Consider the following 57,671-nt stretch of genomic DNA (forward strand, 5'->3'; position numbering starts at 1 on the left):
TAGGAGCCGTGACCGCCGGTCCCCGCGCGGAATGGGTGGTTCGGGGGCAGTGGCTGGTGGGTTGTGGATACAGGACGGCGTCGTGCTGGCGAAGTGTCCGATTTGAGTGCCGATTCAGGTATCCGATGTGGCTGTGGTGTTCAAGGGACGGGCCGGAGCGGAGGCAGGCACGGACTCCGGGTGATCATGAGGTGTCGAGTCCCTGACCACCGCAACGGAAGACCGTGCCTGCCTGATCATCATCGCCCATTCCCACTGGCCTGGGCCAGCTCGCCTCCGCCCGTCCCGCCGCGCCCGGGGAACACCTGTACCTGCTGGACCACCTTGCGACGGTGCCCGATCCGCGACGGGCCAGGGGCCGCCGCCACCCTCTTGCCTTCGTCCTCGCGCTCGCCGCGTGCGCGGTGCTGGCCGGCGCGAAGTCCCTGACCGCGATCGCGGAGTGGGCCAACGTACGCGACACCACCTTCGCCGAGGACGCCTCACGCGTGCGGACCGGCACGGCACCCCGGGCCATGGCCGCCCTGCGCAACCTGGCCATCGGCACCCTCCGCCTCACCGGCTGCGACAACATCGCCGCTGGCCTGCGCAAACATAGCTGAGACGAGACTCGACCACTGGCCACCCTCGGCATCACGTGATCAAACCGGACAGATCACCAGAACGACGCCGCCCTGGGCCCCGGCCGGGCTATGTGCTGATGCTGGACTGCCCGTTGACCGAGACCACGACCACCGAGGTCTCCCGCTTCCATGTCGGAGAGTGTGGGAGAGGTATTGGACGTTTCGGCTGGTCATCGCGCGTGGCAGGCTTCGGTGTGCTCGGCTTGCAGTCGTCGCGGGCGTCGGCCACGGTGGAAGAGTAGGACCATTTGGGAAATACCTGACAGCAGGTGACTGCGAAGCACGGCAAAGCAGTGGGGTTTTTCGGAGGCCGCATGCTACCGGTGAAATGGATTCCCAAAGCTGTCGGCAGGTGGGAAGTCGGCGGTGAGGCCGCGGCTGTGGACCAGGTCTTCGTGAGGATAGAGAAGATCGGCGCAATGGGTGCCCTGATCGGGGCACTGGAACAGCTCGCTACTACGTCCGCGCTGGCCAATGACGGCATATTCTCCTGGTCCGTGAACCAGACCCGGTTCCGCGGCATCGAACGATTCCCGATGAAGTATGTTTCCAAGCTGCTGGACTACCCGCGGGTAATCGCGATTCCGCAGGTACGACTGACGGCTGCGGCCCGGATGCTATTAGGCCGGCCAGGCAGCAGCGAGCGTGCGCTGTTGCTTTTCGTCCTCACCGGCACCGCCGCTGGCATGCAGGTGCGCCAGTGCTACGGATACGACGGTTCGGACAACATCTCTTTGATCACCTTCCTGGTTGCGGCGATAGAGAAGGCGTTCCCCGGCGACTACCAAGCCCGGGAGGCATGCATCCGGTTCATCGCCTTCCAGTCGTGCGTGGCCTATGCCGCCGCCGGAGCGGTAAAGCTGGTGTCTCCGATATGGCGGGACGGCTCCGCCATAACCGGAATCTTCCGCACCAGCGTATACGGGGACAAGGGGCTGTACCGGTTGCTCTGCCTTCATCCCGCTGTTCCCCGCATCGTGGCATGGAGCGTTATCCTCGGCGAGCTGACGTTTCCGCTGGTGCTGGTCGCACCCAAGCCGGTGGCCCGGGGCATCCTGGGAATGGGTGTGCTCTTCCACCTCGCCAACGGCAGGTTCATGGGTCTGAACCGCTTCTTCTGGGCGTTCACGGCCACCTACCCGGCGGTCGCCCACGTGTCTCGGTCGTTGCGCCCATGAACACCCGCGACGCGGTCGAGGCAGGTGGCCGGAGCCGCAGCAGTGAGATCCAGGACCGGTTGATGGCCGGCGCTCTGGTCACCACGGCGGTGGGAGTCATCGTCACGGAGTTGAAGCGGAACGGCGCGCTGTCGGCTGCACCGGGTCGGATCGTCCGGGTGGGCGGCCGTCCGCTGCACATTCTGGACACGCCGGGGCAGACGCCGACGGTCGTACTGGAGAGCGGCCTGGCCAATCCGGCCACGGTCTGGAGCTGGGTCCTTCAGCAGCTTCGCGAGGACACCCGCGCTGTGGCGTACGACCGACCCGGCATCGGATGGAGCGCCGCTGGGCGCACCAGGCTGGACGGTGCCCGGTATCCGGAACACCTGCTTGAGGTCCTTCACCGAGCGAGTGCGCGAGCCCCCTTCGTGCTGGTGGGCCACTCGGTCGGCGGGTTGCTGATCAGGATCTTTGCCGAACAACACCCCGAACTGACCGCCGGCCTGGTGTTCGTGGACTCCACCCACCCCGACCAGTACCAGCGATCGCCCAGACAGTGGGCGGGCCTGCCTCTCTTCCGGCAATCCCTGGACCGGATGATCACGCGGGCTGCTCTCAGGCTGCCTGTGGGCAATGCGGCGACCGAGGCTTTGGAGTTCCTGCCGGCGCGGGTTTCCGGTCCGACGACGCAGGCCATGTTCCGGTTCTCCTCGCTGCGCGCCGCACGGGGTGAGCTCAACCTGAGCCAGGTCGACTGGTCGAGCCGGGCCGCGTTGCTGACCTCGGTGACACCGTGCCCAGTCGCGGTGGTCTCCGCGGCCGTGACGCACGAACAGGATCCCGTGTACGCCGAGCTTCAACAGGAGCTCGGGGCGCTGTCCCCCGTCAGCCGGTTGGAGATCGTGGCGGGGGCCAGCCACGAGTCCCTGCTCACCGACCAGTTGCACGCCGAGAGGGTGACTGACGCCATCCACTGGGTCATCGACAACGCCCGGGACGGTGCGGCCCCGGTCGAGACGCCTTCTCCGGCTGTACGAAACCCCGCAGGACCGACCGCAGCCCGGTGCGGGCCGGTGACTGCTGAGGGTGAAGAGGATTGTGGTGAGAGGTTGCCGAAATCATGGCTGCGACGACCACCAGGCTGATACCCCGTCTGCTGCTTTACGCGACCCTGTGCGCTTGGGGGAGTTTCACCGCGCTCCGCCAGATGGGTCTGGCCAGGAACCTCCTCGTCCGCCTGAACTGGCTCGGCAGGATCGTCCCCAATTACCGCTTCTTCGGGCCAACCCCCTCGATGCACGATCTGCACATCCTGGTACGGGACAAGCTGTCCGGCGGGCGGGTCGGGCGGTGGCGGGAGTTGGACGTCGCCCAGGAGCGCAGACCAGTCCACACACTATGGGCCCCGCATCGCCGGGTGGAGAAGGGGCTGCTCGACGCCGCGAGGGAGATGGCGGTCATCAGGCGGCGGAACGCCGAAACCAGACAGTGGAGGACCACCATCGCCTACCTGGCGCTCCTGAACATCGCCACGTTCGGAGTCCCCCACGATTCCGATGCACGGCAGACGCAGTTCGCGATCGCCAGGGCGGCGGCATACGAGCAGGGAGTCGAGCCGGAAATACTCTTCGTCTCTGCCTTCCATGACTTGGACGCCGGCCCTGGCGCAAGCGAAATTCCTGCGAGAAGAAGAGGAGAGTGATTCGGATGTTCGAGGTGAAGGTATCGGCGGTGACCAGGTTCGCCGACCGTGTCGTCGGGACGGGGACGGGGACGGGGACGGGAACGGGCCTGGCGGCGGTCTCGGCCACACCCACGCTCTGCGCGGACATCGGCGACGACGTCCATGGCACCCAGGACATCGGCGACGACGTCCGGGAGGCCCAGGAAATCGGCAACGAGGTCAACGACGTCCAGTCGGACGTCGAGGCGGACGTCCTGTCGGACATCGGCAAGGACGTCCTGGACGCCATCGCGAATTTCACAGAGGAGGCAACGTTGGTCGGGGGCCTTGATGTGGCCGACGTCGTGGGGGCCGAGGGCGACCCGGCCAAGGGCGTGTTCTCCGAGAGCGCCTCGGTGGGCGAACTGCTCCGTGTTCGCAAGACTGCGCTGGTAAGCGCCCGGAACCGCGCTGAGCGGATGACCCGGCACGGTCGGCCGCTGCCCGCCTCGTCGTCTCCCCGTGGCAGTCGGGTGAGCAGGGTCGGGGACTGGCGCGGCGGGCTGTGAGGGCCCCGTATCCTGCGGGGCTCGGAAAGCCCTCGCTGTAGGTCAAGCCGCATAGCGATACTGATTGATGACACCGCCGAGGATGTGGTTGCGCAGGAGTCTGCGGTCTTCGATCTCGTGCACGGTGGTGGGCAGCCGGTCGGCTGTGGGCGGTAGTTGGTTTCGGGCCCGGTGTGGTCCGTGTTCGTCGTAGTGCTGCTGGTGGGCGGCCAGGACGTGCCGGGTGTGGGTCTCGTTCACGCTGCGGCGGGGGCCTCCTCGAGGTCCTCGCCGTCCTCCGCCCCGCCGCCCGGGATCTCCCACGGTCCGGCAGGTGCCTCGCCGGGGCGTGCCGCACCAGGATCCGCCCGTCGGTGTCGGCCACGACAGCATCGGGAACCACCCGATCGATGTCATGGGCTTGGGCTGTCCACAACCCGCTGATCGACCGTCAACGTCCCGTCTACGGACCGCTGGTGTTCTACCGGTCACGGAGGCTCGTCCATTCGAGTCGGCCCGGGCCGCGTTCACGGATGCGGCCGGGCACCCCGTGCTGCCCGTCTCCTCCGCGGTAGCTCGCGTGTGCGCAGCACCGAGACGTCCGGCAGGACCGGGCAGTTCACCCCGCTGTCCTGGAAAGGAACTCTTCGTTGTCCATGAAGCCCGTCAAGCGCCTGGCGGCGCTCGCCGCAGTGGTGGGTACGGCCCTTACCGGCACCCTTGCCCTCGGCGGTACCGCGCAGGCCAGCCCAGCCAACGCGGCGCGCAGCACCGTGATCAATCTGCACAACGGCACCGGCTGCACGCTGACCCTCCAGAGCGAGGACCTCGCCCACGGGGTCTGGGACGCCCCGCCCCCCCAGTACGTCTACAACACCCGGGACGTGACCGTTTCCGCCGAGTCGAACGGATTCATGACCGGCGACGAGGGGGGGTTCACGTACGTGGCCGGCGACTGCGAGGAGGACTGGCGGAACGGCCACACGGTCCTGTTGCAGTTCGACAACCCCTACGCCGGATCGAACGGCTACTACTCGAACGGAAGCGGCGCGTTCCGCTTCACCAGTTCCGGCGGGGAGGGCAACAACGCGGTCATCAACTGGGGTGTCTGGAAGTCGTAGCCGTCGCCCGCACCACCCATCGGGACCTTCCTCAAGGGAGAACGCAGTGAAGAAGCTGACACGCGCCGCGGCCGTCGCCTTGGCGGGGGCGGCCGCACTCTCGGGAGCCGCGGTCATGAACGCGCCGACCGCATCCGCCGCGGCCATGCGGCAGACCTCGATCTACCTGCACAACGGTACGGGGTGCACGCTGAACCTGGTCGAGAGCCCGCTCGCCCACGGAGGCTGGTACATCGACCCGCTGTCCTCGATCGGCAACACCCAGGACGCGCTGTTCAAGGCGGGCAGCATCGGGTTCATGACCGGGGACGAGGGGCACGTCACCTACCGGGCCTCCGACTGCGAGGAGGGCTGGCGGAACGGCCACACCGTCTACCTCTACTTCGACAACCCCTACGCGGGGTCGAACGCCTACGCGGAAAACGGTGATGGAGCGTTCCGGTTCACCCGGTCCGGCGGATCCGGTGACGACGCCGTCGTCTACTGGGGCGCTTGGAAGGCATAGCAAAGCTCCGGGGTTGCGGGTGGTTGTGCGCCGACGGCCGTGTCGTCGGCGCACAACGGGCCCTCGGGAATGTCCGGCGGATCACTGATGCATCCGCAACCGGCGACGGGGACCCTTCCCGACGGCGCTGTTCCGTCGTTCCCGGGCGTGCCGGGGCCGGGGTGTGCGGTGCCCAGGTCGACGATCACCAATCAGCGATCACCGCTCGCGGTCCTTGGTGAGCCCGGAACCTTCAAGGGTGAAGTCCCAGTCGGACCACCGGAAGCGTCGACCCCTGGTCAGGGGCAATGCGGTCGGTATCATGTGTGGCGGTTGGTTTGTGGGCAGAGGGGGCGGTTGGTGGGCGGGTTGCGGTTCGCCGTGCTCGGGCCGGTGCGGGGGTGGCGGGACGAGGGGGAGCTCGCGCTCGGGCCGCCTCAGCAGCGGAGCATGCTGCTCTCGCTGTTGCTCCGCGCCAATCATCCGGTGTCGGCCCAGCAGCTCATCGACGACCTGTGGGGCGAAGAGCCACCCGCCAAGGCCGCGGGTGTGATCCGGACGTACGTCCACCGTCTGCGCCGGATCCTCGGGCCCGCCGCGCTGACCTCGCTCGACGGGGGCTATGTGCTCGCGGTCGAACCGGGGCGGCTGGACACGGATCGTTGCGAGGAACTGATCAGCAAGGCGAAGCGGTGCCGCGGTGCCGGGGAGTGCGCTCGCGCCGCCACCACGCTCCGCTCCGCGCTGGCCCTCTGGCACGGTGAACCGATGCCCGGACTCCCCGGCCCCTACGCCGAGCGGCAGCGCGGCGAGTGGACCGAACGCCGAGTGGCCTTACTGGAGTTGTGTCTGGAAGCCGAGGTCGAAGCCGGGCTGTCCGGCGAGATCGTGGCCGAGCTGGCCGCCGTCGCGGCCGAACACCCGCTCCGGGAGCGGCTCAGCGAGCTGCTGATGCTCGCCCTCTACCGGACCGGCCGGCAGGCCGAGGCCCTGAACGTGTACCGCGCGACGGACCGGCGGCTGCGGGCGGAACTCGGCGTCACCCCGGGGCCCGGCCTGCGCGAGTTGCAGCGTCGGATCCTGGCGGCCGACGCCACCCTGGTAGCGCCCGCTCCGCCCCGGCCAGCCGCCGAGGAAGCCGACTCGCCGTACCAGGCGCCGGTGCGGCCGACCCAAGTCCCGGCCGACGTCACCGACTTCACCGGCCGCCAGGCAGAGATCAAGGCACTGCGGACCGTCCTGCTCGCTCCCCGCAGCATGCCCGTGGCGGCCGTCGCAGGCCTGGGCGGCGTGGGCAAGACCGCGCTGGCCGTCCATGTCGCGCACGGGCTCGCCGCCGACTTCCCCGACGGCCAGCTCTACGTCGACCTGCACGGGGCCGACGGCCGCCCGACCCGGCCCGAAGAGGCACTGGGCGCCTTCCTGCGGTCCCTCGGCGTGCCGACGGACGGCCTGCCACCCAAACTCGCCGAGCGCTCCGGCCAGTTCCGCTCACTGCTCTCCGGCCGACGGGTGCTGGTCGTGCTCGACAACGCCCGGGACGCGGAGCAGGTCAGGCCGCTGCTGCCGGGCGGGCCCGGCTGCGCCGTGCTCATCACCAGCCGGGCCAGGCTGGGTTCGCTCCCCAACGCGCACTTCACCGAGCTGTCCGTCTTCGCCCCGGAGGAGGCCGTCGGCCTGCTCGGCCAAGTGGTCGGCCAGGAACGGCTACTGGCCGAGGCAGACGCGGCAGGGGAGCTCGTCCGCCTCTGCGGCCACCTCCCGCTGGCCGTACGCATCCTCGCCGCCCGGCTGGCCTGCCGTCCGAGTTGGACCGTGGCCCGGCTGCTCGACAAGCTGTCCGAGAGCCGCTACCGCCTGGACGTGCTGCGCACCGGAGACCTCGCCGTCGAGTCGGCCTTCCGCTTCGGCTACGACCAGCTGGACGCCGAACAGGCGCGCGCATTCCGCCTGTTGGCGGTGCCCGATGCGCCCGATCTGTCGCCGGCCGCGGTCGCGGCGGTGCTCGACCTGCCCCAGTACGAGGCCGAGGAGCTGGCCGAGTCGCTGGTCGACTGCTCGATGCTGGAGACCGTGGCGCCGGACCGCTACCGGCACCACGACCTGCTGCGCGCCTTCGCCCAGCGACTCACCCGGGACTCGGAGACCATCGAGGACTGCCGAGCCGCCGCCCTCGTCCGGCTGGCGACCCATCACCACACCGAGACCACTGCCGCTCTGGGCCCGTCAGCCGCCCGTGCGGCGCTGCCCACCACCGAAGCACCGCACACTCCCGACGCCCGCGCGGCCGCTCGCGGTCGCGGCGAGTACCTCAGCATCGGCGCACTGGTCAGCCAGTACGCCAGGCTCCCCGAGTCGACCCGCCTCGATCTGATGGCCGAACTGCTGCTCGGCTGCAGCCTGTTGTGCGAAACCGGCCAGGCGACCCGGCCGCTGGGTCATGCGGCCAAGGACCTGCTGCACGCCGCCATCCAGCAGGGCCACCGTGCGGCCGAGACCAGGGCCCGGCTGGTGCTCGGGCGGTTGCTGACCGAGGTCGGGTCCGAACCGTCCGCCCTGGCCGAGCTGCTCAGGGCCCGCGATCTGTGCACCGCCCACGACCTGCCGAGGCCCCTGCTCGCCCTCGCCCACGCCTCATTGGCCGCCTGCTTCGTCCAGGTCGGCAGGCCGAGCGACGCGGTCGAGGGCTTCACGGCGGCGGTCTCGGTCTGGGAGCGGCTCGGCGACCGCCGCTCGGTGGCGGGCGAGCTGCTCAACCTGGCCGGTGCGTTCGCGGAGCTCGGTAGGTTCGAGGCCGCGATCCGCGTCATCGACCAGTCCCTGGCGATCTGCCATGAGCTCGCCGACCGAGAGCTCCAGGCGCTCGCCCTCGACTCGTTGGGGACGATCGCCCACGACCGCGGTGAGTTCGAGCAGGCCCTGGAGCACCACCGGGGTGCCCTCGCCCTGCTGCGACCGGACGACCGCCGTCGGACGGGCCGTACACTCCTGCAGCTCACCGAGTCGCTGCGTGCCGTCGGCCGGAGTGCCGAGGCGGTGGAGGCAGCCGGCCGGGCGGTCGAGGTGCTGACGCTCGACGGCGACCGCAGGGGTCGGGGGCTGGCCCTGGCGGCGCTCGGCGACGCGCTGGCCGACCGCGACGCCACCAAGGACTCGGCCCAGGCCTGCTGGTCAGAGGCTCACGACATCCTGGCCGCTATCGGCTCCCCCGAAGCCGACCGACTGCACGCCCTGATCGGACCTGGTCGGCCGGCCGACCGGCCCCGTCGGCAGTGGCCGTCCTGGCTGCCGGCCTGACGGGTCAGGAGATGGTCCACACCTGGTTGGGCGCGTTCGAGCAGGCCTGCACGAAGGCCCACTGGGCGAGCCCGCCGGACGTCAGGCACTGCTTGGTGTAGGAGTTGAGGATCTGGTAGCCGCCCGTGACCGGCGCGAAGGACCAGAGCTGGTTCTCGTCGCCCGGTGGGTTCGTCCAGATCTGGATCTTCCCGGTGGCCAGCTCCAGGTCCAGCACCTTGGTGTAGTTGCTGGAGCCGTTGCGCAGGAAGTACCTCCCCTCGGAGAACTTGTCCAGCCGCCACAGCTGGGCCGGGGTGCGGTTGACGAGGTAGGTGCCGACCAGGTTCCCGTCCTTGTCGGTGGAGTTGGAGTTGTCCAGCGCGAAGCCGCCGGAGGCGAGCTGCGCGAAGGCGGGCAACTGCGGCTCCGGCTTCGGCGGCGGCGTGGGCTGCGGTTGTGCCGTGGCCGTGGTTGTGGCCGCTACGGAGGAAGCGGGCGGGGGCGGGGGTGAGGGTGAAGCCGCGGCGGCCGGGGCGGACGGGGCCGGCCGGCTGGGCGCGGCGGAGGTACGGCGAGCGCCGGACGCGGGCCCGGCGATGGGCGTACCGCTCTCGCCGGCGCTGGGGCTGGCGGACGGCGCCGGAGTCGTCTCCTGCGTCGACGGCAGCCCGCCGAGCGGGCGGCCGACACCCGTCGGCCCGGGCTTGACGGGCCGTGTGAGGTCCACCGTCGTCCCGGCGCCGATCGGGTCGCCGGTCGCCAGGTTCTCCCGGCCCTGTTGGAACAGCGTCGCCCCGGCAGCCCAGGTGGAGCAGGGCAGTAGCACCACCGCCACCGCGAGCAGCACGCGCCGGCGAAGGCCCGCACGCGGTGTACGCCCGGCGGCCGGCCGGAGCGATTCCGAGGTCGGCGGTACGTCAGTTCCGGCCAGCGCCAAGGCATCCCGCACCGCCGTGGCCATGGCCGCCGCGTCGGGCCAGCGATCGCCGGGCTCCTTGGCCATCGCTCGCTCGACGAGCGCCCGCACCGGCTCGGGAACCTGGGCGGGAAGCGGTGGCGCGGGCTCCGTCAGGTGCTTGAGGATCACCTCGAGGGCGGTCTCCCCGTCGAAGGGCAGGCTCCCGGCGAGGCATTCGTAGAGGACCACACCGACTGCGTAGAGGTCCGCCGAGGCGGTGACCGTCCCGGTGGAGGCCTGCTCCGGCGCCTGGTACGCGGCGGTGCCGAGCACCATCCCCGGTACGGTCAGCCGGGCGTTGCACCCGGGCCGGGCGATGCCGAAGTCCGCGATCACCACCTGCTCGCCACGGACCATCAGGTTGGCCGGCTTGATGTCCCGGTGGACGACTCCGGACTCGTGCGCGACCGCCAGCGCCTCCAGCAACTGGAGAGCCATCCGGAGGGCCTCCACCACCGGCAGACGGTCGCGGCGCTCCAGCACGGTGCTCAGTGGTTCCCCGTCGATCAGCTCCATGACCAGGTACGCGACCGAGCGCTGCCCGTCCTCGGCACTGTGCCCGTAGTCGTGGACGCCGACGATGCCGGGATGCCGCAGCCCCGCCATGACACGGGCCTCGGCATGGAAGCGTTCGGCGAAGCCCGACTCGTCCAACAGGGCGGGCTTCAGGACCTTGACCGCCACCCGGCGGCCCAGGACCTCGTCCTCGGCGAGCCACACGTCGCCCATCGATCCACCGCCCAGCCAGTCCACCAGCCGGTAGCGGTCGCCGAGCGAGGTGCCACGCATGGTTCTCCCTGAATCAGATCCGCGGGCGCACCCCGGCCCGTCCCCCGTCCGAGGTACGCTCCGAGGAGCGTGACACCGGCCGATAACTGCCGACTTGGCGTCGGATAAATGAGGACTTGCTTCCTCCCCACCGCCTCACCCGCGTCAACGCCGGCGTTGACGCGACATCGGCGCCCTGCAGACGAGCTTGCGTTGCCATCGCCCTGGAAGGCTCCCGCTCCGGAGCCGCCGGGAAGGAAACGTCAGTGCACACATCCGTACCACCATGACCGCGCCGCAGGCAGTGCGAGCTGCCAGGCCGAGCCGTGGGACCCGACCGGCAGTTGGACAGCCTCCCGGCGCGTGACTGTGACGGGAGCAACGGGCAGTGGTGGCGATTCCTCGAGGCCCAGGGCAGCGCCTTCAGGGGAGGCACACCTGAGGACGGTACCCCGTACACGCTGACCTCCTACCCGGGCTTCGTCACCGAGCCCATGACGGACCAGCAAGGCGGGGGTGGCCTCAGGCCGCGGGATGCGAATCCCGGCGTTCCTGGCCGCGGTAGAGCTGCGGAGCGGGCCGGGCCACGCGAAGACCCGGGTGGCGAGCCGGCGGCTCATCCGTGCGGCCGCGGTGAGGCAGGACGGGAGCGCTGCGCGGTTCCTCCTCGGACGGGAAGTACCTCGCCAGCTCGTGCCGGCCGCTGATGCGCAACTTCCGGTAGGAGTGGGTGAGATGGGACTCGACGTTGCGCAGGCTCACCTTCAGCTGCTGGGCGATGCTGCGGTTGCTCATACCGCGTGACGCGAGTGCGGAGACCTGCCGTTCGGTGGGGGTCAGCAGCGATTGAGTGGAGTCCTTGCGCGGGTCGGGCCGCCCGCCCGCGCCCCTCAGTTCCCGCTGCACCGCCTTCACCAGGCCGTCGGCGCCGAGCGAGATGCCGACTTCGTTGGCGCGGTGAAGTAGTTCGCGGGCGCGCCCGACCTTGCCGCTCTGGCAATGGGCGCACCCCGCCGTGTACAGGGCGTGGGCGAACTGCAGTGGCATCGAGGCCGGTTCGAGGAGTTCCACGGCCTGGCTGGCGAGCCGGAGCGGCTCGCGTCCCGAGCCGACGGCGGCCTGGGTGACCAGGGCCCGGGCCAGGGCGAAGGGGGCGTTCCAGCGACGGGCCAGGTCGGCCTCCTCCTGGGCGATCCGGCGGGCGTCGGCCACGTCGCCGAGTGCCATCCGGAGCGTGGCCAGGGTCGAACGCCAAGGCAGGATCGCCGGGTTGACGACGCCCCGGCGCTTCAGCTCCGCCGCGCAGTGGGCGATCAGGGCGAGGCCACGCTGGGTCTCGCCCAGCCGTCCGAGAGCTCGTCCGGCGCTGTGCAGGAGGTGGAGCCGCCACCAGGTGCCGGGTTGGTCGCCGGGGAGCGGCGGGGCCTCGTCGAGGAGGGCGCCGGCTCCGGCGATATCGTCCTTCTCCAGGGCTGCGTCGATGAGGACGCTGCGGGCGAGTGCCCCGGTGTGGTACCGGTCGGCGCCGATCCCGGTGAGCAGGTCCATGGCGTGGCGGGCGTCCTCCTCGGCCTCGGTCAGCAGACCGCGGTGGAGCTGGACCAGGCCGCGCACGGCCAGGGCCTCGGCGATCCGGGTCACGGTCCCCTCGGCACGAGCCAGTCGCACCTCGGTGTCCAGGTGCCGCTGGACCTCCTCCACGTCGCCGGCCCAGAGCAGGGCGAGCAGCGCGTGGTACCAGGTGGTCGAGCCGTACGGGGCGCGCGGCACAGACAGAATGCGGTGGGCGATCCGCCGTACCGCGGGCGCGGAGTCACCGGCGGCGGTACGGAGCAGCAGCACCCGCGCCAGCCGGTCCTCGTCCCCGTCCCAGGGCTGGTAGGTGCCCTCGTGGATCCGTACGTGGGTGAGCCCCCGGTGCAGTCGCGCGGCGGCGGAGGGGTCCCGGCCACCGATCTCCCGCTGGGCGTCCTCCAGGACTTGGCGAGCGCGGGCGGGTTCGTCGAGGCGGAGCAGGATGTCGGACAGCCGCAGCGCCTGGCGGGTCCGCTCGGCGGACCCGGAGGCGATGGCGACGTGTCCGGTCAGCGCACGGGCGGAGGCAGGCAGGTCCAGGCCGGTGAGGGCCTGGATCCGCAGGTCCTCGGCGCGTGCGGCGAGCTCGGTCGGCACACCGTGCAGGACGGCCTTCTCGATCAGGTGGCGGGCGCCCGCCGGGTCGAGGCCGACCATGCCGTGGGCGATGTCCAGCAGTAGCCGGGCCATCCACGGCTCGTCCAGGCGGTGGGAGCGCAGCAGATGGCCGGCGATGTCCTCGCAGGGGGCGCCGCGTCGTTTGAGGCAGCGGGCGGCGAGACGGTGGAGTTCGGCGCGCTCGGCGCAGGGGATGTCCTGGTAGAGCAGCTCGGCCAGCACGGGGTGGCGGAACTTCAGGTCGTGCGGACACAGCAGCCCGGACTCGGTGAGCCGGGTGAGACATCGGCAGGCGTCCTCCGTGGACACCCCGCACAGGTCGGCGAGGAGGGGGGCGTCCAGCGCCGTGCCCAGGATGCTGGCGCACCGGGCGACTTCGATGCCGTTGGGGTCCAGGCGCCGGAGCATGCACAGGATGCGTTCCTTGACCGACTGGAGGCGCAGCCGTTCGTCCGGCGGGTCCGCCGGTCGGGCCCCGATGGGGCGGGGAGGAGCGGTGCGGGCCGCGGGCACGGTCCGTATCTGCTCGGTCAGCAGATACGGGTTGCCGCCGCTGTCGGCGATCAGGGTGTCCACGGAGTGGTGTTCGTGGCCGCAGAGTTCGGCGGCGAGGTCGAGGGCGGCGCTCGGGTTGAGGTCGTGCAGATGGATGTAGCGGTCGGGGCGGATGCCCTCCATGAACTCGACCAGCAGGTGCTGGTCGGTCGCCGCTTCGCCACGGCGCTTGGTGACGAGCAGCAGGACGGGGAGGTTCTCCAGACGGCGGCTCAGGAAGCCCAGCCACAACAGGGACTGCCGGTCGGCGTGCTGGACGCAGTCGACCGTCAACAGGATCGGGGTGCGCTGCGCGGCCCTGCCCAGGCATGCGCACAGCTCCGCGAGGAGCGGGTAGACGCGTTCGGCCGGCTCGTCGTCACCTCGGGACGCACCGCATAACGAGAAGGCGCGCTGCCAATCGCCCGCCGCTTCGGGCAGCGTCCCGAGGAGCTGGTGCACGACCCCCAGGGGAAACCGCTGTTCGGTCAGGGACGCGGTGGCCGAGAGCACGATCATGCCCTGCTCCCGGGCGGTCTCCCCGGCCCAGCGCAGGAATGAGGTCTTGCCCGTGCCGATGATTCCCTCCACCAGCGCGACCGCGCCCGCGCCGACTCTCACGGAGTCGAGCAACTCAGTGATGATCTTGGATTCTTCGCTTCTGCCGAATAGCTCCAGGGGCACGGCCCCTCCACCTCCTGCCTAATCGGTGAACGACCTGGGTGACGCGGAAATTGCCTGAGGCTGTCGACCTGCGGACCGAGAAACGCTGACCACACAAATAGCGTGTACACACAGATGTGAACTGACGTTAGCACGCCGGCCGTTGAGTTCGTACAGCGTATTCGGCCCGACGGTTCCCGAGGGTGGTCCTTCGGTCAGTGCTTCGGAGCGACCGTATTGATGTCCACGGGCACCGCACGGGTACGGTCGGCCTGGCTCAGCGCCGGTGACCTGCGACGGGTACGGAAAGCGGTCGCGGCGCATCGCGGAATATTCACTTCCACTGTTGGCGGAAATCTGACGGAAGGATCGGTACCCCGTGTCTGCGATCAGTGAGCGCTGCGCCGAGGTACGGCAGGTGAGCGGCCGATGGTGAGCGACTACTCCGTGCGGCTGTTCTGCCTCCCGTTCGAGGGCGTCTCGGCGGGCGTGTACCTGCCCTGGAGCGACCTGCTCGGGCCCGCGGTGGTCGTCACACCGGTGGAGTTGCCGGGGCGAGGTCGGCACCCGCGGACCCGCCCGTACGAGCGCCCGGAGCCGCTGCTGGCCGAGATCACGCAGTTCGTGTGCCGCATGCGCGACCGGCCGTTCGCGCTGTACGGGCACGGCTTCGGCGCTCTCCTCGCCTACGAGATCGCGGCCCGGCTGGAGTGGGAGCACGATGCGGTGGCCGAGCGGCTGTACGTGTCCGGCGCCGGTGTGCCGCACCGGCCGGCGCCGGAGCAGGCGATCGGCCGGCTGCCGGACGCCGAGCTGCTGCGCAGGCTCGGCGAGCGCGGCCGGATACCCCCGGGTGCCCAGGACCCCCGGCGGGCGGTTCGGGTGCTGCCCGCGCTCCGGGCGGACCTCGCCGTCCTGGCGGCGTACCAGCGCGATCCGCGCCATGTCCTGCACTGCCCGGTCACCGCCATGGGCGGGGTGGACGACCGCAGCGTCACCCGCGCCGACCTGGCCGGATGGCGCCGGTGCACCCGGCGCGCCCTGCGGGTGCGGACCTTCCCCGGCGGCCACTACGTCCCGCTCACCGCCCGAGCGGAGCTGCTGGAGACGTTCAGCTGGGACCTGATGCACCAGCAGACCGCACCCCGCACAGTCGCCCGGGCGTACTGAGCGGTTCCCAAAACGGCAACAAGAATTGTCCGGCAGGCGCGACGTCCACATGCTGGGCGTCGGAGGTGACCGTATGACCACGTATCACACCGAGGACCTCGATGGTGACGCCCACCGGGTCGAGCCGGAACTGGAGGCGGAACTCCACTCCGGCTGCCTGGCGGAGGCGTCCCGCTGGCTGCGGGGCCTGCTGGGGCCCGAGGAGCGGGTGACGGCGGCAGTGCGCCGCGTGTTGGACGTGGGCAGCGGGCCGGGCGTGGCCTCCTGTGAGCTGGCCCGCGCCTTCCCGCAGGCGGACGTCATCGCGGTGGACCGGTCCCACTCGCTCCTCGCCCGGGCCGGGGTCCGGGCGGCGGAGTGCGGGCTGGCCGGACGTCTCACCACGCTGCGGGCCGAACGTCCCGAGGAGTTCGGTCGGTTGGGACCGGCGGAGGTGATCTGGACCGGCAACGTCTGCCGCCACCTGGGTGACCAGCAGGCGGCCCTGGGGAGCCTGGCGTCCGCCCTGCGGCCCGGCGGGCTGCTCGCCGTCTGCGAACGCGGTCTTCCGCTCCGCTTCCTGCCCCGCGACATCGGCATGGGCCGGCCCGGCCTCCAGGCCCGCCTGGACGCGGCGCTGGAAGAGCGTTTCGCGGCCCGTCGCGCCGGGCTGTCCGGTACCACCTCCGTGGTCGAGGACTGGCCGCTCCTGCTGGCGGCGTCCGGGCTCGTCCCCACCGGCAGCCGCACCTTCCTGATCGACCTCCCCGCCCCGCTGGGCCTGGCCGCGCGCCGCTATCTGCACACCCGGCTCACCCGGCTGCTCGCCGAGATCGGCGACCGGCTCACCCGCGCCGATCGGCTGACCGTGGAGCAACTCGTGGATGAGGAGGCAGATACCGGCATCCTGTGGCGATCGGACGCCTTCTACCTCACGGCGCTCACCGTGCACACCGCCCGCCGGTGCGCTCGCGCCTGACCGCACCGCCGTAGTGGAACCCGGCCTTCGACGTTCTGGCAGGTTCGGGTGATCAGGCTGCGCTGGCTGCGGCCCGGGCCTGCTGGACGGCGCGGATTTCCTCATTGAAGCATCGGCGGGTCCCTCCCCGGAGGCGACACAAGCACCGCCGATGCTTCTCTGCTGCCGCCGGGCCGAAGCGGCCAGATGACGTCACATCACCCACGCGAGCGACCCGGACGACGATCAACGAGAACGTCGAAAAGTCGAGAGCGGAATATGCCTGCGGCTTTACCGCACGCCGGCTCCGAACAGCACGTCCTCATTTCCTGTCACGGAGGACGTGCCCGTCGGCATGCCCGCCAAGCATTCGGCGCCGATTCTTCGGTCAGCCCTACGGTCGCACCGTATTGAGGCCCCCACCCCCGCACTCCTAGGTTCCTTCCCGTGGCCGTCGCCACGAGCAATCGGATGAAGCGTATGGATGACGGAGGGCGCGTGAAGATTCAGGTTCTCGGCCCGCTGCATGCCGAGACCGGCGGAGTTCCGGTCGTCCCGACGGCGGGCAAGCAGCGGCAGATTCTGGCGCTCCTCGCCCTCCACGCAGGGCAGCTCGTGCCGGTGACGACGCTGGTCGAGGAGATCTGGGGCCCCCGGCCGCCGCGCAGCGCGCGCACCACCGTCCAGACTTACGTCCTGCGGCTGCGGCGCACCCTGGCCGCCGCCCTCGGCGGTCAGGACGGCCCGGCCCGCGCCCGGGAGCTGCTGGCCACCGGGCACGGGGGTTACCTGCTCCGGGCCGGCGAGCAGGACGTCGACGCGTTCGCGTTCCAGCGGGAGGCGCAGGCTGGCCACGCCGCCTTCGCGGACGGTGACAGCGAGGCGGCGGCACGTCGGCTGCGCCAGGCGCTGGCGCGGTGGCAAGGGCCGGCGCTGCTGGACGTACCGGCCGGAGCGGCGCTGCGGATCCAGGCGGCTCGTCTGGAGGAGAGCCGGCTGCTCGCGACGGAGCGCCGCATCGACGCCGAGTTGCGGCTCGGCCTGCACAGCGAACTCCTCGCCGAACTCGTCGAACTGACGGTACGTCACCCATCCAACGAGCGACTGCACTCGCAGGCCATGGTCGCGTTCTATCGCTCGGGGCGGCGGTCCTCGGCCCTGGGGCTGTACCGCCAACTGCGCCGACGACTGGTCGAGGAGCTGGGCCTTGAGCCCATGCCCCAGCTCCAGCGGCTGCACCAGGCGATGCTCTCGGTCGATCCACGGCTGGACATGGTCGCGCAGGGCGGCAGGCCGACGCCGACCTTCGACCTCTACGCGGCATGAACCTGCCCCAACAGAACGGAAGGTGACACAGTGACGGATCGGGTTCCCACCCTGTACGAGTGGGCCGGCGGCGCCGAGGCGCTGGAACGGCTGACGGAGGAGTTCTATGCGCGCGTCCGCAAGGACGAGTTGCTCGCCCCGCTCTTCGCCCGCATGGACGACGACCACCCCAAGCACGTCGCGACCTTCCTCGGCGAGGTGCTCGGCGGCCCGGAGCACTACACCGAACACCACGGCGGTTACCGCCACATGGTCTCCCGCCACCGGGGTCGGGCCATCAAGCCCGAGCAGCGGGCACGGTGGGTGGAGCTGATGCGGGAGGCCATGGACGTGGTGGGACTGCCGGACGACGCGGAGTTCCGCTCGGCGTTCATCGGCTACATCGAGTTCGGCTCGCGCCGCGCCATGGCCAACTCCCGGCCGGGCGTGGGTCCCACGGGGCGTACGACCATCAAGAAGTGGGGCTGGGGGGAGGCTCAGCCCGGTGACGACTGATCAGGCGGACGGCCTGCCCCGGCGTCCCGGTATCGGCAACAAATGTTGTCCGTTCGTCACGCCTGGATCCAGCATGGGGACCAGGGGTGATCACCCTCCCACCATCCGGCAGGCCGCCGCGCACCCGCCGTGATCCGCACGCCCCAACCATTCGAACAAGGAGCTCTCCCATGCGCTTGACCACTCCCCTGCCGGCGCACCAGACCGGAGGTGGCCGCCGATGAGCGTCCAGACCGAACAGCCGCAGGCGGATTCCGGCAGGGCAGCCGCCCGACTGCCGCTGGGGGTGTACCTGCTCGCGTTCAGCTTGTTCGCGATGGGCAGCGCCGAGTTCCTGCTCGCCGGCGTCCTGCCGGACATCGCCGACGACCTGGGGATCTCGCTGTCCTCCGCCGGAGCGTTGATCTCGGCGTTCGCGATCGGCGTGGTGATCGGCGGCCCGCCGCTGGCCGTGCTGACCCTGCGCTGGCCGCGGCAGCTCACGCTGGTGACCTCGCAGGCCCTCTTCGCCGCAGGTGTGGCGGTCGGCCTGGTGAGCGACAACTTCACGGTGTTGCTGGTCACCCGGTTCCTGTGCGGCCTGGCCTACGCGGGGTTCTGGGCGGTCGCCGCGGTCACCGCGATCGGCCTCGTCACCCCCGACCGCACCGCCCGCGCCTCCGGCGTGGTGGTCAGCGGACTCAGTGTCGCCATGGTGGCCGGTGGCCCGGCCGGCGCGCTGTTGAGCCACTTCACCAGCTGGCAGGGCGGGTTCTGGGCCGTGGTCGGTCTCACTGCGGTCGGTACGGTCTCGACCCTGGTCGCCGTGCCCTCGACCAAGGCGGCCGAAGAGCCCAGCGTGCAGCGGGAGTTGCGCACGATGAAGCAGCCGCAGCTGTGGGTGGTGTACGCCGCGACCCTGCTGAGCACCGCGGCCTACATGATGTCGTACAACTATCTCGCGGCCTTCCTCACCGACATCACGAGCATGAACTCCGTGTGGGTACCCGCGATCCTGACCCTGTTCGGAATCGGCGCCTTCATCGGTCTGTCCATCGGTGGCCGGATCGCCGACGGGCGCCCGCACCACGCGCTCCTGATCGGGGCGGTCGGGATCCTGGTCTCGTCCGTCCTGCTCGCACTCCTCGGCCGGTACGCAGTGGCCGTCATCCCCCTGGTCCTGCTCCTGGGCGTCTCCGGGTTCGTGCTCAACCCGGCCATCTACGGGCGGGTGTTCACCGTCGCGGCGGGGGCGCCCACCCTCGCGGGGGCCACCGCCGTCTCCATGTTCCAGCTCGGCATCAGCCTCGTCCCCGTCCTCGCGGCCGTCGTCCTCGTCGGCGGCGGCGGCCTGACCGCCATCCCCTGGCTCGGCGCCGGCCTGGCGGTCCTCACCATCCCGGCCGTCCTGATCGACCGCGCGATGACCCGCAGCCGGGCGGAGAACCCCCAGCCCGGCGACAACTGACCCGCTCGCATTCCACCGTCGAGAGCCGCGGAGCACGTGTCGACCGAACTGCTCCGCGGCTCCCCCAAGGGAGGATCGCATGGACAACAAGCTCGGCTACGAACTCGGAAACTGGGTCGTGTCGCAGATCCAGAGCCCGGACCGTCCGACGCAGACGACGTTCTCGCTGCTCGGGCTGGACTGGGACCTGCTCCCCGAGGTGTTTCCGCCCTACACGGACCCGGGCCCCGGCCTGTTCGCCTCCTGGGTGCCCTACCAGAAGGGCAGCCGGTTCCTGGAGATGGGCTGCGGCGCGGGCATCGCCGCGGTGATCGCGGCGCAGCGTGGCTGCGAGCGGGTGCTGGCGCTGGACATCAACCCGGCTGCGGTGGAGAACACCCGTCGCAACGCCGCCCGGCACGGGGTGGCCGGCCAGGTGACGGCACTGACCAGCGATCTGTTCGACGCACTGGACCCGGCAGAGGTGCTCGACGTCGTCTTCTGGAACACCCCGTTCATCGAAGCGCCCGAGGACCGTCTCTACGCCGGCCAGATCGAGCGGGCGGTCTTCGACCCCGGGTACGAGATGGTGCGCAGGTTCTTCCGTGACGTGGCGCCCCGTCTCTCGGCGGAGGGGCGGGTGTACCTGGGCACCAGCGAGGCGATGGGGAATCCCGAGAAAATGCTGCGGGCCGCCGCCGACGCGGGATTCGAAGCCCGCCGGTACCGCAGCGAGTCCGTCGAACTTCCGGCAGCGGACTTCGGCGACTCCCCGGTGGTAAAGGCCCACACCAACGAGCGCGGCATCGTCGACATGGACTTCACCATGTACGAGTTCCTGCGCCGCTGATCCATTCTTCGCCACCGGCCGGGAAAATCCCTGCAGGACGCTCACCGATCCACCAGTTCCGACGGAATTCAATTCACTATCAATTCGATTCCGGGCGACACGACAGCGCCTTGGAAGATTGGAGTTTGATGAACGCCAACGGGAAGGCAGACGGCACCGGCTTCGATGTGGTCATCGCCGGAAACGGAGTCCTGGGGCTGTCGCTGGCCTGGGTCCTGGCCCGGCGAGGACAGCGGGTCGCCGTGCTCGGTCAGCCGCATCGCCCCTGGGCCGGCTCGGCGGCGGCCGGTGCCATGCTCGGCTGTTTCGGAGAGGTCACCACCTCCCTGCTGGCCAGCGAGCACGGCCGGGCCAAGCTGGAACTCGGCATCCAGGCCACCAAGTTGTGGCCGCAGTGGCTGGCGGAGCTGGAGGACCGGACCGAGGGCGCCCCGGTCAGGACGGCCGACGGCACCACCGTCATCCTCAACACCATCGGCACGGCCGAGATCGACGACGCCAACTACAACCTCATCCGCGCCGAACTCACCCGCTACCAGGAGCCCTTCGAGGACGTCGAGCCCCGCGACCTCGACTGGGTGGACGCCGAGCCGATCTCCCGCCCGCTGAAGGCCTTCCACATACCCGGGGAACACGCCGTCAGCGCAGCGGCCCTGCTGGAACGGCTCGAGTCGGCGGCCGTCCGGGCGGGCGCCACCCTCGTCACCGAATTCGCCACCCGCGTCGAGTACCAGGGCGAGCGGGCGACCGGAGTCGTCCTGGCCTCCGGGGAGCGGATCGTCGCCGACCACGTGGTGCTGGCCGCCGGAGCGCGCACCCAGGAACTCCTCGACAGCCTGCCCGTCGGCCCCCGCGTCCCCCGCCTGGTCAGCGGGTACGGCGTCTCCTCCCTCATCAGGACCGTGGACGGGACGAGTCCGGACAGCGTCATCCGGACCCCGAACCGCTCCTTCGCCTGCGGACTGCACGTCGTCCCCCGCGGCGACGGGCACATCTACGTCGGCGCCACCAACGTCATCTCCGTGGAGCCGCGGGACACCCCCGAGATGCGCGACCTGGTCTTCCTCCTCCAGTGCGTCAACCGCCAGGTCCGCCGCAACCTGTGGAACAGCGATGTCGCCAAGGTCCAGGTCGGCAACCGCCCCGTGTCGATGGACGGCTTCCCGCTGCTCGGCGAGGGCGGCATGCAGGGCCTGTGGATCATGACCGGCACCTACCGTGACGGCCTGCACCTCTCGCCGCTGCTGGCCCAGGACTTCGCGGCCCGGATCCTCGGCGAGCAGCCCCAGGCCGACCTCGCGCGGTTCGCCCCGGTGCGGCAGCCGCTCCGGACCGGAACGCGCGAGCAGATCGTGGATGTCCTCGTCGACCACCAGATGGGCATCGGCTACGAGCAGGACTGGACCATTCCGGTCGAGTGGCACCACTGGATCGAGATGGACGTGCGGCCGGCCACCCTCAGCTGGGCGAACGAGCTCGACCCCGAGTTCACCCCGCCGGCCGAGCTGCTCTTCGCGTCCCGCTTCGACCCCGAACTCGTCAAGCTCCTGCGGAGGTACTACGCCACCTGCCGCGAGCACAGCTGAGCCTTCCCTTCAAACGCATCACGGTCACCGTACGGGCAGGCAGGCACAACGCGCTTGCCCGTACGGCCCCTTCGAGAAAGGACAGAGCATGCCTGTCAAGACGATCGACCCGCCGGAGCTGCCCACGCCCTACGGATGGCGGCAGCTGGCCGTCGGCACCGGAAGCCGCGTGGTGTTCCTCAGCGGTCAGACCCCACGCACCGCCGCCGGTGAACCGGTTGGAACGGGAGACCTGGCCGCCCAGACCGAGCAGGTGTACCTCAACATAGCCGCCGGTCTGGCCGCGGCCGGTGCCACCTTCGACGACGTCCTGCGCCTGACCATCTACGTCAAGGACTGGTCGCTGGACAAGTGGGACGAGATCGGGGTGGGCGTCGAGCGCGCCGCCGCCCGGCTCGGCGCCGACCTCGTCAAGCCCACCACCCTGGTCGGCGTGGCCACCCTCGCCGAACCCGACTTCCTCATCGAGATCGAGGCCACCGCCATCGTGGCCTGACGCGCGAACGCCACTGAGCGGCCCCCGGCCGGGAACCCTTAGCTCCCGGCCGGGGGCCGCTTGGCGTTGGTCAGGCCAGGAGGTCTCCGATCACCTTGGCCACCGTGTGCGGGGAGGGCAGGGCCGGATGGTGGCTGGCGAGGCCCGTGGACGGGTCGTAACCGTCGTGCCACTCCGGCTCGTTGACGATCTCGCCGTCCGCGCGGATCTGCGCGATGTTCCGCTGGACGGCCGGCTTGTGCCACATCCTGGCGCCCATCACCGGGAAGTACACGACGGGGTAGTCCACCGACAGCGCCACCGTCAGCAGGCGATTGGGCGCGGCGCCGGCCGCCGCCGAGGCGAGGGTGTGGGCGGTGGCCGGCAGCACGGCGAGCAGGTCGTGGTCAGCCGCGAGCCGGGACGGTTTGTCGGTCGGCCAGTCCGCCGGGGATTCCCCGCTCACCACCCGCTCGGCGAACAGCGCGAGACTCTCCGGGGAAATGAACGAGCTCGCGGTGTGCGTCAGCAGAACCGTGAACGTGCTGCCCGCGATGTGCCGGCGCATCGCCTCGATATACGACGGAAGCCGGGTCACCGCAATCGATCCGGTGGCGCCGATGAGGATGCGTTTCCCGGCTGCCGCCGGGGAGTTCTGAGTGGCCATTCCTCGATGATGCCGCTACCGTCCCACCACCGGTCAATGGCGCATGACCCGACTACCGGGGGGAGTCCGCCACGAGTCCAGCGGCGGTCCAGCGCGCACCAAATACTTCGGTTGCCCCTTCGGTCGAACCGTATTGAGACGGGGTCCGCCGCTGCCTAGCGTTCCGTTTGCGCACAACAATTCGAAGGCCCATCAGGGCATCTGACGAAAAGGGGCGGACGTCGATGGAGGATCTCTTCGCGGAACTGCGCGGCAGCGACGGCCGGCGTCGCCTGGACGAGGACCGACTGCCGGAGCTCAAGCCGCAGCCGGATCGGCTTCACGAGCCGTTCCCGCTCACCGACATCCAGCAGGCGTATCTGATCGGCCGGCACAAGGGCCTGGAGCTGGGTGGCATCCCCAGCCAGTACTACCTCGAGTTCGACTGTCCCGGTCTTGACCTCGACCGGCTGACCGGCGCCCTGCGGAAGGTTGTCGCCCGGCACGAGGCGCTGCGCACGGTGGCCGGGACCGACCAGACACAGCGGATCCTCGCCGAGGACGAGTTGGAACCGTACGTCATCCGCACCACGGACCTGCGCGATCGGTCGGCCGGGGACCAGACGGCGGAACTGGAGCGGATCCGAACCGAACTGACGGAGCAGGTGCTGCCGGTGGACCGGGCGCCGCTCGTCGACATCCGCGCCACGCTGCTGGACGGCGACCGCATCCGGCTCCACCTGGCGGTGGACCTGCTGTTCCTCGACATGCGCAGTCTGTTCCGGCTGCTGGAGGAGTGGCGCCGGTGCTACGACGACCCGGCGTGGCGGCCGGAGCCGCTGGAGCTGTCGTTCCGCGACTACGTGCTGGCGCAGCAGGAGCTGCGCGAGGACGACCTGGGCCAGGAGGCCGCCGCGTACTGGGCGGACCGCCTGGACACGCTGCCCCCCGCGCCCGAGCTGCCGCTGGCCGCGGCGCCCGAGCAGCTCGGCGCCCCGCGGTTCGTCCGGCACCGGGCCGTGCTCGACCCCGGGCGCTGGGCGACGCTTCAGGCGGCCGCCGCGCGGCACGGGCTGACGCCGTCGGGCGTGCTGCTCGCGGCGTACGCGGAGGTGCTGCGGACCTGGTCGCGGCGGCAGGAGTTCACCCTGACCGTCACCCAGTTCCACCGGCTCGGGCTGCACCCGCAGGTCGAGGAGATCATGGGCGACTTCCTGGCGCCGGGCCTGCTCGCCGTCGGCGGGCGGCCCGAGGAGACGTTCGAGCAGCGGGCGAAGAACCTTCAGGAGCGGCTCGTGGCGGACCTGGCGCACTCCGCGTACGGCGGCATCCGGGTGCTGCGCGACCTGGCCCGCCGCCGGGATGACCGCCGGGCGTCGATGCCGGTGGTCTTCTCCAGCACGCTCGGCGGCGGCGAGGGCGTCCCTCGGGCCGGGGCCCTGGAGTCGTTCGGCGAGCTGGTGTTCGACCACAGCCGGACGCCGCAGGTGTGGCTGGAGAACCAGATCCTGGAGCTGAACGGCCGGCTCAGCGTCAACTGGAACGCGGTCGAGGGCCTGTTCCCCGAGGGGACGCTGGAGGACATGGTCGCCGCGTACGTGACGCTGCTGGACCGGCTGGTGGACGACGAAGCGGCGTGGGGCGCCACCCGCGGGATCGTGCCGCTGCCCACCGCGCAGGCCGGTGAGCGGGAGCGGGCCAACGCCACCGCCGAGGACATCCCGCCGGCACTGCTGCACGAGCTGGTCGCCGAGGCGGCCCGGCGCAGTCCCGACGCGCCGGCGGTGATCACGCCCGGCGCGGAGACCACGTACCGTCAGCTGACCGAGGCCGCGCACCGGATCGCACACCGGCTGCTGGCCGGCCCCGGTGCCGGGCCGGGCGGGATCGTAGCGGTGTCGATGCGTCCGGGGGCCGCGCAGTACTCCGCGCTGCTCGGGGTGCTGCACACCGGTGCCGCGTACGTGGCCATCGACCCGGAGCTGCCCGAGGAGCGGCGGCTGAAGCTGCTGGCCCGCTGCGCGGTGCGGGCCGTGGTGACCGAGCCGGACCTGCGCGACGCGCTGCGCTGGCCGGCGGGCGTGGCGGTGGTGACCCCGCAGGACGAGGCCACCCTGGCGTGTTCCGCCGAGGCGCCCGAGCGCCGCCAGCGCCCTGACGACCTGGCGTACGTGATCTTCACCTCGGGCTCCACGGGCGAACCGAAGGGCGTGATGATCACCCACCGGAGTGCCGCCAACACCGTGCAGGACATCAACCGGCGGTTCGGCGTCAACGAGCAGGACCGGGTGATGGCGCTCGCCCCCACCGGCTTCGACCTCTCGGTGTACGACATCTTCGGCGTCCTGGGCGCCGGCGGCACCGTGGTCGTACCGGACCCGGTGCGCGGCAGCGACCTCGCGCACTGGTCGCAGCTCATCAGCCGCTACGGCGTGACCGTCTGGAACAGCGTGCCCGCACCGATGCGGATGTGGATCGACTCGCTCGGCGACGGGGGCGCCCCACGCGGGTGCCGGCTGCGGCTGGCCCTGCTGAGCGGCGACTGGATCCCGGTGGACCTGCCGACCCGGATCCGGGAGAAGCTCCCCGCGATGCGGGTGATCAGCCTGGGTGGTGCCACGGAGGGCTCGATCTGGTCGATCCACCACCCGATCGAGACGGTCCGGCCGGAGTGGTCGAGCATCCCCTACGGCAAGCCGCTGGCCAACCAGACCATGCACGTGTTCAACCAGTGGCTCGAGCCGTCCCCCGTCGGGGTCACCGGCGAGATCCACATCGGCGGCATCGGCGTGGCCCAGGGCTACCTGGGCGATCCCGAGCGCACCGCGGAGCGCTTCCTGGTCCACCCGGTCACGGGGGAGCGGATCTACCGGACCGGCGACCTTGGCCGGTACCTGCCCGGCGGCGACATCGAGATCCTGGGCCGCGAGGACTTCCAGGTGAAGATCAACGGCTACCGGGTCGAGCTGGGCGAGATCGAGGCCGCGCTCGTTCGCCAACCTGGCGTGCGCACCGCGCTGGTCACCGCGCCCGCCCACGCGCGGACCGGACAGCGGCAGATCGCCGCGTACGTGGTGCCCGACGCCGGGGCGGACCCGGACCCGGCCGCGCTGCGGGAGGCGCTGGCGTCCCTGCTGCCCGGCTACATGATGCCCAGCCGCTTCCTGACGCTGGACACGCTGCCCCTGACGGGCAACGGCAAGATCGACCACAAGGCGCTCCCCACCCCGTGGAACGACGACGCCGAGGCCGGCGACGGGCGGACGGCGCCCCGCAGCCGGGTGGAGGAGCGGCTGTTCGCGCTCTGGTCGCAACAGCTCGGCCACAGCGACTTCGGCGTGGAGGAGGGCTTCTTCGACATCGGCGGCGACTCCCTGCACGCGGTCGGCCTGCTCGCGCTGCTGCGCGCGGAGTTCGGCATCGGGGCCGACGTGGAGACGGAGCTGGTCGAAGGGTTGTTCATGAACGCGTCGATCGAGTCGTTCGCCGAACTGATCGCTTCCGTCGAGGAGTTGGCCGCGTGACTGACGAGTGGGAGTACGTGATCGTCGGAGCGGGCTCGGCCGGAGCCGTCACCGCCGCCCGGCTCGCCGCCCGGGGCTCCGGGAACGTCCTGCTGCTCGAGGCCGGTGCCGACCAGCCGCGTCCCCGGGACCGGTCCCACCCCCTGGCCGACGCCGGCCGCCTGGTGCTGTCCGGCTACAACTGGGACTACCGGGCCAACCTGCGCACCAGCAGCCGCCTGGAGGACCTGGTCGGAGCGCGGGCCGGCGGGCCGGCGGCGGCCCGCGCCCTGTGGGAACGCTTCCCGTACCAGCTCGGCAAGGTCGTCGGCGGCGGCTCCGCAGTCAACGGCGCCATCGCCCTGCGCGGGCTGCCCCGCGACTTCGCCGCCTGGGCGGCGTACGGCAACCCGGACTGGTCGTGGGAGCGGGTGCTGCCGTTCTACAAGGACGTCGAGAACGACGCCGACTTCCCCGGCCACCTCCACGGCGACAGCGGCCCGCTGCCGGTCCGCCGCACCCCGCGCGAGGAGGTGCACGAACTGGACGCGGCGTTCTGGGCGGAGTGCAACCGGCAGGGCGTCGCCGACCTGCCGGACCTCAACGCGGGGGAGGAGGCCGGGGTCGGCCCGATCCCCGGCAACGCGGTGGACGGCGAACGCGTGGACGCCGCCACCGCGTTCCTCACCGGCGCGCGCGAGCTGCCCAACCTCCGGCTGCGCACCGGGATCCGGGTCGTCCGGGTGCTGTTCGAGCAGCACCGGGCCGTCGGCGTGGAGGTCGAGACGGACGGTCGGCTCACCGCGATCCGGGCCAGGCACGTCGTGCTCAGCGCCGGGGCGGTCGGCACGCCCGTCATCCTCCAGCGCTCGGGTGTCGGCGACGCAGCGTTGCTCCGGGTGCTCGGCATCACCCCAGTGGTGGACCTGCCCGGGGTCGGCCGGGACCTGGTGGACCACCCCTCGGTCGTCATCTGGTCGAAGCCCGCCGACGGGGTGTGCACGCCGGGCCTGCCCTGGCGGCAGGTCGCGGCGCGGATGAGCAGCGGCTTCGACGGCGACGTGGACATCCAGGTGGGGCTGCTCAACAACGTGGAGAGCCACACCATCCCCGGCTTCGTGGACCGCCTCGGCTGGCCGCTGGTCGTGGGCGCCTCGGTGATGCTGATGCGCCCGCGCTCCCGGGGCCGGGTCTTCCTCGACCACGCCGACCCGTATGCCGCGCCCGTCATCGAGCTGGGTCTCGGCACCGATCCCGAGGACGTGGAACGGCTCTGCCACGGCGTGCGCCGGGCCTGGGGCCTGCTGCGCTCACCCGGCCTGGCGAGCCGGCTGACCGCCACCCAGTTCTGGAGCGACCGCATGATCGCCAGCGACGGGGTGGTGCGCAGCGGCGTCCGCAACATCATGAACCCCGGCTGGCACGCTGCCGGTTCGTGCCGGATGGGACCGGTGACCGACCCGTGGACGGTCGCCGACCAGGACGGCCGGGTGCACGGCACGGAGAACCTGCGGATCGCCGACGCCTCGCTCTTCCCGACGATCCCCAGCGCGCCCACCAACCTGACCACCCTGATGCTGGCCGAGAAGCTGGCCCGGAACACGAAGGAGTGACTGTGCGGCCTGAATCCAGCTCGCCGGCGCTGCTCTACTGCTTCCCGCACGCCGGGGCGACCTCGCTGGTCTACCGGGGCTGGCAGTCGCTGGGCGAGCCGCACATGTCGGTCCGGGGCGTGGACGCGCCCGGCCGGGGGACCCGCCGCCGGGAGCGCAGGGCCGTCGGCTTCCACGCCCTGGTGCGGGCCATGGCCGAGCACGTGGTGGCCGACCTGCTGGCCGAACGGGAGAGAACGGCCGACCTGCGCTGGGCGACCTTCGGCCACAGCTTCGGAGCGACGATGAGCCTGGCGGTGGCCGCCGCGGTGGCCCGCCAGGTGGGTGTGCCGCCCGTCCGGGCCGTGCTGTCCGGGGCGGTGCCGCCCCGGCTCCAGCGGCCCGGCGCGCTGCTCGCCTCAGTGCCCGACGAGGAACTGCTCGCCCGGACCGCCGCCGACGGCGGCACGCCGCCCGCGGTGCTGGCCGACCCGACGATGAGCCGCATCCTGCTGCGGATGCTCCGCGAGGACGACGCCGTGCGGACCGAGTTCGCGCAGGAGGCCGCCGGACTGCGGGTGGACTTCCCGCTCACCCTGATCGCCGCCCGGGAGGACGTGCACGCCCCGCCGGAGACGGTCTGGCCGTGGTCCGCGCACAGCTCGGCCCCGACCCGCCGGGTCGAGATCGAGGGCGGCCACTTCGCGGCCGTGCAGCACCCCAAGGAAACCCTGACGACCATCGCCGACGACACCGACCCAGGGGAGAGGTGACCGCATGGCCCGCAAGCGGTACGAGGCGGAGCACGAGCAGTTCCGGGACGCGTGCCGGGAGTTCCTGAGCCGGGAGGTGGTGCCGTACCACGCCCAGTGGGAGCGGGACGGCATCGCCGACCGCGAGGTGTGGCGCAAGGCCGGGAAGGCCGGGCTGCTCGGCATCGGCGTGGACCCCGAGTACGGCGGGGGCGGCGAGCCCGACTTCCGCTACCCGGCGGTGTTCGCGCAGGAGATCATGTGGGCCCGGGCGACGGCGCCGACCTTCGTGGCGCACAACGACGTCATCGCCGGCTACCTGGCCGAGCGGACCACCGAGGAGCAGCGCAGGCGGTGGCTGCCGGGGTTGTGCTCGGGCGAGCTGATCGCGGCGATCGCGATGAGCGAGCCCGACGCGGGCTCCAACGTCGCCGACATCCGCACCACCGCCTTCCGCGACGGGGACGGCTACGTCCTCAACGGGCAGAAGACGTTCATCACCAACGGTGAGCACGCCGATGTCGTCGTGGTCGCCGCCAAGACCGCCCCCGAGCGCGGCGCCCAGGGGATCAGCCTGCTGGTGGTGGAGCGCGGCACGCCGGGCTTCACCCGCGGCCGCCGGATGGAGAAGCTCGGCTGGCACGCCAGCGACACCTGCGAGCTGTTCTTCGACGACTGCCGGGTGCCGGCCGAGAACCTGATCGGCAAGGAGAACGCAGGGCTGGCCTATCTGATGGCCGGGCTGCCACGGGAGCGGCTGAGCATCGCGACCGTGGCCCTGGGCGCGGTCGAGCGGATGCTGACGGACACGCTGGAGTACGCGAAGACCCGGGAGGTGTTCGGCCAGACCATCGGCGGCTTCCAGCACAACCGCTTCCAGCTCGCCACGATGGACACCGAACTGACCATCGCCCAGGTCTTCCTGGACCACTGCATCACCCAACTCAACGCCGGGCGGCTGTCCGTGACGGACGCTGCGAAGGCGAAGTGGTGGACCACGGAGTTGCAGGTGGACATCGCCGGTCGGTGCCTGCAGATCCACGGCGGCTTCGGCTACCTGAAGGAGAGCGCGATCTCCCGGGAGTGGGCCAACAGCCGGGTGCAGACGATCTACGGCGGGACGACGGAGGTGATGAAGGAGCTGATCGGCCGGTCCCTCGGTCTCTGACGTCACGGCACCGCCCGTCGCACTCCGGCGGGCGGTGCCAACACGGCATCTGTGGTTGCGAGTTCGGGGGCAGCGCGATGTAATGGCGGCATGACGCAGCCCCCGACCATAGCCCAGGCCCTGTCCGAGGTCGGCCCCCGGCTCAAGTGGCTGCGCACCGCCCGCGGTGTCACCCTGGCCGCGCTGTCGGAGGCCACCGGGATCTCCAAGAGCACGCTGTCGCGGCTGGAGGCGGGCCAGCGCCGCCCCAGTCTGGAACTGCTGCTGCCCATCGCCCAGGCCCACCAGGTTCCCCTCGACGAGCTGGTCGGCGCCCCGGAGGTGGGCGATCCGCGCGTCCGGCTGAAGCCGCACCGGGTGAACGGCAACACCGTGCTGCCGCTGACCCGTCAGCCCGGCCCGCTGCAGAGCTACAAGATGATCCTGCCGACCCGCCGCACCACCCCGGAGCTGTGCACCCACGAGGGGCACGAGTGGCTGTACGTGCTCTCCGGGCGGCTGCGGCTCATCCTGGCCGACCACGACGTGGTGCTCGGCCCCGGCGAGGTGGCCGAGTTCGACACCCGGCTGCCGCACTGGTTCGGCAGCACCGGCGAGGGCCCGGTCGAACTGCTGAGCCTCTTCGGTCGCCAGGGCGAGCGCATGCACGTGCGCGCCCGTCCGACAGCGCGCACGCCCGCCTCCGGCGGCTGAGCCGGGACGGGCGGGCGGATCGAGGCGTGGCCGGGCGCGGGTGGGGTCAGCCGCCGGAGGCGGGCGACACGGACCGGTACGCCGCGAGGGCCTGCTCGACCTCCTCGTCGACCAGGTCGTGGTTGAGTGCGAAGGCGGCGGCGGCCCCCATGCCGGCCGCGGTGACGGCCTGGGCGCGCGGGTCCACCACGTTGCCGACGGCCCACAGGCCGGGGCGGGTCGTGCGGCCGGCCCGGTCGGTGACGAGCCAGCCGGCGTCGTCCTTCTCGCAGCCGAGGCCGTCGAAGGGCGCGTCGTTGGGGGTCATCCGGGGGAATACGAACACCGCGGCGCACTCCAAGGTCCGCCCGTCGGCGAGCTCCACCGCGTGCAGCCGCTCGTCCTTGGTGAGCAGGCAGGACACCGGCCCCTCGGCCACCTTCACCCCGCGTGCGTCCAGGCGCTCCCGCTCCTCGTCGCTGAGCGGCTGGGTGTGCGGGACGTACACGACGTCGTGCGACCACTGGCGCAGCAGCAGCGCCTGCCCGGCGGACGCCGGGTGGACACCCAGCACGACGAGCGGCTGGTCGCGCAGCTCGTAGCCGTGGCAGTACGGGCAGAAGATGACGTCCTTGCCCCACTGCGCGCGCAGGCCCGGGATGTCGGGCAGTTCGTCGCGCAGCCCCGCGGCGAGGACGACGTGGCGGGCCTCCAGCGTCGCGCCGCCGACCAGCCGGACCAGGTACCCGCCGACCTCGCGGGCGTCCACCTGGTCCACCTGACCATTGATCAGTACGGCGCCGTACCGGGAGATCTCGGCGCGGCCGGTCTCCAGCACTGTGAGCGGCGGGACCCCGTCACGGGAGAGGAAGCTGTGCATGTGGGCCGAGGGAGCGTTGCGGGGCTCCCCGGCGTCGATGACGGCGACGCTCCGGCGGGCCCGGGAGAGCACGAGCGCGGCGTTCAGTCCACCCGCTCCGCCGCCTATCACGATGACGTCGTACGAGGTTCGGTCGGTTGTGTCGTTGATTGCGCCAGTCATGGCGATCACCTCCGCCGCAAGCGTGCGGCTGAGGGGACGTCACGAGCAATTTTTGTTGCCGTTTCCGGAACACTCGACTCTCGACGTTCTCGTCGATCGTCGTGTGGGCCGCTCGGGTGAGTGACGTGGCGTCAGCTGGCCGCTTCGGCCGGCGAGAGCAGAGACGCACCGGCGGTGCTCGCGTGGCCTCCGGGGAGGGCCCCGCCGATGCTTCCGGGGGGTCGAGCTCGCGGCCGGTCACGCCGTGATGGCGCTGTGTCGCGGCCGGTTCGCGCCCCGTCAGGGAACGGTTGCCGAACTGAGCATTCGGGTGCGGGCGGTGTGCGGCGCCCGCTCGATCGCCGGATCGGGGGTCGCCGTCACGGATCATCCGGTTGACGAGGGCTGTGCGCAGACGCCCGGGTCCTCGGCACCCGGCTCAGCGGCCGGACGGGGCGAAGCGCAGGGCCAGGGCCGGGCACTGGTTGACCGCCCGTTTGGCGGACAGCGTCAGCCAGGCCGGCACGGGTCCCTCACTGACCACCGGGAAGCCGTACCGGTCGAGCGTGAACAGCTCCGGGGCGATGTCGGCGCACAGCCCGTGCCCGTCGCACAGCGCCCAGTCCACCTTCAGGCTCACCCGGCCGACCTCGGCGGCGCCGGGGTCCGGGCTCCAGGGCACGGTCGGCAGCACTCCGCGCACCCGCCGTCCGCAGCCGGCGCGCTCGGTGTGCGCGCCGACGTCCTCGGCGAAGGCGGTGAGCGCGGACCGGACGAACCCGGCGGAACCGTCGGGGTGGGAGCAGGCACCCTGTCCCACCACCGCGGCGGCCAGCCGGCGGACCTCCTCCGCCGCACGGGCGCCGCCGGCCACCACCGCGCCGAAGGCCCGCGCCAGCTCGGGCAGTCCGCGCCGGCAGGGGCCGCACTGGCCGGCCGACTCCGCGGCCAGCCACTGGACGATCCGGTGCGCCTCGCCCAGCGGGCAGGTGTCCTCGGGCAGCGGGATGACGACACCGGCGCCGAAAGTGCCGCCGGCCTGCCGCATCCCGGCCCGGGAGCAGGGAGCGGACACCGCCGACGCCGCGTCCAGGAACATGCCGTGGTAACCGCCGACCAGCACTCCTTGGCCCGGCCCGGTCCCGCAGGCGTCCAGCACCGCACCGAGTGGGGTCCCGGCGGGGGCTTCCACCACCACGGGCCGCCGGGCGCCCGCCCGGTTGACGGTGAGCAGCACCGTACCGGGCTCGGCCTCGGGGCCGACGGCGCAGTACGCCTCCGCTCCGATCCGGGCGGCGATGGCCAGTTGGGCGTACGTCTCGGCGTTGGAGAGCAGCGTCGGCAGCCCGTCGACGCCGCCGATCCCGCCGTCGGAGGAGCGGACCTTGCGGCTCGGTGGCAGGGCGACCAGCCCGTTGATGCCGCGGATCAGCGAACCGGACTCGCCGGAGACGAAGCGGGCGGGCTGCTGCACGACCCGGATCGGCAGCCGGGCACGGCGTTCCGCGACCGCCGCGGGCATCGAGGTGACGCCCGGGCCGCCCTCGTCCACACCGACGGCCACGCTCTCGGCGCGTAGTGCCCCGCCGACCAGCAGCGCACCGTCCAGGACGAGGTGCGGGGCGCGGGCGAGCAGCATCCGGTCCTTGGCGCTGCCCGGCTCGCCCTCGGTGGCGTTGACCACGACGGCCGCCGGCCGGCGCCGGCGCCGGGTGGCGTCGATCACCGCCTGAAGCTTGCGGGCGAAGGGGAAGGCGGCGCCGCCCTTCCCGGTGAGCCCGATCCGCTGGGCGAGGTCGACCAGCCCCGACGCGTCGTACCGGGGCAGCGGCCCGTGGACGGTGAGATGGGCCTCGTAGCCCATCCGGATGTACTGGTCGAGTCCGGCGGTGAGCCTGGGCGGCCCCATCCGGATGACCTCCGGGACGTCCGCGGTGTCAGCCGTCATCGGTTCTGCCAGGAGTCGACGGTGTACCCGGAGGACTGCGGCTGGGTGGGCTGGGACCAGTAGCCGGGGGTGGGCTGGGACCAGTGGCCGGGGGTGGGCCAGGACGCCACCGCGGACGGGAACTGCGGGCCGGCGTCGAGGACTTGCGGGTACCCGGGCTGGCCGGTGAACGCCTGGGACGGATACTGCTGGGCGTACAGCTGCTGGGTGTACTCGGCCTGCTGTTGCTGTTGCTGCTGCTGGAACGCCATCTGCTCGGCGAGGTATTGCTGACGGCCGGCGTCGAGCATCGCGTTGAGTTCACCGGTGTCCCAGGCGACCGTCGTGAACTGGGGCTGGTACTGCGGCTGTTGTTGCTGTGGGAACGCCGCCTGCTCGGCCAGGTACTGCTGACGGCCGGCGTCCAGTAGGGCGTTCAGCTCACCGGTGTCCCACTGCCCGGCGGCTGCGTCCACGGGCAGCTGGGCGGATACAGTGGCAGCCGCGACGGGTTCCGGTGTCACCTCCGGTTGGGCGTCCGGGAGTTCCACGTCCAGCGCCAGCAGCGCCGAGGACTCGCCGAAGACGGGCAGCTGGTCACCGAGTGGCGGGTAGCCCGCCTCCTCGCCGGGGCCGATCAGGTCCACGGCCATCAGGCGGCGGTTGGCGTTGACGCCGGTGGTGTTGCGCCCGGCTCCGTGCAGGAACTTGATGAGCAGTACGAGCGCCACCACGGCCATGTTGACACCGTACGACCACACGACCCAGCCCTTGGCCGGCCGCCCGGCCTCCAGCCCGTGCGCGAGGGCGAGCGGCCACGAGGCGTAGGCGACCCAGTGCAGCGGTCGCCAGAGCCGGGTGAGGCGGGGGTTGTTGGCGAAGTGGCCGCGGAGCGCGCCGGTCACCGCGGCCAGGACCAGCAACTCTCCGGCGATGGTGCCGACGCCGACCGCGAAGCTGGTGCCGGAAGCGAACGGCATCACGGCCGCCGCCGGAGCGGCGTGCCCCTCGGCGACCTTGTTGCCGATGTGGATCACCAGCGTCACCACCGCCGCCGTGGACACGGCCCGGTGCAGCGCCTGCACGACCACCCGGTGACGCGGCGTCATCAGTCGTCGTTCGGCCGCCAGCAGGCCGAGTGTGACACTGCCGCTGAGGGCCATCAGCGTCAGCACACCGAAGAAGAAGTCGACGAACCGGTGCACCGCCTCCGTGCCGCTGCGGTTGTGCGCCGTCGCCGGGAGCTGGAGCGCCTGCAGCACCGTGGCGACCACGCCGAGCACCACCACCACGGCGACGACCAGGACCGGGACCGGCGGCTTCGGCAGCTCCGGTGCCGTGCCGGCGGCCGCCGCGCGAAGTCGCGCCGCGGTGTTCCGCGGGGACCGGCGGCGTGGCCTTGTCGAACTCTTCAAGGTCTCTCCTTGTCCAGGAATGGTGGTGGCCCGACAGTCGACGCGGACCGGGTGTCCACGAGCGTGGGTTCCTGATGTCACCGCAGACGGCATCAGGACCCGGGGCACCGAGGGGAGTTGCAAGGGGACCGGCAGCCTGAATGGCGAGGCTCCTTCGGCGGCCGGCGGGGCGCGGCCTACCAGTGGCTGCCGTAGACCGGCGTGGGGTCACCGTCCGTCGCGGTCGGCATGCCGGTGGGCGGGTCGGTGGGCGGGTCGGTCGGCCCGGATGTCGGCATTCCGGTCGGCATGCCGCTCGAACCGGTGGTCGGCCCCACGGTCGGCATGCCGGTCGGCTTGGTGGTCGGCTTGGTGGGGGGCATCCTGCTCGGCTTCGAGGTCGGCATGTCGGTCGGTTCGGTGGTGGGCTTCCCGGTCGGCATACCGGTGGGGCCGGATGTCGGCGTGCCCGACGGCGCGCCGACCGGCATCGAGGTCGGCACGTCGGTCGTGCTGACCGACGGCGCGGGAGCGGCAGGAGGAGCCGCCGTCGGGAGGGCGGGAACGCACGCTGCAGCGAGCAGCGACGTCCCGGCGGCGAGGAGGCCGTACGAAACCGGCCTGTGGCCGGACATTCGGCCGCCACCGCTGCGGAGACGGAGAGGGGAAGTCCGGAACGGGAGTTTCATCTGATCTCCTTCGTGGATACCCCCAAGCTTCAGCTGGGGGAGGAAACGAATGCTCCTGCGTAGCGGGACAGGGAAAGCCAGACCGCTGCCTGGGCGGTATGGCGTCTCGGTAGGTGAATCACCCGCACCAGGCCGCAAGTTCGCGGTTCCTTGTGATCCGTGCAGGCCGTTCACGTGAAGCGGGCGTACAAGTTCCGCTTCTATCCGACCGATGCGCAGGGGGTGCGGCAGGCGGCGGAGCCGGGCGAACCGGCCAAGGGATGAGCGGCGAGCTGCGCCCCCAACGGCCGGGCAGCCGGTGACGGATCCGGCCGGGCGTCAAGAGAGCGTCCGCGACGGCCAGGGGAGAGCAGTCCCGGCGCACCGTCGTCCGAAGCGGCACTCACGGGTGCCGCTGATCGGCGGCCATGGGCCTCGTGGTCATCCAGCGGCGGCCAGCGGGAAGGGGGGCTTGTCGTCGGTCTGCGCCGGAGCGGCTGCCTGCCGCACCGGAGACTGGGCCGGCGCGACGGCCGCGGGCCGGACCGGCGTACCGCTCTCCAGTGACGCGGGCGCGGCCGGCTTGCCCACCGTGGCCGGTGCCTGGCGAGGAGGTTCCACGGCCGCGCCGGGCAGCGGCGTCGCCGGCGTGCTGCCTTTGACGGTGCTGGCGGCGCCGTGGGCCGGAGCCACCGGGCGGAAACGGGAGGCCAGTTGGTGGCTCACCGCTTCGTCGAGAGTGACTGGCCGCTTCACCTCACTGGCCAGCTTGGAGGCATGGAGTCCGAGTTCGGCGACGTGTTCCCAGTCGAGGCGGATCACGAGGCGCAGCTCGGCGCCTCCGTCGGGGGCGGCTGTGACAGTGGGGATGGTCATGTCGTTCACGAGTGCTCCTTGCGGTGCGGGTCGTGGCGAGGACGCGCGTCGGCAGATGATCGGGTTCACCGGTCCGGAGTGCGCCGGCGTGGGCCCGGACGCCGGCTGCCGGCGGGCCGCGTGATGGCGCGGGCGGGTGACGTGAGCCCGGTGCGGTGATGCCCGTGCCGGGCTGGGTGTGAAGACAGTACGGCCTTCCGGTCCGTCGAAACACCGTCACCGCGGAGTTTTCGAATCCGCTAAGGGAGCGCTCATCCCGGGCTTAGACGGTACCGTCCGGGTCGCGCCCAGTACCGCGGTGGCGCGGCCAACTCCCTTGCAGATATGAGGCATTGGAAAATCCGGTGCCGTGCGGCCGGCGCGGACCTCCTGGTCCGCACCGGCCGTGTCGCACCTGAGGTCGACCGCCGGGATCCGGCATGCCCCCGTGCGAGTGCCGGCCAGGTCGCCGGCACGTCGGGCCGGGACCGCGACGACCGGGCCGTCCCGTTCAGTGACGGGCGGCGAGCAGTCCGTCGGCCAGCCGGTCGGACACCGGGGCGCCCCAGCCGGTGACCTGGTCGTAGCCGGTCTTGGCCCGGAAGTCCTGGTTGCCACCGGAGGTCACGTCATGGAACGCCGACCCGTAGCTGCCGGAGCGGGCCAGTGCGTACAGCTTCGGGTTCACCTCGCCGAGCACTGCCTGGCCTGCGGCCTTGGCCTTCTGGTTGTAGAGCGCGGTGAAGCCGGACCACAGCGGAGCGGCCGCCGAGGTGCCGCCGAAGATCTGCCAGCTCGGGCCGGACTGCCCCTGGGTGAAGATCGCGAACCCGCTGTTGGGATCGGCGTCGGAGGCGACGTCCGGTACGGTGCGCCCGGTGGCGTTGACGCCGGTGCCGCTCTGCCAACTCGGTTTGGCGAAGACCTTGGAGGTGCCGCCACCCGAGGTGCTCCAGGCTCGCTCGGCGGAGTACGCGTTGCCGTTCACCTTGAGGTTGGTGCCGCCGACACCGGTGTTGTACGGGCTCGAGGCCGGATAGTCGACCGCCGCCACGCCGGGGCCGCGGGCAGAGCGGGTGCAGTCGCGCGAGCCGTCGTCGCCGGAGGCGGAGAAGATGCTGATGCCCTGGGCGGCGGCCTGCTTGAAGGAGTTGTTCACGGCGGTCATGATCGAGGTGGTGGTGTCCGGCTCGCAGGAGCCCCAGGAGATGGAGATGACCGAGGCCTTGTTGTCCGCGACGATCTTGGCGGCCATGTCGACCTCGCCCCGGTCGCTGTTGGGTGCCTCGTAGATCAGTTGCTGGGCCTTGGGGGCGACACCGCGCACGATCTCGCTGTCCAGCTCGACCTCGCCCTGTCCCTCGCCGGGACGGGCGTCGTAGTTGGCGCCGTCGACCGAGACGGTCCGTACGGCCGGGCCGGACAGTCCGAACTTGCGGTCGTACGTGGTCAGATCGGACGAGCGGTAGCCGTCGAACTCCCAGAGGGCGACCGTGGTGCCGGCGCCGTTCGTGCCGAGCCTGTCGAGGTCGTAGGCGCCGTTGTACTGGGCCGGGCCGTAACCCCTCGGGGTGGCGGCCGGGGTCGAGGCGTCCGGCTTGGCGATTCGGGTGGTGCGATTGGTGTGGTCGTCCAGCCCGACGACCCCGGCGACGACGCCGGCCAGCTCGGACGGCACCGATGCGGGGGTGTCGTTGGCGTAGAAGGTCCGGTGCTGCGCACCGTCGACGTACCTGCTCTCGTGGGTCCCGAAGGCCGCGGCTATCCGGTCGGCCGTGCCTCCGACGTTGACCACCTGCCGGTTGGCGCTCACCCCGGTCACGGTCAGGCCCTGGGCCCTGAGGAAGCGGGTGACCTTGTCCACGTCGTCCTGGGTCGGACCGTATTCGGCCGTGAACTGGTCCGGCGTCAGGTACTTTCCGTACAGCGGATCACCCGGGGTCGAGACCGCGGTGAGGAACCGGTCGAGGGCGGCGGTGTTGCGCAGCTTGAGATTGACCGAGACCGCGAGCTGCTGGGCGGCGGTGAGGGCGCCCTGCTTCTGGGAATGGGACACGGCCGGGGACATGGTGTCCGGCAAGGCCGTTCGGGCGGCCGCAGCCTGCGGAGTCAGCGAGGCATTGGCACTCAGCGAGACGGCGGCCAGCGACACCACGGCCAGGGCGGCGGACAGGGCGAACGATCGGGATCGCACAGACTCCTCCGGAGGGCAGGGAACGTTCCGGGTTCGAGAACGTGCGGAAGAGCCTTGCAGAAAACCTTTTAAAGGAGGCTTAGGTCCGGTTTATCGTCAGGTGATGACAAATCACATTCCCTTAACTGCAGGCCTCCTGAGAATTTGAGCCGGGAAGACCAGGGCGCGCCACCGGGTTTCCGGATCTTCCCGGCCGAGCGTCGAGCGGACTCGGACACGGTCGCTAAGCTCTGGCCGATGAGAACTCGAGTCATTCGCGGTTCGCGACGGCGGGTCCGTCGTCCGGGGTTCGGACTCGGTGTCGCGGATCGCGGCCGATTTCCGGGACACGGTGAACCCCGTGGATTCCTCGGCGGGAGGTCCACCACGCGCTTCGCCGCCGCCGGTGTTCCGGTCGTGCCGGGGTCACGTGCCGCTCGGGGACGGGCCGAGCGGCGCAGGGCCGCGCGGCGCGCGGCGCGCCGGAGGAAACGCTCCCGGCTGCGTGAGCTTCCGCTGATCGCGCTGGTGGCACTGGTGCTGGCCCTGCTGCTGAAGACCTTCCTGACGCAGGTGTTCGTGATTCCCTCCGGTTCGATGCAGAACACGCTCGGCATCGGCGACCGGGTCGTGGTCGACAAGCTCACCCCGTGGTTCGGCGGCCAGCCGCACCGCGGTGACGTGGTGGTGTTCAGGGATCCCGGCGGCTGGCTGGAGGCCGGTCGGCAGAACGCCTCGGACGGACCGGTACTGCACGGGGTGAAGACGGCCTTCTCCTTCATCGGCCTGCTGCCCTCCGACGACAGGCAGGACCTGATCAAGCGGGTGATCGGGGTCGGCGGCGACACCGTGGCCTGCTGTGACGACCACGGCAGGATCACCGTCAACGGCATCGCGGTGAACGAGCCCTACCTCGCACCGGGCAACGCGCCTTCTCAACAGTCCTTCGACGTAACGGTGCCCGCGGGACGGCTCTGGGTGATGGGCGACCACCGCGACGTGTCCGCCGACTCGCGCTTCCACATGCGGAATCCGGGCCGGGGAACCATTCCACTGACGAGCGTGGTGGGCCGAGCGGTCGCGATCGTCTGGCCTCTCTCGCGGATCCGGCACCTGGATGCACCGGCTGGGCCGCCCGCACTGCCGACCTCCGAAGGCCATGGGCCCGGTCGGCCGTCGCCCGGTCTCGACCCGCTCCCGGTACGGTCCCCGACCGCTCTGAGCGCGTTGGGCGTCCTCGTGTTCCCGGTCCGGCGACGACGGGGTGCGACCGGCGCGATCCGGTCGACTGCGGGGTGCGCGGCGGAACCACCCGGCTGCCGCATCGGGCCGTCGACCGGGCAGGCCGGCCAGGGGAGAGGTGGCGAGCGGTACGGCACCGGCCGACGTACTGGTTGAGCGGATCCTTAGGTGACTTTTAGGGGATCTCGCAGCCGGCGGTCCCGGCCCTCCGCACCTCCTACGATCGAACACATCGACGTTCGAGGCAGGTTGAGACCCCTGCTCCACCTGCGGCCCCGAAGCGGACTTCCGAGTGAACCCGAGCACCGGTCCGCGAGCGGCACTTCCCGACGGCCCCTGACCCACCGTCACGGCGCCTTTGTCAGAGGACCTCACATGACCCCACCGTCAGCTCGTCATCGCTCCGGCGGCCGAAGCCGCCGGGTGACCAGGCTCAGCATCGGCCTCGCCGGTGTACTCAGCGCCGGCGTCGCCCTCCTCGGCGTGTCCTTCGCCGCCACCACGCCTACCGCGCCGCACGCCGACGCACCGACCCAGCCCAACCCGAACTGCACCCTCAAGGTTCCGGCCAACCCGCTCACCGCCCAAGGCCTGGCCACGCCCTACACGTTGGTGGCGACCGATCCGGCCCAGGGCGCCTGCCACGAGTCCAACGCCAACCAGTCGGCGTTCGTCCAGGCGACCGTCCTCGACCCGGCCACCGGCGCGATCTCCGTCTACAGCCCCCTGGTCATCGACAGGGGAACCGCCCCCGCCGTGGCACCCGTCGTGCCGACCCTGCCGGCGAACGCCGTGGTCGGCATCTGGTTCGGCTACAACGGCAACGTCCTGTCCCTGGCCGGCCGCACCGCCTCCGGGAAGTGCGTGGGCGGCACCCCGGGCGGGCAGCCCTTCGGCCAGTTCGCGTACTGCAACGCGCCCGCCTTCTTCACCGCCGCCAACGCCGCGGAAGCAGCGGGCAAGCTCACCGTCCCGCCCCTGGGCACCGCCCGGGACGGCAGGCCCTGCCCGACCACTCGTGACTTCGGCGTGGTCGACCAGGACCAGAGCGACAACGTCACCACCGAGTACCTGTCCACCGCACAGGGCACGACCGCCCAGAGGACCGCGAAGAACCTCGCCGCCCTGCGAGGCGGAGCGACGATGCAACCCGCCGCGCTGCTCAACGGCAGCGACAACCTGCTGCTCGACAACTTCGTCGACCCGGCACTGGGTTGCACCCCGTGGAAGGCCCCCGATCTCGCCGACCCCGGCAGCAAGGTCACCTCACTCGCGCTCAACGAGCTCCAGGCCGCCAAGTACCAGGCGGCGCCCGTCGCGATCGTTCCGCTCAGCGACCCCATGGTCAACGAGAACAACCAGCAGAACCGGAACAAGACCAACCTCTACCGCGCGGGCGTGGACCAGCCCGCACTCAGCGCCGCCGCCAACGGCGACCCGACGGCCTACTGCACCAACCTCACCACACGCGGTGCCCAACGCATCAACCTCGACAAGCAGTTCACCGCCGCCGTCGCCTCACCCCAGGACGGCCAGAACCTCTTCGACTTCCTCACCCAGCGCTTCGCCGCCTCCCTCACCAATCTCGGCTGCCAGCAGGCAACACCGACTCCCACACCGACCGCCACCAGCCCCACCCCGACCACCAGGCCCACCGCCACCCCGACCGGCAAGCCGACCCCCAGCCGGCCGTCCGGTGCCTGCTCCCCGGCGCAGTTGCTCGGCAATCCCGGCTTCGAGACCGGCGAGGCCGCGCCATGGACGGCCAGCGACGCCGTGATCGACGATGCCGAGGGGATGCAGCCCCGCTCGGGCAACTGGGAGGCCTGGTTGGACGGTTACCGCTCCCGCCACACCGACACCCTCTCACAGCAGGTGACCATTCCGGCGGGCTGCAGGGCCAGCCTCGGCTTCTGGCTGCACGTCGCCAGCAACAACCCGTCCACCGGCGCCGACACCCTTACCGTCAAGGCCAACTCGACCACCCTGGCCACCTACTCCAACCGGGACACGGCCGACGGATATGTGCACAAGACCCTGGATCTCTCGGCCTTCGCAGGTCAGAAGGTGACGATCACCTTCACCGGCATCGAGGCCACGGGCGCCGAGTGGACCAGCTTCGTGATCGACGACACCGCGCTCAACGTCTCCTGACCACTCCGGCGGGCATCAGGACGAGGAGCCTGGGGGATGCACCGGCGAGGCCCGGCCAGGCCGGCCGACCAGCCGGGCACCACGCCGTCCGGGCACCGACCCCGGCGGGCGCGGAATCCAGCTGCGCCCGCCGGCCCGTACGCGGCCGGAGGTCGGAACCAACCCTCACCGCCGACCGATTCCGCCCCCCCTGAACGTCCGTTAAGGAACTGCTAATACTCGCCTAAGCTTCCCCAAATCCTGTCCTCCGAACACCGCTGACCAGCGGAAACCAGCGATCGCCGGGGCCGTGGCCAACCGGCCGGCCCGGTGTGTCCACCCCTGCCCGCCCGCCGGTTTGAAGATGCCGTCGACCGGCTCCACCCGTCGGCTACGGTGTGCGCCATGACGTCCATCCTTGTCGTCGAGGACGACCCCGCCATTCGCACCTCCCTGATCGAGCTGCTGGCCGGCCATCAGCTGGTGGTGCGCAGCTCCCCGGACGGGTTCGGCGCGCTGCGCGAGGTCGCCCAGTGGCAGCCGGACGCGGTGGTGCTGGACCTCGGTCTGCCGGACCTGGACGGCGCCGACGCGCTGAAGATGATCCGCGGCCTGTCCCAGGTGCCGGTGCTGGTGGCGACGGCGCGGGACGACGACGCCGAGATCATCAAGCTGCTCAACGCGGGGGCGGACGACTACCTGGTCAAGCCGTTCTCCGGCGGACAGTTGCTCGCCCGGCTGACCGCCGTCCTGCGTCGCTGCGCGGGGCCGACCCACACGTTCGGGCCCGGGGGCGGCGGGGCCCCCGGTAGCGCGCCCGGTGCGGACCAGGGGCCGCTGGTGCTGGGCGAGCTGCGGATCGACCCGCTCGCCCGTACGGTTAACCTGGCCGGCCGGGAGATCGGCCTGACCCGGCGCGAGTTCGACCTGCTGGCGTTCCTGGCTCTGAACGCCGACCGGGTGGTCTCCAAGCGGCAACTGCTCGCCGAGGTGTGGCGGCAGCCGTACGTGGACGAGCAGACCGTGGACGTGCATCTGTCCTGTCTGCGCCGGAAGTTGGGCGAGCGCGCCTCCCGGCCGCGCTTCCTGCATACCGTCCGGGGCGTCGGGGTGAAGCTGGTGTCGCCCCGGTGAGATCCGTCCTCGTCATTCGGCCGCGACCGGTCCCCCGCTTGCGTGCGACGTCCCCCGCCGAGGGTGCGCAGCCCCGGACGCATCGGTGCCCACCTGTGCCGCCCGTCCTTGACCCCGGATGCGTGCGGCGCACGGTAGGGACCGCGAGGCACCGGGCGGTACGGGACACCTCAAATAGGCGGGATCACAATGGAGGTGACGTTCCGTCCGGACGGCTCCGATTCCGCGGAATACCGGCCGGAAGCCGTTCGCGAACACGGCTATGATGTGCGCCCATGATTTCCGTCCTCTCAACTACGGAGGCCTTTGCCGCCCTTGCCACACGCGGTGAGCGCGGCGCCGATCGAGATCTCCCGACGCGAAGACGCGAACCGGGAAATTCCGCTGGGATTGAGGGAATCGCCCGGCCGTGCTCGGTGACTCCCGACGCGGACGGGCATCCGCACATCCGGGACGGCGCCGACGCCGCCGTCGGCCGAAGGCCGTCCCGCGGCCCGGTGCCGGCGGTAGCCCGGTGAGGGCCACGCTCGCCACGGTCGCGCTGGTGGTGACGGTCATGGTCACCGTGTCGTTCCTCGTCCCGCTGGCCCTGCTCCTGCGCACCCAGGTCCAGACCCAGGCGATGCTGGCCGCCGAGCAGCGCGTGGCGACCGCGGTGCCGCTGCTGACACTGGCCCCGCATCAGGCCGATCTCGTCCAGGCGGTGGCCCGCACCGACACCGGACGCCAGCTCTGCATCCACCTGCCCGACGGCCGGCAGGCGGGCACCGCCCATGCCGGCACCGACCTGCTGAACCGGGCGGTGCGGGGCAGGACCGCGCTGACCGGCGGGGTTCCCGGCGGCCGGGACTATCTGCAACCCGTCCTGATCGAGCACGACCAGGTCGCCGTCGTCGAGGAATTCGTGCCCGATGCGGAGCTGAACCGAGGCCTGGACCGGGCCTGGACCGTCATGGCGCTGCTCGCCACGGTCCTGGTCATCGGATCGGTGCTGGTGGCCGACCGCCTCGGAGCCCGCGTGGTACGTGCCTCGCGCAACCTGTCCGATGCCTCGGCCGCCCTCGGCGCAGGCGACCTCGACATCAGGGTCGAGCCCACCGGTCCGCCCGAGCTCAGGGCGGCCGGTCATGCCTTCAACGCCATGGCCGACCGGGTCAGGCATCTGCTGGCGACCGAGCGGGAACTGGTGGCCGACCTGTCGCACCGGCTGCGCACCCCCATGACCGCACTGCGCCTCGCAGCCGAACGGATCGGCCCCACCCCGGCCGCACCCCAGCTGTCGAAGGCGGTCGAGCAACTCGAGTCCGAACTGGACGCGATCATCGTCGCAGCCCGCACACCGCTGTCCACCAGGCCGGTCGGGGCCGAGTCCGGCGTCGCGTCACGGGGCGCGGGCACCGGACGGCTCGGCCCGGCCCCCGGCGAGCCGTGCCAGGTGTCCGACGTCGCCGGTCACCGCGTCGGCTTCTGGGCCGTCCTCGCCGAGCAACAGAGCCGGATCTGCGTCTTCGAGACGACGGACGAACCAACGCCCGTTCAACTGCCGGACGACCACGTCGCAGCCATGGTCGACGCCTTGGTGGGCAACGTGTTCCGGCACACCCCCGACGGCACCGGCTTCGCCGTCAGCGTGCAGCGGACCGCCCAGAGCGTCGTCCTGGTGGTCGAGGACAACGGGCCCGGCATCGCGGACCCGGTCGGCGCGCTGTCCCGAGGGGCCAGCGGTGCCGGATCGACCGGCCTCGGGCTGGACATCGCGCGCAGCGCGGCCGAATCGACCCGCGGGCACCTTCGCATCGGTCGCAGCGCGCTGGGTGGAGCGCGGGTGGAGGTGGACCTCGGCCTGGCCGCCGAGAACAGGCGGACCCTCGGCCGCCCGTGGCGCAACCGCCGTCGCCGAGCGCAGAAGGCGCCCGGCCGACGAGGCTGAGAAAACCGGGGCGGATCGAGGCCCGACTCCACTTCAGTGCGCGGGCCGATCAACAAGGCGGGAAAATCAATTACTGACGAAACGTCTTACAGCTCTTTCTTTCGCTGATGATTCATCATCTTCCGCCGGACGCAAGCAGACTGGTAAGTTCCCCTCCAACCGGCGTCCGCCACCGGAGGACCTGACCGCGCCGAAGTCCGGAGATCCGCCGGAACGTCCCGCCGTGAATACCGATACTCACGACGTCAGGCAAGGTGCCCCACCCACGGCACTCTCCGCCCGCCGGCGGTATCCCGGACTCACCGTTGCGCCCGGAACCGAGCAGTGAGTGTTCGACCACATGCCTGCCCGCCGGCATGGTCAGGAGTGAAGATGCCACATTCGGGGACCGTGACAATCCCTGAGGCCAGGTCCGCCGACCGGATCCCGGACAGCCGACAGTCGGACGGACCCACCGCCGCTCAGTCGACGCACCGCCACCAGGAAGCGGTACTGGCCTACGCCCGCTCGTGCTGCGCCGACCGACGTGCCGCGCAGGAGCTCGCGAACGAGGCGTGGCAGCGGGCCGGGGAAGCCGGTGACCCCGGCGTCGGCCCGGCGCTAAGCCGCCTGCGCCTGCTGGCCGAGGTGAGAAGGACGGCGGCCGGGTGGGCCGACACGGGACGTGGATCGGCGCTGAGCGCGGCCTTCACCGTCTGGCTCGCAGGTCTTCCCCAGCCAACCGAGGGGGAACCGTCGGCACGCGCGGCGCTCGCCGCGGCGGAAGCGGACTCGCTCGTTCTGCGTGCGTTCCGGAGCCTGCCCACGGCGCGGCAGGACGAGCTGTGGCAGTGCCTTGTGGACGCCGCCGCCGGGCCGTCCGCCCGCACCTCGCACGCCGGGACCGCTGCTTGGCAGAGTCTTCAGGACGAGTGTCTCAAGGTGTACGCCTCCCGGGCGCCCCAACGCGCCTGCCGACACCTGGCCGCACGGCTCGGTGACCACGTCCGGCAGGCTACCGGCAGTGAGACGCGCGACCTCGACCGCCACCTCGCCGGGTGCGACAGCTGCCGACGGGCCCGGGCGGACCTGGAAGCCATCCGCACCCGGCAGCGGCCCGCCCTGCTCAAGGCGCTGGTGCTGTGGCCCGCGGAGCCAACGGCGACGGCCCCCACCCCTGAGCGGGAGCCCGGCGACCCGAGGCCCGGCGCCCGCGACCGGAGCCGACGCCTGCCCCGACCGCCAGGCACCGGCAGGCGAACCGGCCGGCGCGTGCTGATCTCGCTCGCCGCGGTAGGTGCAGGTGTCCTGGCCGCGCTCGCCGTCGCCGGCGTGCTCCTCACCACGGTGGAAGACGCCGGAGAACACCCGCAGCCGGCCGACGCCCCGACACTGCCCGCTCCCGACAGGTCACTGCCGACCACGGGCTTCGGCGGCACGCCCCCGGAAATCAGTTCGGCGGCGATGTCCTCCGATCCGCCGGCCGCCTCCGCCTCGGCCGCCTCACCCACCGGCACCACCTCACCCATGCAACCGGCGGCCGCCACACCCACCGGCGATACCAACTCGCCCATGCAGCCGGTCGTCGCCGGGCTCCCGCTCGTCAACCACGGCTCGGGGCTCTGCGTCGGCATCACGACTGCCACACAGGCTGCCGGCCCGCTGCAGCTCCAGCAGTGCACCGGCCAGGCCACCCAGCGCTGGCAGCGAGTGCCGGCCGGTCAGGGCAGCTACCAACTGCGCAACACCGGCACCGGGGCATGTCTCGACGGCACCACGGAGGGCGGGAACAGCGTCACGGTCACCCTCCAGGCGTGCCGGTCCGATTCCGGGCGTGCCGAGCAGCTCTGGCGGTTCGCACCGGACGCACGGTCGGACACATTCCGCCTCGTGTTCCTCCCACCGGTACCCTCCAGCGACTATCCCGCGCACTTGCTGGGTCCGCAGGACTGGTCGAAGGCGGACCCGCCACACCCGGGATCGCTCCTGGTGCACCTGCCGAACTACTACAACTCCGACAACTTCCTCTTCACCATGGGGTGACCAGGCGCCCCGCCCGGTCACCGGGACGCCGGAACGCGCCGATCCTGCCGATCCTCGGCGGCGATGCAACGCGGAAAGCCCGCCGACCAGACCAGGCGCCGCCGGACCTGCCGACTGAACGGACGGCGGCGAGGGTGAGGTTGCTCCGCTTTGACGGACACTGTTGGTGTGGTGGTCAGGCGGCCAGCACGGTCTGGGGTGTGCAGGACGCGCAGTTGCTCGGCCGTGGCCATCCGGAACTGGAACAGCGCGGATGCGGCCGGACGCGCGGTGCTGGCACGCCGGAGCGCTCGGGCCGCGCTCCAACTCCTTGATGCGAGCGGCGCCAGCCAGGCATGGCGGCGAGCATCAAGTGCACTGCAGTCGAACGGAGTTGGATACCGTTCTGCTGACGGTCGGGGTCGACGATGGTGCTGTTCGAATCGCGTGTTCAAGTGGGTTTTGTTCCGGGCGAGCCTCGGTCGAGCGGGGCGTTTTCGAGCACATGCGAGGTGCGGTACGAGGTCCGCGTCGACCCGAGGTCTCAAGCCCGTGGCAACCGCCGGATCCGGCTCACCCCACAAGTCATCCCACGGCAGGACTAACGCGACTCGCCCGCAGTAGTAGCCTCTGTCAGGATTTGTCCCACGCCCATCACGGGAGGGCCAGTGATCACACGTCGCCAGTTCTCTCTGCTCAGTGCCGGCGCGGCCGCAGCCTCGCTGGCTGCCGGCCCCTCGGCGCAGGCGGCGCCGCGCAGGCGTTCGGCGGTACGCCATGTGACGCTCGTCCACGGCGCCTATGCGGACGGCTCGTCCTGGTCGAAGGTGGTTCCGCTGCTCCAGGCGGCCGGCCTGGAGGTCGTCGCCGTGCAGAACCCGCTCACCTCGTTGCAGGACGACGTCGCGGCGACCAACCGCGCGCTGGCACGTCAGGACGGTCGGACCGTCCTGGTCGCCCACTCGTACGGCGGAACGGTGATCTCCCAGGTGGGACTCGCGCCGAATGTCGCCGGGCTGGTCTACGTCGCCGCGCGGGCCCCGGAGGCCGGTGAGGACTTCACCGCCCTCGCAGCCCGGTTCCCGACTCCGCCGGTCACCCACGGGATCATCAGGTCCGGCGGGTTCCAGTGGTTGAACCGGCAGGCGTTCCTGCACGACTTCGCCAACGGCGTGCCCGAACCGGAGGCGCTCGGGCTCTACGCGGTCCAGGGAGCGCTCTCGACCGCTCCGCCGACGACGAGCGTGGCCGCGTGGCAGCACAAGCCCAGCTGGTACGCCGTCTCGAAGAAGGACCGCACCATCGACCCCGGCCTCGAGCGCTTCATGGCCGGCCGGATGCACGCGCACACCACCGAGGTGGACGCCGGACATCTGTCACTGGTCTCACACCCGGCGGACATCGCGCGGCTGATCCTGGGCGCCGCCCGGAGCTGCTGACCCGCGCCCGAGGCCCCGGTGCTCGACACCGGGGCCTCGAGCCGTCCGCACTCCCGAACGCCAGGGTGCCGGCCTTGAGGGACAACGGGTCACGGTCACCGTCGATGCGGTTCCGGAGCGCTGGGGGAACCGGCCGGACTTGGGCGGAACCGCGTACGGGTCCGACCCAGTCCGACGCCGTTGGACGCCGGCCCTCCCGGCCGTGCCTTCCTATGCGGTGAGCTGCCCGCGGTAGCGGAGCAGCGCCCGTGGGCTGTTCCAGCCGAGCACTCCCACCACGCGGCCCTCCCGGAGGTAGCGGGCGACGAACCTGCCCGCCCGCGGGTCGCCGTCGACGACTTCGACCCGGGCATCCGGGGGAGCCCAGCCGTGTATCTGGATCTTGGTGTCGTACTGGTCGGTCCAGCCGAAGGGGATCGGCGCGTACGGGGTGGCGCCGTCCGGGCCGGCGAGGAGGTTCCTGGCGGCGGCGATGGCCTGCTGGGTGGCGTTGGTGCGTTGCTCCAGGCGCACCCGGCCGCCTGCCGCCGGGTGCGGCCAGTTGGCGACGTCTCCGGCCGCGTAGACGCCGGGGGCGGCCTGGCACGTGGGATCGCAGAGCACCCCGTCGCCCAACGGGATTCCGGAGTCGGCCAGCCAGTCGGTGGCGGGCACCGAGCCTATGGCGACCACCACCACCTCGGCCGGCAGGCGAGTGCCGTCGTCGAGCACCACCGTGGTGACCAGGCCCTGCTCACCGGTCAGCTCGGCGACCCGGCGGCGCAGGTGCAGCCGGACACCCTGTCGGCGGTGCAGGTCGGCCACCAACTCGCCCATCTGTGGGCCTACTTGTCCGGCCAGTGGGGTGGCCTCGAGGTCGACCAGGTCGACGTCGAGTCCAAGACCGCGCGCGGTGGCGGCGATCTCACTGCCGAGAAAGCCGGCACCGATCACCACGGCCCTGTTCCCGGGAAGGAGTTGATCCCGTAGCGCGAGCGCGTCGCCCAGAGTGCGCAGCACGTGGACACCGGCCAGGTCGTGGCCGAAGGGCAGGCGGCGGGGACGCAGTCCGGTGGCGATGACCAGACCGTCGTAGCCGAGTCGCTCGCCGCCGGTCAGGGTCACGGTGCGGGCGAGGGGGTCCAGGCCGGCAGCCCGGCAGCCCAATCGCAGCTCCAGCCGGAGCCGTTGGAGCTCGGTCTCCGGGCGCAGGGTGGCCTCCCGGGGTTGCCATTCGCCGGCCAGCAGCTGCTTGGACAGCGGCGGCCGGTCGTAGGGCAGGTGCGGTTCCTCGCCGACCAGGGTGAGCCTGCCGGTGAATCCTTCGCGCCGCAGGGCGTCGGCCGCCGTGAGCCCGGCGGCCGACGCGCCCACCACGAGGATGTGGTCCAGAGCGGGCACTACCCGGCCACCTCGATGGCCATCGCGGGACAGCGGGCAGCGGCCTCCCTCACCCGGGCCGCCAGCTCCTGCGGCGGATCGGCGTCGAGCAGGACCACGATGCCGTCCTCCTCGCGCTGGTCGAAGACCTCGGCCGCGGCGAGCACGCACTGGCCGGCTCCCACGCACCTGTTCTCGTCTACGGTGATGTTCATCGGGGTTCGACTCCTTCCGTCTCGTCGCCTACCAGGTCACGGGCAGTTCGTGGACGCCGTAGACGACCATGTCGTCGCGCATCGGGATCTCCTCCACCGGCACCGCCAGCCGCAGGGTCGGGAACCGGTCGAACAGGGCCGTCAGGGCGGCCTTCAGCTCCACCCGGGCCAGCTGCTGCCCGAGGCACTGGTGGATACCGTGGCCGAAGGCGAGGTGCGGACGGTAGGTCCGGTGCAGGTCCAACCGGTCGGGATCGCCGGGGAACTGGGCCACGTCACGGTTGCCCGACTGGATGGCGGCGACCACGGTCGTCCCGGCCTTGATCTGCTGCCCGTTCAGCTCCAGGTCCTCGGCGGCCGTGCGGCGAATGCCGAACTGGATGACGCTGAGGTAGCGCAGCAGCTCCTCGACGGCGGCGTCCATCAGCGACGGGTCGGCGCGCAGGGCGTCCAGCTGGTCGGGGTTGCGCAGCAGGCAAAGGGTACTCAGCGCGATCATGTTGGCGGTGGTCTCGTGCCCGGCGATCAGCAGCAGCCCCCCGACGCCGACCAGCTCCTCGTCGGTGAGCCCGCCCGAACTCACCAGACCGCTGAGGATGTCGTCGCCGGGCTCGGCGCGCTTGGCGAGCACCAGGCGGTGCATGAACCGGTTCATCGCCTGCTGCGCCTGCTGGACCTCCTCGGGGCCCGCGTCGATCCGCAGCAGCATGGCCGAGTTCCGCTGGAACTCCTCCCGGTCGCTGTAGGGCACGCCGAGCAGCTCGCAGATGACCAGCGAGGGGATCGGCAGTGCGAAGGACTGGACCAGGTCGACCGGGCCCTCGGCGCCGGCCATCGCGGCCAGCCGCTCGGCCACGATCTGCTCCACGGCAGGGGCCAGCTGCTGCATCCGGCGCACGGTGAACTGGCCGGTGAGCAGCCGCCGGAACCGGGTGTGCTCCGGCGGGTCCGTCATGATGAACATCCCCGGGGCGGGCGGCGGCACCGGCGCGTCCTTCGGCACGTCCCCGCCGATCCGGATCTGCCGGCGGCGGGAGCTGAACCGCGGGTCGGAGAGGACGGCCCGTACGTCCTCGTACCGGGTGACCAGCCAGCCGGGCAGGCCGTCGGGCAGGGTCACCGATGCGACCGGCTCCTCCTCCCGTAGCGTCCGGTACTCCGGCGGCGGGTCGAACGGGCAGGTCCGCGCCATCGGCTGGGTCCTGGCGGCGGGCTCGGTTCCGGTCATGAACAGGTCCTTTCCTGCAGGTCTTCGGGCTGCGACCTCGACCAAACCCCACCCCGCTGACGTCGGCCGGTCGAGAAGCTGACGGTTGCCTGACAGTGCTGGACCCCGCAGGAACCCCCGGGCGCGGTGACGCGTTGTCAGCGCGGACACGCGATCTTGTGATGGGTACCTGCTATGCACTCCGCCTCACCGGGCCACGGCCCGTCTCTGCCCCGAGGGACCGGGCAGCGACTGCTCGTCGTGGACGACGATCCGATGGTCTCGGAACTGCTGGAGACCACCCTGGGCCTGGCCGGCTACCGGGTCGCGACCGCGAACAGCGGCGCCGCCGCCCTGCGCGCCTACCAGGCGGCGCCCTTGGACCTGCTGGTGCTGGACGTGATGCTGCCCGACCTGGACGGCTTCACCGTCTGCCGGCGGCTGATCGAGAACGGCGCAAGGATTCCCGTACTGTTCCTCACCGCACGGGACTCGGTCGAGGACCGGGTGACGGGCTTCGCCACCGGCGGCGACGACTACCTCACCAAGCCGTTCAGCCTCCCCGAACTGCTGGCCAGGGTGCACGCCCTGCTGCGCCGGACCCGTACCACGCCGGGGCGGGGCCCGGTCCTGCACTTCGCGGATCTGACCATGGACGAGCGCAGCAGGCGGGTTCACCGCGGCGACCGCCTGGTCGGCCTGTCGCCGACCGAGTACAGGCTCCTGCGCTACCTGCTGGTCAACGCCGACCACGTGGTGTCGAAGGAGCAGATCATGGACCACGTCTGGCAGCACCACTTCGGCGAGAGCGTGGTCGAGAAACTGGTCTCCCGGCTCCGGGCGAAGCTGGACGCGCAGCCGCCGGCCCTGATCCACACCGTGCGCGGCTTCGGCTACAGCCTGCGGTTACCGGGAGGCGAGTGAGATGACCACCGCCTGGCGCGGCTCGCTGCGGGCGCGGCTGATGACCGGGGTGATCCTGCTCGCGGCCCTCGGCATGGTGGCCGTCAACGCCGCCTCGCTGCTCGCCCTGCGGCTGTACCTCATCGACGCCGCCGACGCCCAGCTCACCAAGGCCCGCGCCACCGTCGAGCAGCACGTCACGGGCCGGACGACACCGATCAGCGCAGCGGACGTCAACTCCCTGATGCCCGGCGGTGCCTACGTCGTGCTGCTCGACGGGCACGGCCGGGTGGTGGCCCAGACCCCGGCGCAGGACTTCAGCGGCCGCCCCATCCCGCGTCCCGACCTGCCCGACCCGATCCCCGACGGGTACGCCCGGCACGCCGTGACGGTCTCCGGCCGGGGCGCACCCACGGTCAGGTACCGCACGCTGGTCTTCTCCGTCGGCACGCGGGCGATGCTCCGGACGGCACCCGGCGCGTCCCTGGAGCCGTTCAGCACCGTGGTGGCCGCGACCAGCCTCGGGCCCGGCGACGACGTCGTGTACTGGCTGGTCTGCGCCGACGCCGTCGCGACCCTCACCGTACTGGCGGGGATCGCCCTGGTCGGCCGAGGCGTGCTGCGGGTGAGCCTGCGCCCGCTGCGGGACATGGCCGGCACCGCCACCGCGATCGCCGACGGGGACCTCGGCCAGCGCATCCAAGTCGCCCAGCAACACAGCGAGTTGGGGGAGGTCGGCACCGCCCTCAACCGGGCCTTCGACGCGCGGCAGCGCTCCGAGGAGCGGCTGAGGCAGTTCGTGGCCGACGCCTCGCACGAGCTGCGCACCCCGCTGACCTCGATCAGAGGGTGGGCCCAACTCCATCTGCACGGACTGGCCCGTGACCCCGAACTGCTCGACCGCGCCATGCTGCGGATCGAGAGCGAGGCGGCCCGGATGCACGCCATGGTCGAGGAACTGCTGCTGCTCGCCCGGCTCGACCAGGGCCGCCCGCTGGCCAGCGCACCGGTAGACCTGGGCGCCCTGGCCGGGTACGCGGTCTGCGACACCCTCGTCCTCGACCCCGACCGCCCGATCACCCTGGACGTCCCGGGCCGCGTGATGGCCCGGGGCGACGAGGAGAGGCTGCGGCAGGTCCTGGGCAACCTGCTGAACAACGTGCTGCGGCACACACCGCCCGGCACACCGGCCGTCGTGGCGGTACGTGCGCTGCCCCACGAGGGCACGGTGGAGCTGACGGTCGCCGACGAAGGTCCCGGCATGGACGGTGAGACCGCGAGCCGTGTCTTCGAGCGCTTCTACCGGGGTGACGACTCCCGCGCCCCCGGCAGCGGGGGCACCGGCCTCGGCCTCGGCATCGTCAAGTCGATCGCCGAAGCCCACGGCGGCAAGGTCTCCGTGCGGACGGCACCGGGCGAGGGCAGCATCTTCACCTTTGTTCTCCCAGGATGCCCCGGGCTTCAGGTCGGGGAGATGGGGGTCCCCCCGCCCGGAGGGTGGGGGAGGGTCCTTGGGTCGGAGCCGTGAAGCGGCGGAGTGATTTGCGCGGCCTCGCGCGGGGACGGCTCGCCAAGTCCGTCCACGACGCCGGATGGGCGGCCTTCCGCAGGCTGCTCGAAGAGAAAGCGGCCCGGTACGGGCGCCACGTCGGCATCGTCAACCGCGCGTTCCCGTCCTCCCAGCTGTGTTCGCAGTGCGGACACAGCGACGGACCCAAGCCCCTCGCCGTACGCGAGTGGGCCTGCTCAGCGTGCGGTGTGCTGCATGACCGTGACCTCAACGCCGCTCGGAACATCCTGGCCGCCGGGCAGGCGGACAGGCTAAACGCCCCTGGAGGGCCGGTCAGTCCTGGCGTGGCGATCCCACGCCAGGCACGGCCCGTCGAACGGGGAACCCACCTCGGCGACCTGCGACCCACGGGCGTCCGTGCCGCAGGCGCGGGAGGAATCCCCCGGGTTTAGCCGGGAGAGGATGTCAACATGACCCTGCCCGCCGCGCGGTGAGCGGCGCCGGTGACGGACCGCCGGTCCGGAACCTCAGCGCGCCGTCCGCAGGCGAGGCGGCCGAGCGCGGGTTTGGCCCGGCCCTGCCGCGCCCTGGCATGATCGGTGCATGGTCGAACGAGTCATCGCAGCCTGTGACGGAGCTGCCAAGGGCAACCCGGGTCCGGCAGCCTGGGCCTACGTGGTCGCGGACAGCGCCGGGGTACCGCAGCGCTGGCAGTCCGGTCCGCTCGGGCGCAGCACCAACAACATCGGCGAGCTGACGGCGTTGCAGCAGCTGCTGGGCGCGACGGATCCCGCCGTACCGCTGGAGGTCCGCCTCGACAGCACGTACACCCGCGACGCGGTGACGAAGTGGCTGGTGGGGTGGAAGCGCAACGGCTGGAAGACCGCGGCCGGCAAGCCGGTGGCCAACCGCGAGCTGATCCAGGACATCGACGCGCTCCTGGAGGGGCGGGACGTCACCTTCGTGTACGTCCCCGCCCACCAGGTGGACGGCGATCCGCTGAACGCCATCGCGGACAAGGCCGCCAGCGACGCCGCCCGTACCCAGGAAGGCGCGGGTGGGACCGCTGCCGACCTCCCGGTACCGGACCCGGTTCCGAGTTCCGCACCGCGTCGTGGACGCCCGTCGGCCTCGTCCGCCTCGTCGTCCTCCTCCGCGACGAAGCGGAGTTCCGCGGGCGGCTCGCGCACCCTGTCCGCGCGTTTCCCCGGGACGTGCCCGTGCACCCGCCCCTACGCCAAGGGCGACAAGATCACCAAGGTGGGCAGCAGTTGGGGCCACCCGCAGTGTGCGGGTGCCGGCGCCTGACCACGGGATCGGCTCCAGGCCCGGGCGGTGGACGGCCCGGTCCGTGGGCCCGGGCCACGACCTGGCCCGACCGTCAGGGGCTTTCGGAGCCGGCGCGGCGGACCACGTCCTCGGCCCGCTGCTGCCCGGCCGGATCGCCGAGGTCGGCGAAGAGGGCCACGGCCTGGCCGGCGAGTGAGGCCGCCTCGGCGTGTCGTCCGGCGTCCAGATGCGCGACGGAACAGGCCAGCAGTGTGGGAGCGCGCTGGCTCCGCAGGCCGAGGGTGTCACACATGGCGAGCGCCTCCCGGTACCGCGCCACGGCGTCGTCGTGCCGGCCGAGGCCGTGCAGCGCCTGGCCGAGGGTGCGCAGCGCGAGCGTGGCGGGGAGGTGGCAGGAGGTGGCGGAGAAGTGGGCGAGCGCGGCCCGCCCCTCCTTCAGCGCCGCGGCGTAGTCGTGCCGCGCAAGGTGTGTCTGAGCCAGACCCAGCGCGCACTGCGCCTCGAATCCGGCTTCGCCGGCGCGCCGCGCGAGCGTGCGGGCCTGCGCGAAGTGATCGACCGCCTCGTCCACCGACCCGGGGTCCAACGCGGCCACGGCGCCCATCGTGTAGCGCAGCCGGTGCGGAAAGACGCCGTCGTCGTGCTGCTCCCGGGTCCGCCAGGCCCGCAGCGCCGCCTCGCGGGCCTCCTCGTGGCGTCCGGTGTGCGCGTACGCCACGGCGAGCACCACGCCGGCGTTCGCGGCCACGTCCGGGTCTGCCGCCTGCTCCGCGATCCGGCGCAGGTCCTGGCCGATCGGCACCACCAGGCGCCACGGCACGCACAGGTCGGTGAACGGGACCATGGCGGTCAGCGTGGCGGCGATCACGCGCGCATCGTCGAGGCCGGCCGGGCGGGTGGGATGCTGCAGGATCTGGGTCGCCAGACCGATCATCCCGGCCAGTTCCTCGATCACCCAGCGCTGGGCCTCGGCGGCGCTGGTGAACTGCGGGCCGTCCGGGACCTCGGGGTTCAGGGCGCCGGCGAGCCGGCTGTAGGGGCGCTCACTGCGCAGTGCGGCGCTGGTCCCGGCGAGGTGGCAGCGCGCCAGCCGGCTGAGGGCGGCCTGCCGCTCCTGGGGCGGGTCGGCCTCCAGGGTGCGGTGGCGGGCGAAGAGCCGGACGAGGTCGTGATAGCGGTAGCGGCCCACGTCGCCGGGTTCGAGCAGCCCGGCGTCGGCCAGCGACTCCAGGACCTCCTCCGCCATGACGTCGGTGCAGTCCAGGACGGCGGCGGCGGTACCGGGCGACAGGTCGGGTGTCTCGGGGATGGCGAGCAGGCGGAAGGCCCGCGCCTGGGCCGGGTCGAGAGCGGCGTACCCGACCTGGAAGGCCGCGTCCACCGCGAGGCTGCCGGTTTCCAGTTCGGAGAGCCTGCGGGGCCGGTCCGCCAGCCGGTCGGCCAGCGAGGCGACCGTCCAGCGCGGTCGGGCGGCCAACCGGGAGGCGGCGATCCGTACGGCGAGCGGCAGCAGGCCGCAGGTGTGCACCAGGGCCCGCGCGGCCTCCGGCTCGCGGGTCAGCCGGGTGGAGCCCGTGATCCGCTCCAGCAGGTCCAGTGCCTCCCATTCGGTGAACGGCTCCAGGGCGGTGCGGCTGGTGACCGGGAGGCAGGCCAGCGGTGCGCGGCTGGTGACCAGCACCGCACACTCCGCAGTGCCCGGAAGCAACGGCTCCACCTGCTCGGTGTCGGCCGCGTTGTCCAGCAGGACCAGCAGCCGACGGCCCGCCAGCCTGGTCCGGTACAGCGCGGTCCGGTCCAGCGGACTGCTCGGGATGTTCTCGGGCGGTACGCCCAGGGCCCGCAGGAACAGCCCCTGGACGACGTACGGGTCGGCCGGCTTGGCGCTGGCCCCGCGCAGGTCGGCGTGGAGCTGTCCCTCGGGGAAGGATCCGCGGGCGCGGTGTGCGGCGTGCACGGCCAGCGTGGTCTTGCCCACCCCGCCCATGCCGTGGATCACGCAGACGGCGGCGGCCGTGCCGACACCGGCCGACGGACGGGCCAGCGCCTCGTCCAGCTCCGCGATCACCTCGGTGCGGCCGGTGAAGTCGGGTACGTCCAGAGGGAGTTGGGCCGGCGGCAGCCAGGCCGCGATCGGTGGTGCGGCAGGCGCCGACGGCTGGGCGCCCGGAGCCGACAGCTCGGGGTCGGTGCGCAGGATGCGCTGGTGCAGCCGTACCAGCTCCGGGCCCGGGTCGAGCCCGAGTTCCTCGGTGAGGCTGCGTCTGGTGCGGTCGTACGCGGCCAGCGCGTCGGCCTGGCGTCCGGAGCGGTACAGGGCGAGCATCTGAAGCGCCCGCAGGCCTTCGCGCATCGGGTGCTCGTCGGCGAGAGCGGTCAGCTCCGCGACGGACCGGGCGTGGCGGCCGAGTTCGAGTTCCAGGCCGAGCCGGGTCTCCAGCAGTGCCAGGCGCCGCTCGGTCAGCCGCTCGCGCTGCCGCTCGGCGTACTCGCCCGGCACGCCCGTCAGCGGAACGCCCTGCCAGAGGTCGAGCGCCTCGCCGAGCAGTCGGGCGGCCTCGGGCCGGTCGCCGGTCCGGGCGGCACGCTCGGCCTCGGTGGCCAGCCGCTCGCCGCGGCTCGCGTCCAGTGCGTCCTCGTCCAGCCGCAGCGTGTAGCCGCCGGCCACCGAGACCAGC

The 57,671-nt window shown here is 71.6% G+C and carries 46 protein-coding genes (1 of these 46 running past the window's edge); 33 read left to right on the forward strand and 13 right to left on the reverse strand.

Annotation, left to right across the window (positions count from 1 at the left end; translation table 11 throughout):
• The first annotated feature begins 314 nt into the window (after positions 1 to 314).
• From ACWDAK_RS07030 to ACWDAK_RS07050, 5 genes are all read left to right on the forward strand, one after another.
• The gene (locus ACWDAK_RS07030) at positions 315 to 602 is read left to right on the forward strand and encodes a transposase family protein (protein WP_449806446.1); all 288 of its coding nucleotides are present in this window, start codon (positions 315 to 317) and stop codon (positions 600 to 602) included.
• A gap of 290 nt (positions 603 to 892) precedes the next feature.
• Positions 893 to 1,801: a hypothetical protein gene (locus ACWDAK_RS07035; protein ID WP_427394522.1), complete on the forward strand. Its 909-nt coding sequence runs from the start codon at positions 893 to 895 to the stop codon at positions 1,799 to 1,801.
• Between the two features lie 158 nt (positions 1,802 to 1,959).
• On the forward strand, positions 1,960 to 2,928 hold the full coding sequence (locus ACWDAK_RS07040; protein ID WP_427394521.1) for an alpha/beta fold hydrolase: 969 nt from the start codon (positions 1,960 to 1,962) through the stop codon (positions 2,926 to 2,928).
• The gene (locus ACWDAK_RS07045) at positions 2,904 to 3,485 is read left to right on the forward strand and encodes a hypothetical protein (protein WP_344637250.1); all 582 of its coding nucleotides are present in this window, start codon (positions 2,904 to 2,906) and stop codon (positions 3,483 to 3,485) included. The genes ACWDAK_RS07040 and ACWDAK_RS07045 overlap by 25 nt, the downstream gene beginning before the upstream one ends.
• A gap of 5 nt (positions 3,486 to 3,490) precedes the next feature.
• Positions 3,491 to 4,015 carry a hypothetical protein gene (locus tag ACWDAK_RS07050; RefSeq protein WP_344637251.1) on the forward strand — a complete coding sequence of 175 codons (525 nt, stop codon included), beginning with the start codon at positions 3,491 to 3,493 and terminating at the stop codon, positions 4,013 to 4,015.
• Between the two features lie 42 nt (positions 4,016 to 4,057).
• Here ACWDAK_RS07050 and ACWDAK_RS07055 read toward each other — a convergent pair whose 3' ends face one another.
• The gene (locus tag ACWDAK_RS07055; protein WP_427394520.1) at positions 4,058 to 4,255 is read right to left on the reverse strand and encodes a hypothetical protein; all 198 of its coding nucleotides are present in this window, start codon (positions 4,253 to 4,255) and stop codon (positions 4,058 to 4,060) included.
• 389 nt (positions 4,256 to 4,644) lie between these two features.
• Here ACWDAK_RS07055 and ACWDAK_RS07060 point away from each other — a divergent pair, with 389 nt between their 5' ends.
• From ACWDAK_RS07060 to ACWDAK_RS07070, 3 genes are all read left to right on the forward strand, one after another.
• Positions 4,645 to 5,115 carry a hypothetical protein gene (locus ACWDAK_RS07060; RefSeq protein ID WP_344637253.1) on the forward strand — a complete coding sequence of 157 codons (471 nt, stop codon included), beginning with the start codon at positions 4,645 to 4,647 and terminating at the stop codon, positions 5,113 to 5,115.
• A gap of 46 nt (positions 5,116 to 5,161) precedes the next feature.
• The gene (locus ACWDAK_RS07065; RefSeq protein ID WP_427394519.1) at positions 5,162 to 5,620 is read left to right on the forward strand and encodes a hypothetical protein; all 459 of its coding nucleotides are present in this window, start codon (positions 5,162 to 5,164) and stop codon (positions 5,618 to 5,620) included.
• A gap of 339 nt (positions 5,621 to 5,959) precedes the next feature.
• A complete protein-coding gene (locus ACWDAK_RS07070; protein WP_344637255.1) occupies positions 5,960 to 8,896 on the forward strand; it encodes an AfsR/SARP family transcriptional regulator in 2,937 nt (978 codons plus the stop codon).
• A gap of 4 nt (positions 8,897 to 8,900) precedes the next feature.
• Here ACWDAK_RS07070 and ACWDAK_RS07075 read toward each other — a convergent pair whose 3' ends face one another.
• Positions 8,901 to 10,625, reverse strand: coding sequence for a serine/threonine protein kinase (locus tag ACWDAK_RS07075; RefSeq protein ID WP_344637256.1), 1,725 nt, complete (start codon positions 10,623 to 10,625; stop codon positions 8,901 to 8,903).
• 501 nt (positions 10,626 to 11,126) lie between these two features.
• Positions 11,127 to 14,015, reverse strand: coding sequence for an ATP-binding protein (locus tag ACWDAK_RS07080; RefSeq protein WP_344637257.1), 2,889 nt, complete (start codon positions 14,013 to 14,015; stop codon positions 11,127 to 11,129).
• 411 nt (positions 14,016 to 14,426) lie between these two features.
• Here ACWDAK_RS07080 and ACWDAK_RS07085 point away from each other — a divergent pair, with 411 nt between their 5' ends.
• From ACWDAK_RS07085 to ACWDAK_RS07120, 8 genes are all read left to right on the forward strand, one after another.
• Positions 14,427 to 15,164 carry a thioesterase II family protein gene (locus tag ACWDAK_RS07085; protein ID WP_427395303.1) on the forward strand — a complete coding sequence of 246 codons (738 nt, stop codon included), beginning with the start codon at positions 14,427 to 14,429 and terminating at the stop codon, positions 15,162 to 15,164.
• Positions 15,165 to 15,237: 73 nt separating this feature from the next.
• Positions 15,238 to 16,122: a class I SAM-dependent methyltransferase gene (locus ACWDAK_RS07090; protein WP_427395304.1), complete on the forward strand. Its 885-nt coding sequence runs from the start codon at positions 15,238 to 15,240 to the stop codon at positions 16,120 to 16,122.
• A 477-nt stretch (positions 16,123 to 16,599) separates the two neighbouring features.
• The gene (locus ACWDAK_RS07095) at positions 16,600 to 17,427 is read left to right on the forward strand and encodes an AfsR/SARP family transcriptional regulator (protein WP_344637260.1); all 828 of its coding nucleotides are present in this window, start codon (positions 16,600 to 16,602) and stop codon (positions 17,425 to 17,427) included.
• A 30-nt stretch (positions 17,428 to 17,457) separates the two neighbouring features.
• Entirely contained in the window at positions 17,458 to 17,922 is a 465-nt protein-coding gene (locus ACWDAK_RS07100; protein ID WP_344637261.1) for a group II truncated hemoglobin, read from the forward strand.
• Positions 17,923 to 18,142: 220 nt separating this feature from the next.
• A complete protein-coding gene (locus tag ACWDAK_RS07105) occupies positions 18,143 to 19,369 on the forward strand; it encodes an MFS transporter (RefSeq protein WP_427395305.1) in 1,227 nt (408 codons plus the stop codon).
• A gap of 79 nt (positions 19,370 to 19,448) precedes the next feature.
• A complete protein-coding gene (locus tag ACWDAK_RS07110) occupies positions 19,449 to 20,198 on the forward strand; it encodes a methyltransferase (RefSeq protein WP_344637263.1) in 750 nt (249 codons plus the stop codon).
• Positions 20,199 to 20,326: 128 nt separating this feature from the next.
• Positions 20,327 to 21,784: an NAD(P)/FAD-dependent oxidoreductase gene (locus ACWDAK_RS07115; protein WP_344637264.1), complete on the forward strand. Its 1,458-nt coding sequence runs from the start codon at positions 20,327 to 20,329 to the stop codon at positions 21,782 to 21,784.
• An 88-nt stretch (positions 21,785 to 21,872) separates the two neighbouring features.
• Positions 21,873 to 22,280, forward strand: coding sequence for a RidA family protein (locus ACWDAK_RS07120; RefSeq protein ID WP_344637265.1), 408 nt, complete (start codon positions 21,873 to 21,875; stop codon positions 22,278 to 22,280).
• A gap of 70 nt (positions 22,281 to 22,350) precedes the next feature.
• Here ACWDAK_RS07120 and ACWDAK_RS07125 read toward each other — a convergent pair whose 3' ends face one another.
• A complete protein-coding gene (locus tag ACWDAK_RS07125) occupies positions 22,351 to 22,926 on the reverse strand; it encodes a flavoprotein (protein WP_344637266.1) in 576 nt (191 codons plus the stop codon).
• A gap of 224 nt (positions 22,927 to 23,150) precedes the next feature.
• Here ACWDAK_RS07125 and ACWDAK_RS07130 point away from each other — a divergent pair, with 224 nt between their 5' ends.
• The 5 genes from ACWDAK_RS07130 to ACWDAK_RS07150 all read left to right on the forward strand — a co-directional run bounded on the left by ACWDAK_RS07130 (position 23,151) and on the right by ACWDAK_RS07150 (position 30,613).
• Complete coding sequence (locus ACWDAK_RS07130; protein WP_427395306.1) at positions 23,151 to 26,429, forward strand: non-ribosomal peptide synthetase; 3,279 nt, start codon at positions 23,151 to 23,153, stop codon at positions 26,427 to 26,429.
• Entirely contained in the window at positions 26,426 to 28,021 is a 1,596-nt protein-coding gene (locus ACWDAK_RS07135) for a GMC family oxidoreductase (protein WP_344637268.1), read from the forward strand. Before ACWDAK_RS07130 ends, ACWDAK_RS07135 begins: the two co-directional genes overlap by 4 nt.
• 2 nt (positions 28,022 to 28,023) lie before the next feature.
• On the forward strand, positions 28,024 to 28,773 hold the full coding sequence (locus ACWDAK_RS07140) for a thioesterase II family protein (RefSeq protein WP_427395307.1): 750 nt from the start codon (positions 28,024 to 28,026) through the stop codon (positions 28,771 to 28,773).
• Positions 28,774 to 28,777: 4 nt separating this feature from the next.
• Positions 28,778 to 29,920: an acyl-CoA dehydrogenase family protein gene (locus ACWDAK_RS07145; protein WP_427395308.1), complete on the forward strand. Its 1,143-nt coding sequence runs from the start codon at positions 28,778 to 28,780 to the stop codon at positions 29,918 to 29,920.
• A 90-nt stretch (positions 29,921 to 30,010) separates the two neighbouring features.
• A complete protein-coding gene (locus ACWDAK_RS07150) occupies positions 30,011 to 30,613 on the forward strand; it encodes a helix-turn-helix domain-containing protein (protein WP_344637271.1) in 603 nt (200 codons plus the stop codon).
• A 46-nt stretch (positions 30,614 to 30,659) separates the two neighbouring features.
• Here the strand turns inward: ACWDAK_RS07150 and ACWDAK_RS07155 are convergent, their stop codons facing one another.
• From ACWDAK_RS07155 to ACWDAK_RS07165, 3 genes are all read right to left on the reverse strand, one after another.
• A complete protein-coding gene (locus ACWDAK_RS07155) occupies positions 30,660 to 31,634 on the reverse strand; it encodes an NAD(P)/FAD-dependent oxidoreductase (protein WP_344637272.1) in 975 nt (324 codons plus the stop codon).
• A 418-nt stretch (positions 31,635 to 32,052) separates the two neighbouring features.
• Entirely contained in the window at positions 32,053 to 33,561 is a 1,509-nt protein-coding gene (locus tag ACWDAK_RS07160) for an NADH-ubiquinone oxidoreductase-F iron-sulfur binding region domain-containing protein (RefSeq protein ID WP_427395309.1), read from the reverse strand.
• The gene (locus tag ACWDAK_RS07165) at positions 33,558 to 34,955 is read right to left on the reverse strand and encodes a hypothetical protein (RefSeq protein ID WP_427395310.1); all 1,398 of its coding nucleotides are present in this window, start codon (positions 34,953 to 34,955) and stop codon (positions 33,558 to 33,560) included. The genes ACWDAK_RS07160 and ACWDAK_RS07165 overlap by 4 nt, the downstream gene beginning before the upstream one ends.
• A gap of 246 nt (positions 34,956 to 35,201) precedes the next feature.
• On the opposite strand from ACWDAK_RS07165, the gene ACWDAK_RS07170 reads away from it, so the two are divergent.
• Both ACWDAK_RS07170 and ACWDAK_RS07175 read left to right on the forward strand, forming a co-directional pair.
• Positions 35,202 to 35,627 (forward strand): hypothetical protein, encoded by a 426-nt coding sequence (locus ACWDAK_RS07170; RefSeq protein ID WP_427395311.1) that lies wholly within the window; start codon positions 35,202 to 35,204, stop codon positions 35,625 to 35,627.
• 170 nt (positions 35,628 to 35,797) lie between these two features.
• On the forward strand, positions 35,798 to 35,887 hold the full coding sequence (locus ACWDAK_RS07175) for a helix-turn-helix domain-containing protein (RefSeq protein WP_425557638.1): 90 nt from the start codon (positions 35,798 to 35,800) through the stop codon (positions 35,885 to 35,887).
• A 156-nt stretch (positions 35,888 to 36,043) separates the two neighbouring features.
• On the opposite strand, the gene ACWDAK_RS07180 is transcribed toward ACWDAK_RS07175, so the two are convergent.
• Both ACWDAK_RS07180 and ACWDAK_RS07185 read right to left on the reverse strand, forming a co-directional pair.
• Positions 36,044 to 36,478, reverse strand: a complete 435-nt coding sequence (locus ACWDAK_RS07180) for a hypothetical protein (protein WP_427395312.1) — start codon at positions 36,476 to 36,478, stop codon at positions 36,044 to 36,046.
• A 490-nt stretch (positions 36,479 to 36,968) separates the two neighbouring features.
• Positions 36,969 to 38,651: a S53 family peptidase gene (locus tag ACWDAK_RS07185; RefSeq protein ID WP_344637276.1), complete on the reverse strand. Its 1,683-nt coding sequence runs from the start codon at positions 38,649 to 38,651 to the stop codon at positions 36,969 to 36,971.
• A 507-nt stretch (positions 38,652 to 39,158) separates the two neighbouring features.
• Here ACWDAK_RS07185 and lepB point away from each other — a divergent pair.
• The 6 genes from lepB to ACWDAK_RS07215 all read left to right on the forward strand — a co-directional run bounded on the left by lepB (position 39,159) and on the right by ACWDAK_RS07215 (position 48,509).
• Complete coding sequence (gene lepB / locus ACWDAK_RS07190; RefSeq protein ID WP_427395313.1) at positions 39,159 to 40,028, forward strand: signal peptidase I; 870 nt, start codon at positions 39,159 to 39,161, stop codon at positions 40,026 to 40,028.
• A 267-nt stretch (positions 40,029 to 40,295) separates the two neighbouring features.
• Positions 40,296 to 42,026: a hypothetical protein gene (locus ACWDAK_RS07195; RefSeq protein WP_427395314.1), complete on the forward strand. Its 1,731-nt coding sequence runs from the start codon at positions 40,296 to 40,298 to the stop codon at positions 42,024 to 42,026.
• Between the two features lie 384 nt (positions 42,027 to 42,410).
• Positions 42,411 to 43,139, forward strand: a complete 729-nt coding sequence (locus ACWDAK_RS07200; RefSeq protein ID WP_427395315.1) for a response regulator transcription factor — start codon at positions 42,411 to 42,413, stop codon at positions 43,137 to 43,139.
• Between the two features lie 514 nt (positions 43,140 to 43,653).
• Positions 43,654 to 45,069: a sensor histidine kinase gene (locus ACWDAK_RS07205; RefSeq protein ID WP_344637280.1), complete on the forward strand. Its 1,416-nt coding sequence runs from the start codon at positions 43,654 to 43,656 to the stop codon at positions 45,067 to 45,069.
• Positions 45,070 to 45,459: 390 nt separating this feature from the next.
• Complete coding sequence (locus ACWDAK_RS07210; RefSeq protein WP_427395316.1) at positions 45,460 to 47,091, forward strand: RICIN domain-containing protein; 1,632 nt, start codon at positions 45,460 to 45,462, stop codon at positions 47,089 to 47,091.
• Positions 47,092 to 47,738: 647 nt separating this feature from the next.
• Complete coding sequence (locus ACWDAK_RS07215; RefSeq protein WP_427395317.1) at positions 47,739 to 48,509, forward strand: alpha/beta hydrolase; 771 nt, start codon at positions 47,739 to 47,741, stop codon at positions 48,507 to 48,509.
• A gap of 210 nt (positions 48,510 to 48,719) precedes the next feature.
• On the opposite strand, the gene ACWDAK_RS07220 is transcribed toward ACWDAK_RS07215, so the two are convergent.
• Genes ACWDAK_RS07220 through ACWDAK_RS07230 form a run of 3 tightly spaced genes read right to left on the reverse strand, consistent with a single transcriptional unit; the run spans position 48,720 to position 51,311 of the window.
• Positions 48,720 to 49,880: an NAD(P)/FAD-dependent oxidoreductase gene (locus ACWDAK_RS07220; protein WP_427395325.1), complete on the reverse strand. Its 1,161-nt coding sequence runs from the start codon at positions 49,878 to 49,880 to the stop codon at positions 48,720 to 48,722.
• Between the two features lie 8 nt (positions 49,881 to 49,888).
• The gene (locus ACWDAK_RS07225; RefSeq protein WP_344641239.1) at positions 49,889 to 50,083 is read right to left on the reverse strand and encodes a ferredoxin; all 195 of its coding nucleotides are present in this window, start codon (positions 50,081 to 50,083) and stop codon (positions 49,889 to 49,891) included.
• A gap of 28 nt (positions 50,084 to 50,111) precedes the next feature.
• Positions 50,112 to 51,311: a cytochrome P450 gene (locus ACWDAK_RS07230; protein ID WP_427395318.1), complete on the reverse strand. Its 1,200-nt coding sequence runs from the start codon at positions 51,309 to 51,311 to the stop codon at positions 50,112 to 50,114.
• Positions 51,312 to 51,551: 240 nt separating this feature from the next.
• Between ACWDAK_RS07230 and ACWDAK_RS07235 the strand changes: the two genes are divergently transcribed.
• From ACWDAK_RS07235 to ACWDAK_RS07250, 4 genes are all read left to right on the forward strand, one after another.
• On the forward strand, positions 51,552 to 52,214 hold the full coding sequence (locus ACWDAK_RS07235; RefSeq protein WP_344641237.1) for a response regulator transcription factor: 663 nt from the start codon (positions 51,552 to 51,554) through the stop codon (positions 52,212 to 52,214).
• 1 nt (position 52,215) lies between these two features.
• On the forward strand, positions 52,216 to 53,721 hold the full coding sequence (locus ACWDAK_RS07240) for a sensor histidine kinase (RefSeq protein WP_344641236.1): 1,506 nt from the start codon (positions 52,216 to 52,218) through the stop codon (positions 53,719 to 53,721).
• On the forward strand, positions 53,643 to 54,155 hold the full coding sequence (locus ACWDAK_RS07245; RefSeq protein ID WP_344641235.1) for an RNA-guided endonuclease InsQ/TnpB family protein: 513 nt from the start codon (positions 53,643 to 53,645) through the stop codon (positions 54,153 to 54,155). The genes ACWDAK_RS07240 and ACWDAK_RS07245 overlap by 79 nt, the downstream gene beginning before the upstream one ends.
• Before the next feature lie 151 nt (positions 54,156 to 54,306).
• Complete coding sequence (locus ACWDAK_RS07250; RefSeq protein WP_427395319.1) at positions 54,307 to 55,011, forward strand: ribonuclease H family protein; 705 nt, start codon at positions 54,307 to 54,309, stop codon at positions 55,009 to 55,011.
• A gap of 73 nt (positions 55,012 to 55,084) precedes the next feature.
• Here ACWDAK_RS07250 and ACWDAK_RS07255 read toward each other — a convergent pair whose 3' ends face one another.
• Positions 55,085 to 57,671 carry the 3' portion of an AfsR/SARP family transcriptional regulator gene (locus ACWDAK_RS07255; RefSeq protein WP_427395320.1) on the reverse strand. The gene runs 254 nt beyond the window's last position, so the window shows 2,587 of its 2,841 coding nt (coding positions 255-2,841); the start codon falls outside the window, past its right edge — the gene reads right to left on this strand; its stop codon occupies positions 55,085 to 55,087.

It is taken from the genome of Kitasatospora sp. NPDC001175, from assembly GCF_053598215.1.

What these genes read in the sequence shown, in the direction of transcription:
- ACWDAK_RS07045 (WP_344637250.1), top strand. Translation starts at nt 2,904, where the DNA reads ATGGCTGCGACGACCACCAGGCTGATACCCCGTCTGCTGCTTTACGCG.
- ACWDAK_RS07050 (WP_344637251.1), top strand. Translation starts at nt 3,491, where the DNA reads ATGTTCGAGGTGAAGGTATCGGCGGTGACCAGGTTCGCCGACCGTGTC.
- ACWDAK_RS07075 (WP_344637256.1), bottom strand. Translation starts at nt 10,625, where the DNA reads ATGCGTGGCACCTCGCTCGGCGACCGCTACCGGCTGGTGGACTGGCTG.
- ACWDAK_RS07090 (WP_427395304.1), top strand. Translation starts at nt 15,238, where the DNA reads ATGACCACGTATCACACCGAGGACCTCGATGGTGACGCCCACCGGGTC.
- ACWDAK_RS07105 (WP_427395305.1), top strand. Translation starts at nt 18,143, where the DNA reads ATGAGCGTCCAGACCGAACAGCCGCAGGCGGATTCCGGCAGGGCAGCC.
- ACWDAK_RS07110 (WP_344637263.1), top strand. Translation starts at nt 19,449, where the DNA reads ATGGACAACAAGCTCGGCTACGAACTCGGAAACTGGGTCGTGTCGCAG.
- ACWDAK_RS07115 (WP_344637264.1), top strand. Translation starts at nt 20,327, where the DNA reads ATGAACGCCAACGGGAAGGCAGACGGCACCGGCTTCGATGTGGTCATC.
- ACWDAK_RS07120 (WP_344637265.1), top strand. Translation starts at nt 21,873, where the DNA reads ATGCCTGTCAAGACGATCGACCCGCCGGAGCTGCCCACGCCCTACGGA.
- ACWDAK_RS07125 (WP_344637266.1), bottom strand. Translation starts at nt 22,926, where the DNA reads ATGGCCACTCAGAACTCCCCGGCGGCAGCCGGGAAACGCATCCTCATC.
- ACWDAK_RS07130 (WP_427395306.1), top strand. Translation starts at nt 23,151, where the DNA reads ATGGAGGATCTCTTCGCGGAACTGCGCGGCAGCGACGGCCGGCGTCGC.
- ACWDAK_RS07145 (WP_427395308.1), top strand. Translation starts at nt 28,778, where the DNA reads ATGGCCCGCAAGCGGTACGAGGCGGAGCACGAGCAGTTCCGGGACGCG.
- ACWDAK_RS07150 (WP_344637271.1), top strand. Translation starts at nt 30,011, where the DNA reads ATGACGCAGCCCCCGACCATAGCCCAGGCCCTGTCCGAGGTCGGCCCC.
- ACWDAK_RS07155 (WP_344637272.1), bottom strand. Translation starts at nt 31,634, where the DNA reads ATGACTGGCGCAATCAACGACACAACCGACCGAACCTCGTACGACGTC.
- ACWDAK_RS07160 (WP_427395309.1), bottom strand. Translation starts at nt 33,561, where the DNA reads ATGACGGCTGACACCGCGGACGTCCCGGAGGTCATCCGGATGGGGCCG.
- ACWDAK_RS07180 (WP_427395312.1), bottom strand. Translation starts at nt 36,478, where the DNA reads ATGACCATCCCCACTGTCACAGCCGCCCCCGACGGAGGCGCCGAGCTG.
- ACWDAK_RS07200 (WP_427395315.1), top strand. Translation starts at nt 42,411, where the DNA reads ATGACGTCCATCCTTGTCGTCGAGGACGACCCCGCCATTCGCACCTCC.
- ACWDAK_RS07225 (WP_344641239.1), bottom strand. Translation starts at nt 50,083, where the DNA reads ATGAACATCACCGTAGACGAGAACAGGTGCGTGGGAGCCGGCCAGTGC.
- ACWDAK_RS07230 (WP_427395318.1), bottom strand. Translation starts at nt 51,311, where the DNA reads ATGACCGGAACCGAGCCCGCCGCCAGGACCCAGCCGATGGCGCGGACC.
- ACWDAK_RS07240 (WP_344641236.1), top strand. Translation starts at nt 52,216, where the DNA reads ATGACCACCGCCTGGCGCGGCTCGCTGCGGGCGCGGCTGATGACCGGG.
- ACWDAK_RS07245 (WP_344641235.1), top strand. Translation starts at nt 53,643, where the DNA reads ATGCCCCGGGCTTCAGGTCGGGGAGATGGGGGTCCCCCCGCCCGGAGG.
- ACWDAK_RS07250 (WP_427395319.1), top strand. Translation starts at nt 54,307, where the DNA reads ATGGTCGAACGAGTCATCGCAGCCTGTGACGGAGCTGCCAAGGGCAAC.